Origin of the sequence: Pseudarthrobacter chlorophenolicus (assembly GCF_000962805.1) — a bacterium.
Classification (GTDB): Bacteria; Actinomycetota; Actinomycetes; order Actinomycetales; family Micrococcaceae; genus Arthrobacter; species Arthrobacter chlorophenolicus_A.
Map to the genome: position 1 here is coordinate 1 of NZ_JZTW01000005.1, position 56,775 is coordinate 56,775.

General features: G+C 63.3%; 52 protein-coding genes, 1 other RNA gene, 1 pseudogene and 1 riboswitch (1 of these 55 only partly in view). Of the genes and pseudogenes, 27 read left to right on the forward strand and 27 right to left on the reverse strand.

What is annotated here, in order from left to right:
- Positions 1-23 precede the first annotated feature (23 nt).
- On the forward strand, positions 24-497 hold the full coding sequence (locus UC32_RS21160; protein WP_082071978.1) for an HNH endonuclease: 474 nt from the start codon (positions 24-26) through the stop codon (positions 495-497).
- Positions 498-720: 223 nt separating this feature from the next.
- On the opposite strand, the gene UC32_RS20280 is transcribed toward UC32_RS21160, so the two are convergent.
- Together UC32_RS20280 and UC32_RS06800 are read right to left on the reverse strand one after the other, a co-directional pair.
- Complete coding sequence (locus tag UC32_RS20280; RefSeq protein ID WP_082071980.1) at positions 721-1,977, reverse strand: competence protein CoiA family protein; 1,257 nt, start codon at positions 1,975-1,977, stop codon at positions 721-723.
- 71 nt (positions 1,978-2,048) lie between these two features.
- Complete coding sequence (locus tag UC32_RS06800; protein WP_152642579.1) at positions 2,049-3,767, reverse strand: hypothetical protein; 1,719 nt, start codon at positions 3,765-3,767, stop codon at positions 2,049-2,051.
- A 518-nt stretch (positions 3,768-4,285) separates the two neighbouring features.
- On the opposite strand from UC32_RS06800, the gene UC32_RS06805 reads away from it, so the two are divergent.
- Positions 4,286-4,741: a hypothetical protein gene (locus UC32_RS06805; protein ID WP_045730505.1), complete on the forward strand. Its 456-nt coding sequence runs from the start codon at positions 4,286-4,288 to the stop codon at positions 4,739-4,741.
- 329 nt (positions 4,742-5,070) lie between these two features.
- Here UC32_RS06805 and UC32_RS20700 read toward each other — a convergent pair whose 3' ends face one another.
- From UC32_RS20700 to UC32_RS20040, 5 genes are all read right to left on the reverse strand, one after another.
- Positions 5,071-5,226 (reverse strand): hypothetical protein, encoded by a 156-nt coding sequence (locus UC32_RS20700; RefSeq protein WP_161797260.1) that lies wholly within the window; start codon positions 5,224-5,226, stop codon positions 5,071-5,073.
- A 1,566-nt stretch (positions 5,227-6,792) separates the two neighbouring features.
- Positions 6,793-7,080 carry a hypothetical protein gene (locus UC32_RS06820; RefSeq protein WP_045730508.1) on the reverse strand — a complete coding sequence of 96 codons (288 nt, stop codon included), beginning with the start codon at positions 7,078-7,080 and terminating at the stop codon, positions 6,793-6,795.
- A 629-nt stretch (positions 7,081-7,709) separates the two neighbouring features.
- Complete coding sequence (locus tag UC32_RS06825; RefSeq protein ID WP_152642580.1) at positions 7,710-7,898, reverse strand: hypothetical protein; 189 nt, start codon at positions 7,896-7,898, stop codon at positions 7,710-7,712.
- Positions 7,899-8,572: 674 nt separating this feature from the next.
- Positions 8,573-9,496: a hypothetical protein gene (locus tag UC32_RS06835; RefSeq protein ID WP_152642581.1), complete on the reverse strand. Its 924-nt coding sequence runs from the start codon at positions 9,494-9,496 to the stop codon at positions 8,573-8,575.
- 96 nt (positions 9,497-9,592) lie between these two features.
- Positions 9,593-10,375, reverse strand: coding sequence for an HNH endonuclease (locus UC32_RS20040; RefSeq protein WP_052690540.1), 783 nt, complete (start codon positions 10,373-10,375; stop codon positions 9,593-9,595).
- 685 nt (positions 10,376-11,060) lie between these two features.
- Here UC32_RS20040 and UC32_RS06845 point away from each other — a divergent pair.
- The 13 genes and pseudogenes from UC32_RS06845 to ssrA form a co-directional block, all read left to right on the forward strand.
- Positions 11,061-11,891, forward strand: a pseudogene (locus UC32_RS06845) (CpaF family protein); the annotation flags it as partial.
- Positions 11,888-12,745 (forward strand): type II secretion system F family protein, encoded by an 858-nt coding sequence (locus UC32_RS06850; protein WP_412178016.1) that lies wholly within the window; start codon positions 11,888-11,890, stop codon positions 12,743-12,745. The pseudogene UC32_RS06845 and the gene UC32_RS06850, both read left to right, overlap by 4 nt.
- Positions 12,742-13,680, forward strand: a complete 939-nt coding sequence (locus tag UC32_RS06855) for a type II secretion system F family protein (RefSeq protein ID WP_200896338.1) — start codon at positions 12,742-12,744, stop codon at positions 13,678-13,680. The genes UC32_RS06850 and UC32_RS06855 overlap by 4 nt, the downstream gene beginning before the upstream one ends.
- 87 nt (positions 13,681-13,767) lie before the next feature.
- Positions 13,768-14,061 carry a hypothetical protein gene (locus tag UC32_RS06860; protein WP_152642582.1) on the forward strand — a complete coding sequence of 98 codons (294 nt, stop codon included), beginning with the start codon at positions 13,768-13,770 and terminating at the stop codon, positions 14,059-14,061.
- Positions 14,062-14,065: 4 nt separating this feature from the next.
- Positions 14,066-14,482 carry a TadE family protein gene (locus UC32_RS06865; protein ID WP_045730513.1) on the forward strand — a complete coding sequence of 139 codons (417 nt, stop codon included), beginning with the start codon at positions 14,066-14,068 and terminating at the stop codon, positions 14,480-14,482.
- Between the two features lie 112 nt (positions 14,483-14,594).
- Complete coding sequence (locus UC32_RS06870; RefSeq protein WP_327077616.1) at positions 14,595-14,984, forward strand: hypothetical protein; 390 nt, start codon at positions 14,595-14,597, stop codon at positions 14,982-14,984.
- Positions 14,981-15,424, forward strand: coding sequence for a pilus assembly protein TadG-related protein (locus UC32_RS06875; RefSeq protein ID WP_235423615.1), 444 nt, complete (start codon positions 14,981-14,983; stop codon positions 15,422-15,424). The genes UC32_RS06870 and UC32_RS06875 overlap by 4 nt, the downstream gene beginning before the upstream one ends.
- Positions 15,425-15,489: 65 nt before the next feature.
- Positions 15,490-16,605, forward strand: a complete 1,116-nt coding sequence (gene prfB / locus UC32_RS06880; protein ID WP_015937578.1) for a peptide chain release factor 2 — start codon at positions 15,490-15,492, stop codon at positions 16,603-16,605.
- A gap of 183 nt (positions 16,606-16,788) precedes the next feature.
- On the forward strand, positions 16,789-17,577 hold the full coding sequence (gene ftsE, locus UC32_RS06885; protein ID WP_015937577.1) for a cell division ATP-binding protein FtsE: 789 nt from the start codon (positions 16,789-16,791) through the stop codon (positions 17,575-17,577).
- Complete coding sequence (gene ftsX / locus UC32_RS06890) at positions 17,574-18,488, forward strand: permease-like cell division protein FtsX (protein WP_015937576.1); 915 nt, start codon at positions 17,574-17,576, stop codon at positions 18,486-18,488. The genes ftsE and ftsX overlap by 4 nt, the downstream gene beginning before the upstream one ends.
- A 27-nt stretch (positions 18,489-18,515) precedes the next feature.
- Entirely contained in the window at positions 18,516-19,940 is a 1,425-nt protein-coding gene (locus UC32_RS06895) for a M23 family metallopeptidase (RefSeq protein WP_045730515.1), read from the forward strand.
- Positions 19,941-20,023: 83 nt separating this feature from the next.
- Positions 20,024-20,500 carry an SsrA-binding protein SmpB gene (gene smpB, locus UC32_RS06900; RefSeq protein ID WP_015937574.1) on the forward strand — a complete coding sequence of 159 codons (477 nt, stop codon included), beginning with the start codon at positions 20,024-20,026 and terminating at the stop codon, positions 20,498-20,500.
- A gap of 100 nt (positions 20,501-20,600) precedes the next feature.
- Positions 20,601-20,969: a transfer-messenger RNA gene (ssrA, locus tag UC32_RS20285) on the forward strand.
- A 184-nt stretch (positions 20,970-21,153) separates the two neighbouring features.
- On the opposite strand, the gene UC32_RS06905 is transcribed toward ssrA, so the two are convergent.
- Complete coding sequence (locus tag UC32_RS06905; protein ID WP_045730516.1) at positions 21,154-23,304, reverse strand: acyltransferase family protein; 2,151 nt, start codon at positions 23,302-23,304, stop codon at positions 21,154-21,156.
- A 397-nt stretch (positions 23,305-23,701) separates the two neighbouring features.
- Between UC32_RS06905 and UC32_RS06910 the strand changes: the two genes are divergently transcribed.
- The gene (locus tag UC32_RS06910; protein ID WP_045730517.1) at positions 23,702-24,685 is read left to right on the forward strand and encodes a S1C family serine protease; all 984 of its coding nucleotides are present in this window, start codon (positions 23,702-23,704) and stop codon (positions 24,683-24,685) included.
- 14 nt (positions 24,686-24,699) lie between these two features.
- Here UC32_RS06910 and UC32_RS06915 read toward each other — a convergent pair whose 3' ends face one another.
- The 10 genes from UC32_RS06915 to UC32_RS06960 form a co-directional block, all read right to left on the reverse strand.
- Entirely contained in the window at positions 24,700-25,077 is a 378-nt protein-coding gene (locus UC32_RS06915) for a hypothetical protein (protein ID WP_045730518.1), read from the reverse strand.
- A 51-nt stretch (positions 25,078-25,128) separates the two neighbouring features.
- Positions 25,129-25,530, reverse strand: a complete 402-nt coding sequence (locus tag UC32_RS06920) for a fluoride efflux transporter FluC (protein WP_045730519.1) — start codon at positions 25,528-25,530, stop codon at positions 25,129-25,131.
- A complete protein-coding gene (locus UC32_RS06925; protein ID WP_045730520.1) occupies positions 25,527-25,961 on the reverse strand; it encodes a fluoride efflux transporter FluC in 435 nt (144 codons plus the stop codon). The genes UC32_RS06920 and UC32_RS06925 overlap by 4 nt, the downstream gene beginning before the upstream one ends.
- A 15-nt stretch (positions 25,962-25,976) precedes the next feature.
- On the reverse strand, positions 25,977-26,690 hold the full coding sequence (locus UC32_RS06930; protein ID WP_045730521.1) for a metal-dependent transcriptional regulator: 714 nt from the start codon (positions 26,688-26,690) through the stop codon (positions 25,977-25,979).
- 45 nt (positions 26,691-26,735) lie between these two features.
- Entirely contained in the window at positions 26,736-27,494 is a 759-nt protein-coding gene (locus UC32_RS06935) for a class I SAM-dependent methyltransferase (RefSeq protein ID WP_045730522.1), read from the reverse strand.
- 78 nt (positions 27,495-27,572) lie between these two features.
- Positions 27,573-28,991: an aminotransferase class V-fold PLP-dependent enzyme gene (locus UC32_RS06940; RefSeq protein WP_045730523.1), complete on the reverse strand. Its 1,419-nt coding sequence runs from the start codon at positions 28,989-28,991 to the stop codon at positions 27,573-27,575.
- 38 nt (positions 28,992-29,029) lie between these two features.
- Positions 29,030-29,143, reverse strand: a riboswitch (SAM riboswitch).
- 162 nt (positions 29,144-29,305) lie between these two features.
- Complete coding sequence (hisN, locus tag UC32_RS06945; protein ID WP_015937565.1) at positions 29,306-30,118, reverse strand: histidinol-phosphatase; 813 nt, start codon at positions 30,116-30,118, stop codon at positions 29,306-29,308.
- A gap of 61 nt (positions 30,119-30,179) precedes the next feature.
- Positions 30,180-31,295: a ribosome small subunit-dependent GTPase A gene (gene rsgA / locus UC32_RS06950; protein WP_045730524.1), complete on the reverse strand. Its 1,116-nt coding sequence runs from the start codon at positions 31,293-31,295 to the stop codon at positions 30,180-30,182.
- Positions 31,279-32,706 carry a 3-phosphoshikimate 1-carboxyvinyltransferase gene (gene aroA / locus UC32_RS06955; RefSeq protein WP_045730525.1) on the reverse strand — a complete coding sequence of 476 codons (1,428 nt, stop codon included), beginning with the start codon at positions 32,704-32,706 and terminating at the stop codon, positions 31,279-31,281. The genes rsgA and aroA overlap by 17 nt, the downstream gene beginning before the upstream one ends.
- A gap of 5 nt (positions 32,707-32,711) precedes the next feature.
- Complete coding sequence (locus tag UC32_RS06960) at positions 32,712-33,260, reverse strand: DoxX family protein (RefSeq protein WP_015937562.1); 549 nt, start codon at positions 33,258-33,260, stop codon at positions 32,712-32,714.
- A 305-nt stretch (positions 33,261-33,565) separates the two neighbouring features.
- On the opposite strand from UC32_RS06960, the gene UC32_RS06965 reads away from it, so the two are divergent.
- Entirely contained in the window at positions 33,566-34,330 is a 765-nt protein-coding gene (locus UC32_RS06965) for a sigma-70 family RNA polymerase sigma factor (protein ID WP_235423616.1), read from the forward strand.
- A complete protein-coding gene (rsrA, locus tag UC32_RS06970) occupies positions 34,327-34,587 on the forward strand; it encodes a mycothiol system anti-sigma-R factor (RefSeq protein WP_045730526.1) in 261 nt (86 codons plus the stop codon). The genes UC32_RS06965 and rsrA overlap by 4 nt, the downstream gene beginning before the upstream one ends.
- A 159-nt stretch (positions 34,588-34,746) precedes the next feature.
- Here rsrA and UC32_RS21165 read toward each other — a convergent pair whose 3' ends face one another.
- The 5 genes from UC32_RS21165 to UC32_RS06990 form a co-directional block, all read right to left on the reverse strand.
- Positions 34,747-34,821: a 50S ribosomal protein bL37 gene (locus UC32_RS21165; RefSeq protein WP_369299106.1), complete on the reverse strand. Its 75-nt coding sequence runs from the start codon at positions 34,819-34,821 to the stop codon at positions 34,747-34,749.
- Between the two features lie 121 nt (positions 34,822-34,942).
- Positions 34,943-35,557: a PadR family transcriptional regulator gene (locus UC32_RS06975; protein WP_045730527.1), complete on the reverse strand. Its 615-nt coding sequence runs from the start codon at positions 35,555-35,557 to the stop codon at positions 34,943-34,945.
- Entirely contained in the window at positions 35,557-36,384 is an 828-nt protein-coding gene (locus UC32_RS06980; protein ID WP_045730528.1) for a DUF4097 family beta strand repeat-containing protein, read from the reverse strand. Before UC32_RS06980 ends, UC32_RS06975 begins: the two co-directional genes overlap by 1 nt.
- 82 nt (positions 36,385-36,466) lie before the next feature.
- A complete protein-coding gene (locus tag UC32_RS06985) occupies positions 36,467-37,066 on the reverse strand; it encodes a GDSL-type esterase/lipase family protein (RefSeq protein WP_152642583.1) in 600 nt (199 codons plus the stop codon).
- A gap of 149 nt (positions 37,067-37,215) precedes the next feature.
- The gene (locus UC32_RS06990) at positions 37,216-41,016 is read right to left on the reverse strand and encodes a multifunctional oxoglutarate decarboxylase/oxoglutarate dehydrogenase thiamine pyrophosphate-binding subunit/dihydrolipoyllysine-residue succinyltransferase subunit (RefSeq protein ID WP_045730529.1); all 3,801 of its coding nucleotides are present in this window, start codon (positions 41,014-41,016) and stop codon (positions 37,216-37,218) included.
- 518 nt (positions 41,017-41,534) lie between these two features.
- Here UC32_RS06990 and UC32_RS06995 point away from each other — a divergent pair.
- The 5 genes from UC32_RS06995 to UC32_RS07015 all read left to right on the forward strand — a co-directional run bounded on the left by UC32_RS06995 (position 41,535) and on the right by UC32_RS07015 (position 46,746).
- The gene (locus UC32_RS06995; protein ID WP_045730530.1) at positions 41,535-42,866 is read left to right on the forward strand and encodes a hemolysin family protein; all 1,332 of its coding nucleotides are present in this window, start codon (positions 41,535-41,537) and stop codon (positions 42,864-42,866) included.
- Entirely contained in the window at positions 42,863-43,933 is a 1,071-nt protein-coding gene (locus tag UC32_RS07000; protein WP_045730531.1) for a hemolysin family protein, read from the forward strand. The genes UC32_RS06995 and UC32_RS07000 overlap by 4 nt, the downstream gene beginning before the upstream one ends.
- Before the next feature lie 135 nt (positions 43,934-44,068).
- Positions 44,069-45,055 carry a metal ABC transporter solute-binding protein, Zn/Mn family gene (locus UC32_RS07005; RefSeq protein WP_045730532.1) on the forward strand — a complete coding sequence of 329 codons (987 nt, stop codon included), beginning with the start codon at positions 44,069-44,071 and terminating at the stop codon, positions 45,053-45,055.
- The gene (locus UC32_RS07010) at positions 45,056-45,871 is read left to right on the forward strand and encodes a metal ABC transporter ATP-binding protein (protein ID WP_045730533.1); all 816 of its coding nucleotides are present in this window, start codon (positions 45,056-45,058) and stop codon (positions 45,869-45,871) included. It abuts the gene before it with no gap.
- Positions 45,871-46,746, forward strand: a complete 876-nt coding sequence (locus tag UC32_RS07015) for a metal ABC transporter permease (protein ID WP_045730534.1) — start codon at positions 45,871-45,873, stop codon at positions 46,744-46,746. Before UC32_RS07010 ends, UC32_RS07015 begins: the two co-directional genes overlap by 1 nt.
- 40 nt (positions 46,747-46,786) lie before the next feature.
- Here UC32_RS07015 and UC32_RS07020 read toward each other — a convergent pair whose 3' ends face one another.
- On the reverse strand, positions 46,787-47,251 hold the full coding sequence (locus UC32_RS07020; RefSeq protein ID WP_045730660.1) for a Fur family transcriptional regulator: 465 nt from the start codon (positions 47,249-47,251) through the stop codon (positions 46,787-46,789).
- A gap of 95 nt (positions 47,252-47,346) precedes the next feature.
- Here UC32_RS07020 and UC32_RS07025 point away from each other — a divergent pair, with 95 nt between their 5' ends.
- Complete coding sequence (locus UC32_RS07025) at positions 47,347-48,003, forward strand: MBL fold metallo-hydrolase (protein ID WP_045730535.1); 657 nt, start codon at positions 47,347-47,349, stop codon at positions 48,001-48,003.
- Here UC32_RS07025 and UC32_RS07030 read toward each other — a convergent pair.
- The gene (locus UC32_RS07030) at positions 48,000-49,046 is read right to left on the reverse strand and encodes a PLP-dependent cysteine synthase family protein (protein WP_045730661.1); all 1,047 of its coding nucleotides are present in this window, start codon (positions 49,044-49,046) and stop codon (positions 48,000-48,002) included. The genes UC32_RS07025 and UC32_RS07030 overlap by 4 nt on opposite strands.
- Positions 49,047-49,234: 188 nt before the next feature.
- Between UC32_RS07030 and UC32_RS07035 the strand changes: the two genes are divergently transcribed.
- Genes UC32_RS07035 through UC32_RS07045 form a run of 3 tightly spaced genes read left to right on the forward strand, consistent with a single transcriptional unit; the run spans position 49,235 to position 51,725 of the window.
- Positions 49,235-50,131 carry a sulfurtransferase gene (locus tag UC32_RS07035; protein WP_045730536.1) on the forward strand — a complete coding sequence of 299 codons (897 nt, stop codon included), beginning with the start codon at positions 49,235-49,237 and terminating at the stop codon, positions 50,129-50,131.
- Positions 50,128-51,300, forward strand: coding sequence for an NAD(P)-dependent alcohol dehydrogenase (locus UC32_RS07040; protein ID WP_045730537.1), 1,173 nt, complete (start codon positions 50,128-50,130; stop codon positions 51,298-51,300). The genes UC32_RS07035 and UC32_RS07040 overlap by 4 nt, the downstream gene beginning before the upstream one ends.
- The gene (locus tag UC32_RS07045; protein WP_045730538.1) at positions 51,297-51,725 is read left to right on the forward strand and encodes an HIT family protein; all 429 of its coding nucleotides are present in this window, start codon (positions 51,297-51,299) and stop codon (positions 51,723-51,725) included. Before UC32_RS07040 ends, UC32_RS07045 begins: the two co-directional genes overlap by 4 nt.
- Before the next feature lie 54 nt (positions 51,726-51,779).
- Here the strand turns inward: UC32_RS07045 and UC32_RS07050 are convergent, their stop codons facing one another.
- Complete coding sequence (locus UC32_RS07050) at positions 51,780-52,763, reverse strand: beta-ketoacyl-ACP synthase III (protein WP_045730539.1); 984 nt, start codon at positions 52,761-52,763, stop codon at positions 51,780-51,782.
- A gap of 31 nt (positions 52,764-52,794) precedes the next feature.
- A protein-coding gene (hrpA, locus tag UC32_RS07055) for an ATP-dependent RNA helicase HrpA (RefSeq protein ID WP_045730540.1) crosses the window boundary here: on the reverse strand, positions 52,795-56,775 show its 3' portion. Its footprint extends 21 nt past the window's final position; only the last 3,981 of its 4,002 coding nucleotides appear in the window; its start codon lies beyond the right edge, outside the window; its stop codon occupies positions 52,795-52,797.

Genomic DNA, 56,775 nt, shown 5'->3' on the forward strand with positions numbered 1-56,775 from the left:
ATCCAATGTGATCACCTTCCATAATGGTCAGTGGCCTCATTTTCAGTTGGCGTATTTGGCCCTATTTTCGGCTGGCGTCAACACTTGTAGCCTCTCTTGGGGAGCTATCCGGAGGGTCTGAGAATCCTTCACGGCTCGTTCGCACCACTAGCAGGATTGTTCGAGACCATAGAGTCGCTGAAGAGGTCAAGCGGCTCTACGCCGATACCTGTCAAGTGTGCGCCACTCAAATTCGTACGTCAGCCGGAACCTACTCTGAAGCGGCGCACATCAGGCCTCTCGGCGCACCACACTACGGCCCGGACATACCGAGCAACGTCCTATGCCTTTGTCCCAACTGTCATAAACAGTTTGATGGTCACGCGCTGACAATTGCAGCCGACGGCACGGTTTACGTCTTCCACCGTTGTATCGGCGCTCTTAACGTCCATCGGCGGCACAGGATCGATAAAGAGCACCTCGCCTACCATCGTGCTAGTTCTGAACCCCAGAGCTAGCACGACGGAGGGCGGCCTTTTCAGGGCTGCTGGAGTGGCTGCACCTCGGTGACCGACTTATAACAGCGTTGCCTGCGACGGACGTTCGGCCCTGACCGAAGACCGTCTGAACCTAGAGGGTCGCTTTCTTGAACCTGAAACTAAAGCTGAGCACTTCTCCCGTTTGCGAAGTTGTTCCCTAAAGCTTTGGGCAATGGAAGTTGAAGATGGGTTAGGAACTCGATCACGTCGGAGGTCGGCGCCGCCCATCGAAAGAGTGTTCCGGCTGCACTAGCCTCGCACCGCGTCGGTTTGTCGTGCTGAGAATAAGGTCGTACATCTTGACCACAGCGCTATAGGCTTCGTGCTCCCCAAGCTGGGCGCCAATCCACCAGTCGGCATCCAGTTTTGTGGCAAGCCAGTAGGTCAAGCCAGCACCATACTCGGCGCTTACAAAGCCAGCATCGTAGTTTCGCTCAATGATCGAACGGACTTTGGCCCTTATGTTTCGCGCCCACGCTACGTCCTCTTCCGAACCCTTCAGAGAAGGAGACCAGACATCTCGCCCATAGCCCTGACCAGAGTTTGCATGTCTAGTTTTAGCGTCGAGGGTCCTAATTTCTTGAGTGGCCCACTCCATCAAGGATTGACCTCTGGCTCGTTGTCCGTTTTCCCATTGACGATGCGTCCGACGATACTCAGCTACGAGTTTCTTTTGATCTAGGGTCCTCTTCAGGGTCTCGGCAGCAGCGCGTCGTCTTGCCTCGGCTGCCGCTGCCCTGTCTTGACGCCAGTCAAGAACCGCCTTCTGGGCGAGAGCGAGATGTTGCGAGCCTAGACCTCCGGCATTGATCCACCATTCGCTAAGTGGACTCCAGACAGTGATTTCATTTCCACTTTCACTCGCTGAGTACGTAACGCCCAAGTTGCACGAGGTAAGTTCCGCGTCGATGCTGACTCTCAGGTACAGACCCTGCTCTATCAATTCCTCATGGCACGCTTGAATGCTGTCAGACTCATAGAGCCAATTTACTGCGGTTGCCTGCCGCCTGTAGATCGCAGTCCTCCTGCGCACCTCGGTGTGGCTGATATTTGATCGCTGGACCTCGAGGCTTACGCGCGTGCCGGGCCCAGCGACATAAAGGTCGGTCCTCCCACCTTCGACGCGCTGCTCCATTCTGCAATTGAAATCGGGGACTGAGTTGATCCACTTCATTAGTGCGCGTTGGATTGCCAGATGCGTGTAACTGTCCCTTGCTAAGTCACCATAGCGCAGGACGCACGACGATTTGGGCCGATGGCGGAAATGCGGGATACGGACACGACCCGCTGCCAGTGTGAGCATGTCACCACAACCACCAGCAAGCAGCGAGCAATAGAAGGAGAGACGTTTGAGTGGTAAGGCATCGGCTTGAGTCCGAGGCGCGACGATGATTTCCATACCATCGGGGTTATACGCGACTGCATGGAGAATGTGCGCTGCACCTTGGGGCTTGTCCATAGACGAACCATAGGCCAGACCCGCGACAATCTCTCAGTCTCGGAATAGACCCTTGGCCGGGTAGCACCTTGCTAAGGGAGGTTGAAATCGCCCTTTTGTCCCCAGTTTTCCAGCTTCCGTATTAGACGATGCCGGTAGTTTTGGAGGCCTCCCTCAGGTTGTACCCCTCTGAGCCACCTGATGGCGTCGTTGATCGCTCCATCCACTTCCGGGTCATACCACTGATGGGCGGCGTTGCGGAGGTCGCGAAATTGAGCAACCTTCGTAAGATCTCCGTCCTGTAGACCCTTCATAAGGTGATGCGATATAAACCGTCGTCTTGCATTCACGTCAAATATGGCAGTTCCGTCAACCGTCACAGATCTAGCAGCCTGAACGAACTTGACCGGGTCTGTAAGTTGCGCCGCTGAGACACCTGCAAGAGCCGGGACTTCCACGCGCAAGAGGTGAGCTTGACTCTGCTGATCGTATTCGAGGACTAAAGTCTGAACGTTCGACGGCAGCACGTTGCTGATCACTTTCGCTAGCGTCAGCTTGCTTCGGTTTGTTGGGCCTATCGTAACTGTCCACATCGAGCCAGCATCGACAGTGGAATGCACTATTACGTCAAGAGCAGTTAGGAGGAGCCGGACAATTTCGGAAACGGAAAAACCAAAAAGTTCAAGGTCTCGGACCTGATGACCGTTCTCACCACGGAGAGACAACTCATCATCAAGAACAAGTTGAATGGCAGTGAAGCTTTCCATCAACGCCAACGTCTTGTCCGTCAGCACATCGAAGGCCAGAGTTCCCTGATAACTTTTTAGTCGAATGTGAAGAGAGTCCTCGGCGATGTGGTAACTATGGCCATGTGAGGCGGCATTACGGAGATTGTTGTCTAGCCCTTCCACCAGACCATTGAGAACTGAGTCTCTTGACACGCTGTCCGCAATTGACGTTGCGCTTTGCATTCGCAGCTTGCTGTACGGCATTGTCTTTTTCCCCGAAATTAACAGCAGCGAGCCCATGACTGGAATCCCCACCTGTTCAAACAGCTCGCTATAAAGCGATAGGACTTCTTTGACGAGAGCTGGTGTTGTGATTCGTCCTGCGACAGTTCTTTGAAACCGAACCCATGCTTGTACGGCTCTGAGTCTCGCTTCGTGAAGGTCTTCCAAAAGGGAAGCCTGCCCGGATAACGCATCGAATGCCTCCGCGTTGTTTGCGACCAAGAGTGCCGTTTTCTGAACTACACTCCGGAATCGATCCCTATCAAGGTGCGCCTCAGAAAAAACGTCCGCTATCAGGTACGAAAGTCCGGTTCCGACTTCGGGTTTCCGGCCACACAGTTGCGCGAAGGCTGAACGGCCTCGATCCTCGAGTTCAGCTACAGACAGCCCATCATGTCGAGCACTCAGGGCTCGAAACAGATCAATTCCGCCGCCATCCAGAAAGTCAGTAGAGCTAATTTCTCGGAGGGCGGACTGGATTTTGCTTTGAACTTCGCGCCGCGAGTCCATAGCGTCGATGAGGTTCTGAGCCTCACGAGCGTGACTCTGTGCTTCATGCATGTTCGGGGCAGCTAGCGCCTCAAGGTAGCAGTCCACGACCGTTGATAGGTCCGCTACCTGCTCTTGGAGATACTGCAACTGCCCCACATATGGTCGCCGGAGGTGGATATTCTGGGCGGCGGCAACCATGCGCAGATGATGCCGCACGAGTTGCTGGAGACCAGCAACTTGCTCACCGGTTCGAGACTGTCGGGCTACATTGGCGAAGGACTTGATAAAGCGATTTAGCGCGTTCTCCACGTAGTCGTCGAGTTGTTGTGCCGTGACGGTTTGTGGTTCTGACGAGGATTGGCCCCGGCTAACACCACTAGCGGACAGTATGGGCCTAATCCCGTCCACAATCCTGCGTCGTTCATCTACGGCCTCGTTGACTTCTTCCTTCCGAGGACGTCGCCCGCACTCCATGCAAGGCTGAGCGATTATGCGGGTAGGGGCACCACATCGGTCGCAGGAGGATTTGTCGTAAGACAGAAGCAATGTGTTGTCACGTTTTCCCACGTTCCCCCTTTACGATCGAGACCAACTCTTGAGAGTGTCGGCGACATCAGCATCAAGCCTGCTACCCGAGGTTACACAACATCTGCGCTGTTCTGTGTCGTGCATTTTATGCGCCTTACACCTACTCACCCTGTAAGCAATGCACGGACGTTGGGCTAGGGCGCTGTGCCATGTCTTCGGGGGCGAGGGGTGGAGATGGCCGATTCCGATACTGCTTGGCCTCGCACGCGACTCGTCATGATTCCCGTATCTTGAGGTCCATGGATATCGCGCTTTGGACGGCACTTATCTCTGGCCTCGTGGCGATCGGAGCTGGCTACCTCGGTGCGCTCTGGGGTAGTAGAAACGAGCACCGGCAATGGCTGCGGAATGAGCGGCTCAAGGCTTACGCGAGCTTTCCGGAAGAAACGGGCATCGCGAATTACGGTTCGATCTTGGATGCCTCGATGGTTACCCCTGAGGCGATCGCGCGGCAGCGGGCTGCTATGCATCGTCTACAGCTTTTTGCGCCGGATCACATCTGCGAGCGGGCCGTCGAAGCGCTTGCAACTGCCAAGACCTTTTCCCGCGCAATCCGCGACGGTGCTTTTAAGGACGGGATGGAGATGGATTACGCGAAGCAACTTGCCGAGCTGTCCTATGTGATGCGAGTTGATCTTCATCGTCCAGAAAAGAAGATCGTCAAAGCTTCGCAGGTGCCTAAGAAGCGGGACTAGGAGAGGAGCGTGTTCCCTACGCTTCATCAGGAGCCGACTACGACGATGCTGTCGTCTGGATGCTCCACAAAGCGGTCACGATGATCATCTGGTTATGTGAATTTTCTTTGGCTTATGGTCTGATCCCAAGCATGGCTATTGCTCCTCGCACCAACAGGGGACAATGAAATTGCACTTGGGACAAACGGAGGATGGTGTCTCCGGCTCATTTGTTCATCAGGGCATTCATCGTGGACGGGCTGCTCGTACCTGTAGATGATCAGCTGGCCGGGGAGTGATAGCGGCTTGGCAATCACCGCAAGTGCCCTTGCACTTGGCTTCGAACGGTTTCACGCGAGTCCTAGAGCCTTCTTGACCCGCTCTGCTTCGGCTTCTGTAAGGACAGGATTGGTGACCTCAACCTGCGGAGTCTTCTGCTTCTCCTGAGCCTTTACATGGGCAGGGAGGGGCTTCAGCGGGGAGGGCTTAGGGGATGCTTCAGTCATGGCGATGACTCCTATTGGGCAGCGTTGTCGGTTACTGACCCGGTGAATGCAAGGCGGTGAACGATCAAGGTGAGTGCGTCCTAAAGTGAGGCGTCCTCCGCGAGCATCAGACGTTCCAGTTCACTGATCACTGAGGAAGCGTCGGACTGGCTTCTTGCTTGCTGCATCATTGCGGCAGCCCATGAGCCCTAGCAGTGCGGTATCGAATGAGTCTTTCCATGCCTCGTACTCTTCGAAAGCCACTGGTAACCCTACTAATTGACAACAGGGTTCAATAAGATGCTCCTGACTAATCAGTGTGATTAATTCTGGGGAGTAGATCGTGCGAAACATCGCCAAGGCAGCACTTGTGTTGATCATTGTGCTCAGTGGAAGGATATTGTCTGTCGTGCCTACGCATGCCGCTACTGTTTGTTCGACAGCACCCAACGGTGGCCAGTACTGCTACGACAACGGGGTCGGGGGAGTAGCTCCGGGCAGCGGCTCCGTGGACGGTGATGGCATCGTTGGCTTTGTGCCGCCACCCGCTCCGGATGCTCCTACGCCGCCTCCGGTTCCAACGTGCACCAATCCACATCTTGTGCAGGGCTGCGCGGTTTACTACGCTCCGCCAGCCCCAGCCCCAGCCCCAGCCCCAGCCCCAGCGACTTATGTGCCGCCAGCAGCTCCTATTCAGCCTTATGACTCTCCAGCGCCTTCCAATGCACACCAGCAGGGCCACGTGGCTTCGGCTTCTCCAAGTGCCATTGCCGTGGAGGTGCTATCCGCTTCGGGAGAAGTGACAACCACGTTGCCGGCGATTGAGCAGACTCAAGCGGAAGTAGCTAATGCGGCTGCGGATGCACCTGCTATTTCTCAGTACGCTAAAAAGCTCAAAAATGGGCTTACTTACCGACTTCGCTACGAGGCGATTTGAGGGCTAGAAATCAGCGCGAGGGTGAATGGCCGCTTAGGGGCCGTTATAGAGGCTGCTAGGTGGCATTCCTTCATGCTGATTGGCATTGTTACTCGGAAGGGGCGAGCTAGGAACCGCGTTAGAGGAGCAGCTTCAGGGTGAGGCTCAACAATCGCAGGTCCTGACCTCCCCCGGCATAAGGGAGAATTGCCAACGGAAAGCAAAGGCCGCCAGCTCGTGACTTCTCGGGGCCTTTATCCACTCTGCTTTGGAAGGCGCGCAAGAAGCGTATCCTCGACACTTCTTCCATTTAAGAGAATCTTGGTCGGTAATGCCGAACAGCGCAACTTCTAGACGCGTTTATGCCCCGCTGGCTAGCTACGCCCGGTAGGTAAGGTGCGAGTTCTCTTAGTTCCTCCCAAGTGAACCGCAGGCCTGAGTGGCGCTTCCGCGCATAAAGCCAAGCCAGTCGGTGCAGAATGCATCCACTAATGCTCATAGGATACCCTCAACTAGCTGGCGCGGAATGCCATGCAGCAGGGCGGCATGAATGAGCATGTATCGCTGCGCAATAAATGACTCAGGGTCGCGGCTTCGCAGTACTTCCTCGCACTCACAGCCAGCCAGACTGTGCTCCCTGTCCGCCATCATCAGGAAGCCACTGAGCGCACTCACAGCACTACCTGAGGATCACGCGGAGTAAAAATGTAATAACCAGTCTCCATGTCCCGATATCTCTTCTCATACGTCACCCACTCGGCAAATGGATCGACTGCCAGCACGCCGTCATCGGACTCGTCGTAGCCGCCAATGTGGTCCGCGTGATCGCACTTGATGTCAGTCGCATTGCGAATCGAGAAATACTTCTGGGGGAATTTGAAGTCGCTCTCGAAAATTTCGCCACAGTTAGGACCGCCGACGATTTCAATACGCGCGGTATCCGTCTTTTTGTCACCCATGTTGAATAGTTAAACAGGAATACGCTGCAAGCACCATAGTGTATCTCGCGCCGCCGCCGTTTTTGCCGCGCGCAGCGCCGCCGCCCCATAAGTCGAATCAGCATTAGCGCTGGACCCCGACCTACTGATGAGGCGTCCGGTGCAAGCAAAAGGTCAGCCGCAAGGTAGATACGTTGCGGACCACCTAAATAACTGGAAACACCTATCGAAAACGATAGATAGTCGGGGGAGTGCCTACGACAGGGTGGGATATGTGGGGGTAGGGGGCGTGCCTCGGCCCTTTATACGCCAGAAGCCGGGACGCCTACCCCGAAAGGTAAACATCCCGGCTTCCCGGCGGTGTGCAGTGCTTCATCAGCGCCCGATACCAGTGGCAAACTCCTTCGCCATTGTCCATGTATATGCATTGAACGAGTCAATGAAATGCCAGCAAGCGGCTTCACCCAAATCCATCCACAGCTCGTACTCGGCAAAATCGTGCGCCGACATGCGGAGTGCATCTCTGCATCCGTGGCACCAGCTTCGCTGGTCTCGAACATAATTTGCAGCAACTCCTCTGACTTCTGTCGTTCTATGCGGCGTGACTGAACTTCGCTGAGAAAGCTGATGTTGCACATGCTTCCTACTCCCTAGAACTCGAACTCGAATGGTTCTTCTGTGACAGGTGTCTGTTGCTCTTGTTCTGAACGAGGTCTCCGGCAGAGGGGACGAAGGCGTTCCAGCTCGGCGTCATAGATCGCTTTCAACTCCGCGTACTCTGCCTCTGTCATCTTGCCCGTATGCCGTGCAACCAACGCTGCTGTGGTGAGCTTGCTCATCTCATCACGATCTCGCCTGAAGGCCCTCCGCAGTTCGTAACCTGTGAGGGCCTCGGTGGCCTCTGTGTCCGTTGTCATCGCTCCTACCGTCTTTCTATTAGCTGTGTCTGCTGGCTGTAGTGATTGAATGTCGGTGTTCATCGTGCTTCGCTCCGAAGGATTGTTTCCGCGTCTCGAAGGAGACGCTCAAGCTCCCATCGGGAGTCTTTGCTGATTGCTCCGTGCTCGAACTGGCTGCGCCCTACTGCCATGGAGAGGGTTGTAATTGATTCGATCAGTCGGCTGATCTCGTGCCGCTTGTTGGCGCGTTCCCGATGCTGCTCAGGAGTGAGCCGTGCTGGTTTGCTGTTCATCACGCGCTCACCTTTGCTGCTTGTCGTGCGGCTTCTTCCTTGGCGAGCTGGTGCTGCAACTGACGGCCACGCCATGAGAGTTCCTCGTGCGCTCGGTGCCGGTCTGCGACGATCTGACGGCGAACGAATTGGTAGTTTGCGCATCCTTCCGCAGTGCCATCGGCTGCTGCTCTCTCTCTGATTTGCTCCGCGATAAGGTCATCGAGCTTGCCGACGCACTTTGCGATCTTGGTCTTGATACCCCGGACCTCGGGACATGCTGTTGCCATTGTTTTGCCTTTCTTACTGTGGATTGCGTTGATGTTGTTCGTCGTAGCGGAGCTAGTTCTCGTCGTCGGTCAGTTCCTCTCCGTAGCGCGAGATGAGGTCATTGTGGATATCCAGCCCGTCACCGCTATTGCGAAATTCCGATGAGCCTTTGGGCGAGTGCTTGTTCCAACCGTTCCTCATGTCCTCACACTCTTCGCCCGTTTTTGGATTGACGAAGGTAACAACAGGTCGCTCACTCACTTCACGCATTCGTTCGTTCACAGCCCGGATGTTTTCCTCACCAACAACTTTTCCGCTCCGGAAAGGGAGCTGTTTCAAGCCGACAGCGCCCCACCAACCCGGTGGGTTGAGGCCTAGCTCCACCCATGGAATTGGAACGAGTTCCTGATGCCCGGCATCTTCGGAGATATAAACAACGGCTGCTTCGGGGGTGCTAGTCTTCGGGTCTTTGCGGGAGAAATGAACTACATCGTCGTCCGCCAAGGAGACCGGGTGACTTACGATCTCCCTCCATTTCGCAACGACCTTCCGTTCCATGGAACGAGGAATTACGATGGCGACGTGTCGGTGGGGAGCCATGCTCCACTTGTATTGCATTACGTGAAAGAAGCAGCTCCCACCGGTAATAGGATTCGGGCAATTGTCATCGATCCATTCCCGCATCTTTTTCCAATGGGCTTTCGGCTCCTCGGGGGTTGGAACATACTTCGTGAAGCACGCCACGTCCGGGTAGTGAAAGGTGACGAAGGCGTAGTCCTCATGACGCAGCGGCGACAGGTCGAGCTTGTTCAATTTCTTGGCTTGATTTCGGCGCGAGTTGGCGGTTTTCCGGACGGTCTGGGACCGAGCTGAACGCTTGGAATAGTCCTGTTTCGGACCGCTGCCGGGCCGAATAAAATCAATGCTGCGGTTGGTTGAGAGTAGGTAGGCAACCGGTTCTTTGACCGGCGCGTCTTCAGGGGTGCTGTTGGACACGTCGGTCCTTTCAAGGATTAGAGCGAGTGCGGGAAGCCGTGAGGCCCGCTATGTCACGATGTGCGGGCCTCACGGAGGGTGGACTAGGGAATGTTGCTATGCGGCTAGATCGCCCATTTCTTGGCGTCCTACGGCTGCCGTATTACAAGGACGGCACCTGCGTGTTCCAGCCGCATCGAACGACGAGTTCTCCGCATTCCATTCATGTCCATTGCGGCAATGAGTGAGCGTTCCGTATGACCGTGGTTCCCGGAGTCCGTCCTCGATTTCCCTAACCCGGTCCTTCCTGCACTGCTTGCACTGCTTCGCACCGTTCGGCCTGATGTACGTGTTCTCCACCGTGTACTCGTGACCAGTTCTGCAATGCGTAGTCAGTACCTTGTTCGCCTTGCTGCGAGCGTTGTTCTCTGTCCGCGTTGCCAGCATCATGTGAGCGGGGTTGATGCACATGCGGTGGGGGCACTTCTTCGCCAGTGAGCATTCGCTTGGGACGTGGCACACATGGTCTAGGTCGTGATCGACGGGCAGGGTCCCGTAGAGGGCCTTGAGGGCAGCTCGTCTGGCTCCCGTTGGGGCGTAGCCGTTCTTCTTCTTGGCCCCTAGCCAGTAGATGCATTGGTCGAAGTCAATAACTCCATCAGCATCCTGAGAGGCTGTAAACGACTGCCATAGGGTCTTGGACCGGCGCTTAATGCCTTGCAGCCAAACCGGGAAGCGTTCCTTTAGTACGTCGGGGGAAACGAAGCGAGATGCTCCGTCTTCGAGGGTGGCCGCGAAGTTGTTGTCCTTCAGCCACATAGCTGCGACATCCTGAACACGGGACAAACCCGAGGATAAAACGGTTAGGTAGATGGCGATGAAGCCGGTAAACTTGGGCATAGCAAAGGCACCTTTCTCGATGCTCTTGACGGAAATTTGGGGAATTCTGCTGATTGCTTGATCCGTATGGCGTTGGTAGCGCCGGATCGTTTTGAAGGCTGGCTTGCAGTTCGTTGGTAGCGACTGCGAGTCAGCCTTTTTCTGTATCTGCGGCTATAAGGGCCGCAACGTAATTTCGTTGCTTCCGCGCCTTAGCGAGGATTGCCTCCTTGTTTCGCTGGTAGTAGTTCCGGTTATTGTCCGAGTGGCATTCTGCGCATCGTCCGTCCTTGAGCTGCCGCTTGTTGACGGCGTGCTCGCAGGTCGATGATCGACCCATATAGAAAACTCCTAACTAGTAGTGTTGTAATTCTGGTACCGCAATTCAGTTGTCAAAAATCAATCTCGTGAACCCTCCGCAGTCCTGCTTGCGAGCCGGTAAGAAAAGAATAGATCATAAATTCAGGCATTTTTCGTGTCAACGCATTGTCCTGTGCTGGATTGTGTAAACCATGTTGTCGTCATTCAATAATGTTGAATCCGCGTAATTACGCGGGTTTTAGGGGCGGAGCGGGGAAGTGGAACGTCGGGAAAAATAATTCCAAAATTTTTCAAATCCCGTGGCCGGTAAGGCATGCAGCGGGTCTGGCGCTTTGTGTTGAGGGCGCTGAGCGCTGAGGGGGCGACAGGACATGTCTAAAAATGACCGTTCGTGGATGCCGCGCTACCTGACGGCTCCAGGCTCCACGTCGTCATTCCGGATGTGACGCGCCGCCACTGGGCCGTGAATATTCGAAAATTTGTCGTCAAAGCCAGCCGGCTCGAACACCTGGTGGAGCTCGGCACCCTGACGCCGCAGTCGGCTCGGTTCCTCGGCGCGGCAGTGTCCAGTGGCCTCAACATCCTTGTTTCAGGGGCAACCCAGGCCGGTAAGACCACAATGTTGAACTGCCTCGCCGCCAGCATCGGAAGCCGTGAGCGGGTCATCACGGTGGAAGAAATCTTTGAGTTGCAGTTTCCCCTGCGGGACGTGGTGGGACTCCAGTGCCGGCAGCCGAACCTGGAAGGAACAGGTGAGATCCCACTCCGGCGCCTCGTCAAGGAAGCGCTGCGCATGCGGCCCGATCGACTTGTGGTTGGCGAAGTACGGGAAGCTGAAAGCCTCGACATGCTCATTGCGCTCAACAGCGGGCTCCCAGGTATGTGTACTGTCCACGCCAACTCCGCCCATGACGCTGTCACCAAGATCTGCACGCTTCCCCTGCTTGCCGGCGAAAACATCTCGTCTGCATTCGTCGTTCCAACCGTCGCATCCTGCATAGACCTGGTGGTTCACTGCAGCCGGCTTGCCAACGGACGCCGCGAGGTCACAGAGATACTTTCCCTGGGACGGCGGGTTGAAAACGGAATCATCGAGTCATCACCGGTGTTCGCCGTGACGGACGGCGTTCTGCAGGCACGCGCCAACGCGATGCCCGCAATAGAGAAGTTCGCCCGGGCAGGCTTTGACGTTGCTGCCCTGCTGGACCCGCGATGATGTCCGCACTGCTGGGAGCCACTGGGGGAGCGGGCCTGTTCCTTGTCTGGTGGTCCTTGTGGGAATCGCCGGAGCACAAGCCCCGCCAACGGAAGCCCAGCCGGATCGCGGACCTGCTGGCCTCCGCAGGAGTCGAAAAAGTGTCGGTGGGCGGACTGCTCGGAACCTGCCTCGGCTTGGGACTGTTCGTCGTCCTGGTCTTTTATGCCGTAAGCAGGTCGTGGCCGATCGCTGTGTGCTTTGGGCTGTTTGCCGGCTGGCTTCCACTCACTATCCTTCGGTGGCGAGCGAAAAAACGGACCGCACTCCTTCGCCAGCTGTGGCCCGACGTTGTTGACCATCTGCGGTCGGCGATCCGGGCAGGGCTCCCATTGCCGGAGGCGCTCATCCAGCTGGGTGATAAGGGGCCCGAAGAGCTCAGGCCGGTCTTTCGAGAATTTGGCGCGGACTACAGGGCTGGAGGGCAGTTTGACGGTTCCCTGAATAAGCTGAAGGACCGGCTCGCCGACCCCGTGGCCGACCGGATCGTCGAAGCTTTGCGGCTCACTCGTGAGGTTGGAGGGTCCGACCTCGGCAAGCTGCTGGGAACCCTGGCCGAGTTCCTCCGGGAAAACGCGCGAACGCGCAGCGAACTCGAAGCCCGGCAGTCCTGGACCGTCAACGCTGCCCGGCTTGCCGTCGCGGCGCCGTGGATCGTCATGCTTCTCCTCGCCACCCGGCCCGAAGCTGTGCAGGCGTACAACACGGCCATGGGGGCAGCGGTCCTCCTCGGCGGGCTCGTGATCTCGTTGGCCTGCTACTCAACGATGCTCCGGATCGGCGCCCTGCCACAGGACGAACGGGTACTCCGATGATGACTGTGTCACCCGCCGCCGCCATTTGCGGCGCGGTCCTGGGAATCGGCTTGTGGCTGGTCATCTTCAGGTCTCCGCTCATGCGGGCGACGACACTGACCCAGCGCATCGAGCCCCAGTTGAAATCGCAGAACCTGGAGTCGCGACTTCTGTCCGGAGAACACGCCCTGACGCCCTTCGGACCGTTGGAGCGGATTCTCCGCCCGTTGATCCGCGACGGCATTTCCGCCGTGGGGAAAATGAGTCCTGCTCCTGGGGCAACAGCCCGCCGGCTCGCGCAGGCCGGGATCAGCAAGTCAGTCATAGATTTTCGTGCCGAGCAGGTCATGTGGGCCGCTGCAGGTTTCGCCCTCACCTCGGCGATTGTCGCCGTGGGGGCTGCAGCCGGAAGGTTCAACGCCCTGCTGGCCGCTGTCGCCATCATCGGCAGCGGCATTACGGGCTTTGTTGTTCGGGACTACTGGCTGGGTGTGCAGGTCCGCAGGCGGGAAGAACGGATGATGGCCGAGTTTCCCAGCCTCGCCGAACTGATGGCACTGGCCGTCGGTGCAGGGGAGAGCGCCACTGGAGCCCTCGACCGGGTATGCCGGAGCGCCAAGGGCGAGCTATCCAAAGAGTTCTCCACGATCCTGGCAGAAACGCGGGCAGGCAAGCCACTGGTCAACGCCCTCCAGGAGTTCTCCGCGCGTACGGATCTGGCACCACTCGTCCGGTTCGTGGACGGAATCGTAGTTGCCGTTGAACGCGGGACACCCCTCGCGGACGTACTGCGGGCGCAAGCCCAGGACGTCCGCGACACAGCCAAGCGGGACCTGCTGGAAGCCGCCGGAAAGAAGGAAATTGCCATGATGGTGCCGCTCGTCTTTGGCGTGCTTCCGCTGACGGTGATATTCGCCGTCTTTCCCGGCATCGCCGCAATCAGCCTGGGTCTCTGATGGCGTCAACTGATCGGAACGAAACAGCACGCCATCTCAGGTAACGCCGTCAAGGACACGGAAAACATCAAGCGATAGGAAGAGCAAATGAAGATCCGAGTACTCCGCTGGGCAGTCCTAATGATCGCGGTCGCGGCTGCACCCGGGGCCTGGGCCGGCACGTGGGCCCGGCGCGCAGCCCCAATCCGTTTCCCTGCCGTCCAGCGCCCCGCCCGACAGCGCGGGCTGACACGCGTTACCGATGATCCCGAGAGGGGCGATGTTCCAGGGTGGGTCATGATTACCCTGATGTCCGCGGTTCTGGTGGCTGCCCTGCTGGCGCTTGCCGGTCCCGCGCTTGAGGCAATGTTCAACCAGGCAATGGACAAGGTGGGCAACTAGCCCCATGGCCGCTTCCGTCAGCGTCTCCGGTCGCGGTCAGCCGAGTGTCCCTGGCCGGGAACGGGGTTCGGCAGTCGTGGATTTTGTGCTGGTGGGTGGTCTGCTCACGATGTTCTTCCTGGCAATTCTTCAACTGACCCTTGTACTGCACGTCCGGAACACGCTGATTGACGCCGCGGCTTCCGGCGCGCGGTATGGAACGCTCGCGGACCGGGGTCCTGGTGATGCGGAAGAACGGACCCGCGACCTCATCATGACTGCCCTGAACCCATCCTTCGCTGAGGAGGTCAGCACGGGCGAAGTGACAGTCCAGGGGCTTCGGACGCTGGAAGTAACGGTCCGGGCTCCCATGCCTGTAGTGGGGTTGATTGGACCCCGGGGAATGTTGGAGGTGACGGGACATGCCGCGGTACAGCCCTGACTCAGGGCGAGTGCTCCGAAATGCCCGTTGCCGGTTGCTGAGGGCACTGTGCCGAGGACCGGAATCATCCGGCGGGCAAGCGGCCGGGCGCAGTGAGCAGGGAAGTGCGGTTGTGGAGTTCACGTTTCTTGCGCTGCTCCTGATGGTCCCGCTCGTTTACTTCATCACCACCGTCGCGCAGATGCAGGGTGGCTCGTTCGCTGTGGTGGGGGCGGCCGACCAGGCCGCGAAGGTCTACGTCGCCCAACCCGACACCGCGTCCGCCCAAGTGGCCGCGGAGCAGGCCGTGGCGCTGGCACTGGCCGATTTTGGACACAGCCCGGACCAGGCCTCAATGGCAACCACCTGCGACCCCGCTGACTGTCATGCGCCGGGCACTGCCGTGACCGTCACCGTCAGGTTGTCCATCCCGTTGCCGTTCGTTCCGTTCCAGGATGGCTTCAGGCTCTCTGCCACTGAGGTGGAGGCGGCCGCTACCCAGATTGTGGGGAGGTTCCGGTGAAGGCGACGACAGCCGAGGACGGCCAGATAACAGTGATGATTATCGGGTATGTGGCCTTGGCCCTGCTGGTGGCCACTGTCGTGATGGGAATTTCCGCCGTCTACCTGGAGCATAAGCGCCTGCTGTCACTGGCAGACGGCGCTTCCCTTGCAGCAGCAGACAGCTACACGCTGGGCGAGGTGGCGTCCGAGGGCGGCAGCCCATCTGCCGTCCTCAATCCCGCTCGGGTTCGGAGTGTCGCGGCTGACTTCGTTGCCAGGAGCCCCGCTTCGGAACGGTTTGACGCCTTGGCAGTTGCCGGGGCAACCGGTACCCCGGACGGCTCTACCGCTGTTGTGGTGCTCACCGCCGCGGTCCATCCGCCGGTGGTGAACTTCCTCGTTCCAGACGGAATCCTGATTGAAGCGACGTCGACAGCGCGCTCGCGGCTAACACGGTAGGCAGGCAGACCCGGCCGGGTTCGGAGAACAGTGCCTTTCGCCGGATAGCGTAGGCTTAAACGACCATGGCCAATATTGATTTTTCCGCTGAAATCCGCGCCCTCCGCGCCACCTACGAGTCCATTGAACGGGTTACCGATATGGAGGCGCTGAGGGAAGACATCGCCGAACTCAGTGAGCGCGCGGGGGAGCCGGACCTGTGGGACGACCCCGCCGCGGCCCAGAAAATCACGTCCCGGCTCTCGCACCGGCAGTCAGAGCTTGAGCGGCTGACCACCCTGGCATCGCGCATTGATGATCTTGAAGTCCTGGTGGAGCTCGGCCAGGACGAAGGTGACGCCGACTCCATGGGGGAGGCCGCCGCGGAGCTGGAGTCGATCCAAAAGGCGCTGAAGAACCTGGAGGTGGTCACCCTCCTGTCCGGCGAGTACGACGAGCGTGAGGCTGTTGTATCGATCCGTGCCGGCGCCGGCGGCGTGGACGCCGCCGACTTCGCGGAAATGCTGATGCGCATGTATCTGCGCTGGGCAGAGCGCCATGGGTATCCCACCACAGTGATGGACACGTCATACGCCGAGGAGGCTGGACTCAAATCGGCCACGTTCGAGGTCAAGGCCCCGTACGCCTTCGGCACCCTCAGCGTTGAGGCCGGCACCCACCGGCTGGTGCGGATCAGCCCCTTCGATAACCAGGGGCGGCGCCAAACGTCCTTCGCCGCGGTGGAGGTCATTCCGCTGATCGAGCAGACAGACTCGATCGACATCCCGGATAACGAGATCCGCGTGGACGTTTTCCGGTCGTCCGGTCCGGGCGGCCAGTCCGTCAACACCACGGACTCCGCTGTCCGGCTCACGCATATTCCCACCGGCGTAGTGGTGTCGATGCAGAACGAAAAGTCGCAGCTGCAAAACCGGGCCGCTGCCATGCGCGTCCTGCAGTCCCGCCTTCTGCTGCTGAAGAAGGAACAGGAAGACGCTGAGAAGAAGGCCCTGGCCGGGGACGTCAAGGCATCCTGGGGAGACCAGATGCGCTCATACGTCCTGAATCCGTACCAGATGGTCAAGGATCTGCGCACCGAACACGAGGTGGGCAACACGTCGGCAGTTTTCGACGGCGAGATCGACGACTTCATCGACGCCGGGATCCGCTGGCGCACGGACAACCGCAACGCTGAGAAGTAGGACCGGAACACCGCCGCCGCAGACCGGCATACCGCGACACGCCCCCAAAGCCGCGTATTAGCCGGCCATTCCTGCGTATAGTCGAGGGGCCGGGGCCCTACTTCCCCCAACGAAAACCCGTGCACCGGCTGCAGAACTGGGCTGCATTCCGAATCAGCCATGCCCTGCAGGGTACTTAGGGCCATGATCCGATTCGAAAATGTCACCAAGGTCTACGACCAGAAAGCCCGGCCGGCGCTGGACTCCATCAACCTTGAGATAGACCGCGGCGAATTCGCCTTCCTCGTCGGAGCATCAGGCTCCGGAAAATCAACGTTCCTCCGGCTTGTGCTTAAAGAGGACCGCGCCACCTCGGGAGCCGTCTACGTTGCCGGCCAGAACGTCGCGAAGATCTCAAGCTGGCGGGTACCCCGCCTCCGCCGCGGCATCGGCGTCGTGTTCCAGGACTTCCGTCTCCTGCCCCAAAAGAACGTCTTCGCCAACGTGGCTTTCGCCATGCAGGTCATCGGCAAGAGCCGCAGCGTCATCCGCGATACCGTCCCCGAGGTCCTTAAGACCGTGGGGCTCGAAGGCAAGGAGCACCGGATGCCCCACGAGCTCTCCGGCGGCGAGCAGCAGCGCGTCGCCATTGCCCGGGCAGTCGTGAACCGCCCCGGCATTCTCCTCGCTGACGAACCGACCGGAAACCTGGACCCCACCACCTCCATGGGCATCATGGGAGTGCTGGACAAGATCAACCAGAATGGCACCACGGTGGTCATGGCCACCCACGACGACGACATCGTCAACGAAATGCGCAAACGGGTGGTGGAGCTCAAGAACGGCGTGGTGATCCGCGACGAAGCCAAGGCACTCTACACCTCGATGATTCCGGTCATCGGGCAATCCCGCCGGCTCAAGGACGCCAGCGGCAGGGACGAACCCGATGCCCGCCCCGCGGACGACGGCAGCGAAGGTGAGGCACAGCGATGAGGCTGGCGTTCATCCTTTCCGAAATCGGCAGCGGGCTGCGCCGCAACCTTTCGATGGTGGTCTCGGTCATCCTGGTCACGTTCGTCTCGCTGACGTTCGTGGGTGCAGCCGGCATGCTGCAGATGCAGATCAACCAGATGAAGGGCTACTGGTACGACAAAGTCCAGGTAGCAGTCTTCCTCTGCAGCGACGGCTCGACAGCCACCGGCTGCGCAGGCGGTTCGGTCACTCCGGAACAGCAGGACAGCCTCAACACCCTGCTCGAGTCACCGGCTGTGGCCCAATACATCAACGACTTCCAGTTCGAGTCCAAGGAAGACGCCTACAAACACTTCAAGGACCAGTTCTCGAACTCACCGATCGTCGATTCCGTCACCCCGGACCAGTTGCCAGCTTCCTTCCGGATCAACATGAAAGACCCGGAAAAGTACGAAATCATCAGTGAAACCTTCAGCTCGCAGCCCGGAGTGGAAACGGTCATCGACCAGCGGCAGCTGCTTGAGCGGCTTTTCTCGGTGATGAACGGGGCATCCCTTGTTGCGGTGGGCATTGCGGGCGTCATGATCGTATGTGCCATCCTGCTGATCGCCACCACCATCCGGCTTTCGGCCTTCAGCCGCCGGCGGGAAACCGGGATCATGCGCCTCGTAGGCGCATCGAAAACAGTCATCCAGCTGCCCTTCATCCTTGAAGGCGTCATAGCAGCGGTGATCGGGGCAGCCCTTGCCTCGGCAACGCTGTGGGCCGTGGCCCACTTCTTCCTGGGGGAGTACATGTCCAAGCAGTATCCGGACACCGCGTTCATTTCCTCGGGCCAGACGCTGATACTGGTACCTGCCCTGTTAATCCTTGGCGGATCCTTGGCTGGAATTTCGTCCCTCTTGACCCTCCGCAGATATTTGCGCGTTTAGGCTATGCAAACCGACCAAGGAATGCCGATGAACGTAACGTCAGAAAATCCCGCACGCCTGCGACCGAGGCGTCCTGCAGCACGCCGCTCGGCGCTCCTGAGCGGGGTACTCGCCGTCGTCCTCGCTTCCGGGCTTGCCGCGTCCGCACCGCCGGCATTTGCCGATGAGCTGGAGGACAAGCAGGCCGCGCTCCAGGCTGAAGCCCACCGCGTCCAGCAGTCATTGGAGTTCGTTGACTCGCGGATCGCCAAGGCCGCCGGTGACCTGGTCCTGTACCAGGGCCAGCTGCCCGGCGCCCAGCAGGCGCTGCTCGAAGCGCAGGGGCGTGTGGCCAGCGCAGTCAAGGAAGTCGAGGCGCTGTCCGCCCGCGTTGACATGGCCCAGCAGAACAAGGCGAAAATCACCCAGCAGCTGGAAACGGACAAGCAGAAGATTGCCGACACCAAGAAACTGATCGGCCAGATCGCCACACAGGCCTACAAGTCCGGCGGTGTCCCGTCCAACCTGTCGTTGTTTTTCGGTTCCAACAATGGCGGAAGCCTCACCGACACCATGGACCTCGCGGACCAGGCCATGCGCAGCCAGAACGCTGCCATGGACAAGCTGAGCCAGCAAAACGCCACCAACGTCAACTCCGAGGCACGCCTGCAGGCCGTGGAAGCGGAGATCAAGGATTTGAAGGCAAAGGCCGACGCCGCCCTTGAGCGTGAGAAGGCGGCCCGCGACGAAGCCGCTGCCAAGAAGGCCCAGGTTGACCAGCTGATCGCTGATACGACGCGCCTCGACGCGGAGCTTCAGGCCGCCAAGCCGGGAATCCAGGCGCAGCTCGCCGGAGTCCAGGCAAGCCAGAACCAAGTGGCCAACGAGATCGCAGAACGCGATCGCAGGGCGCGGGAGGCATGGGAAGCCGAGCAGCGACGGCTGGCCGAGGCAGCTGCTGCCGCGGCCGCCGCGGCTGCCGCGGCAGCGAACCGCCCGGCACCGCCGGTCCAGCCGTATGTCCCGCCTGCTGCCGGATCGCCGTCGGCCTTCGGCCTCCGCCATCCGTTCGACGGCAGCATTCCCATCACGTCCGGGTTTGGTTGGCGCACAACCCCGCCGGGGACCATCGATTTCTACGGCCAAGGCGGCTATGTCCACACGGGCATCGATTTCGGTGCCGCCTGCGGTACTCCGGTGTACGCCGCAGCGGCCGGTGAGGTCTTCAGCTCCGGCTGGAACTCAGCTGACGGCGGCGGCTGGCGGGTGAAGCTGGACCATGGGGTGGTGCAGGGCAACTCCCTGACCACGATCTACTACCACAACTCCAGCATCGTGGTGTCGAATGGACAGCGGGTTTCACAGGGCCAGCTCATCGCGTACTCCGGCAGTACGGGCAACTCCACAGGCTGCCACGCCCACTTCGAAACCTGGCTGAACGGCGCCGCCGTGGACCCGATGGGCCTGCTCTAGGGCTGCGCGGCCCTGCCGTACACTGGTATGACTCCGCTGCGACCCGGCCGGAGGACATGACGATTTGATTGAGGAGCTGTTCCGTGCCCAAAGAAAGTGGCCGTAAGGTGGTGGCCACCAACCGCAAGGCCCGGCATGATTACCACGTGCTGGATACCTATGAGGCCGGCATTGCGCTGATGGGCACCGAAGTGAAATCCCTCCGCGAGGGGCACGCGTCCATGGTGGACGGGTTCTGCACCTTCTACAACGACGAACTGTGGATGGAAGCAATCCACATTCCGGAGTACAACCAGGGCAGCTGGACCAACCACGCTGCCCGACGCCGCCGCAAGCTGCTCCTGCACCGCGAAGAGCTCATCAAGATCTCCCGCAAGGTCCAGGAAGCCGGCTACACCATCGTGCCGCTTCAGCTCTACTTTGTGGACGGCCGCGCGAAAGTTGAAATCGGCGTGGCCCGCGGTAAGCGCGAGTACGACAAACGCCAAACACTCCGCGAACAGCAGGACAACCGCGAGGCCCAGCGCGAGATGCGGGAACGCAATAGGCGGCGGGGCTGAGCGGTGGTGCCCGGAATGAATCCGGCGCAACATGCGTTACTATAAATAGTCCGGCGGGTACGCCCCGCGGGATTGGGTAAATATGTTGGTAACAAAATACGGGGATGATCGGTTTCGACGATGTTAGTCGCGACAGGTGAAGCGGGCCGAGGATGCAGAATTATCTCGTAAACGCTGTCTGCAAACCAATAAGTGCCGAATCTAAGCGCACTGACTTCGCTCTTGCTGCCTAAGCAGTAAGACAGTCCGTCAGCCCGAGGTTGCTATTGCCCCGGATCCTGGCGTCATTTAGATAGCCACTGCTGTTTGCCCCCGTCATCGGGGTAAACGGGACTCATAGATGACTGGGCCCGGATCAGCCAGCTGTTTGCAGCATGGCTGGGGCCGAGAAAGTCCGACGCAAACTGCGCCCGGAGAAGCCCTGACAACACGACATCGGACGGGGGTTCAATTCCCCCCATCTCCACACCCATGCGGTGGCTCGGTACGTCCTTCCGGATGAGTCGAGTTGCTGAAAGAACACCCCGGTCTTCGGACCGGGGTGTTTTTCTTTGCCCGGATTGCCGGTATCGACCGGGCTGGTGTCCCACGAAGGGGCCGGACCCTGGATCAGTGCACCCAGGGCCCGGCTACCCAGGTCCCTGCAGGCAGGACTATTGCCGGGCCTCGTTGAACCTTTGCGCCACCACGGGCATCAGTGAGTGGATGTAGCTCCGTGAGGCGTGGTCGAAATCGGCGTAGACCTGCAGCCCGCCGATGACCGCGTAGCAGGTCTGGTCGTCGCAGAACTGGTCCGACATGTCGAGTACCTTTACCGACGGTTTGGCCACGCCGATGGCGGCACTCGCAATCGGGTCCGGAACCAAGGCCTCGGCGCGGGTGTTCGCGCAGTTGATGGGCTGTTGCTGGTTGAGCGCCACGCAGTCCGGGCTGCTGTGCCGCAGGGTCAACGGGGGATCCCGGAAGACGAAGACCCTGGCGCCTGCACCCGTCCAGGCGAGGAACCGCTTGGCCACGGCATCGCCGTACTGTTCCAACTGGGGGCGTCCACTGCCGTCGTCGATCGTCTCGCCGGCTCCGAAAGACGAAGCGAAAACCATGCCGGGTTTCTCCTGGACGATCCTGTCAGTCACCTTCTGGCTCCACTCCAGGCACCGCTTCTGGGAGCGTGCGTCATCTGCGGGTTCGCCCATGAATGCCACCCGCTTCACATCGACGAAGGGGCAACCACCCACCATGGACTCTTTCAGCTTCCATTTGTGCAGCCGGGCAAGCTCATACAGCGCGCTCTTCCACTGCTCTGCATGCGAGTCGCCGATCAGCCAAACTGTTGCGGCGGCCTGCGCGCCGCCGGTGAAATCGCACTCCGTCAAAAGTTTCTGGTCCTCGAACATGATCGGGTCCGCCGCAGGGTGGCACTCGGGGGCGTCAAAGCGCGGAGCCTCGTTCGGCCCCACATTGGCAACCCGGGCAGCGCCAAAGGGATCACCGCAATTGTTTTTCGGGTCCAGGCTGCGCGCACCGTAGCAGGGATCCCCGGAGAGACTCTGCAGCTTGGCCGTCTCTGCCTCCTGCGCCTTCCCAAAGCTCAGCAAAAGGCCCCCGCACAAGGCACAGACGGTAGCCATGGCGGCCGCCATGACCAGGACGACCCGGAGCGGTTTGGCCCCCTTCAGGAGTTTGGTGCGGCCCGGGTCTTCAACGAACTTCTTCGAGGCGTAGGAAAGCCCGATGGCCAGTGCCAGAATGGCGATTTTGTCCAAGGTTCCCAACGGGCGGCTCAGGACGGCCGGCGCCAGGACGATGAGTGGCCAGTGCCAGAGATAGAGCGAGTAGGACACATCGCCCAGGAACTGGATGGGCCTGGCGGCAAACAGCTGGTTGGGGGACCAGAAGGGGCTGTTCGGACCTGAGGCAACCACCAGCACAGTGCCAAGGACGGGAACCACGGCAGCGAAGCCGGGGAAGAACGTCTGCTCATTGAAGGTGAGGGCGGAACAGGCTATCAGCCCGTATCCCAGCCACTGCGCTGCTCCGGAGAGGGCAAGGTGGTAGGAGGGCAACCGCAGGCGCAGGGCTCCCACAGCGTGGGCGCCTCCGATGGCTACCAGCGCCCCGGCGCCGAACTCCCAGACGCGGGCCGGCGTGACAAAGTAGGCCGGGCTCTTGTTGGTGTACGTAAACCAGATGCAGAAGACCAGTGCGATGGCACTGGCAAGCGCGACCCCCAGGGTAAGTAACGCCCGCCTGCGGAGCCGGAACCTCACCGCGGCCGTAAACAGTCCGAGCATAAGGAGGGGCCAGACCAGGTAAAACTGCTCTTCGACGGAAAGCGACCAATAGTGCTGCACAGTGGACGCGGCTTCGTTGTGCGCTGAATAGTCCACGGACTTGGCGGCCAGCAGCCAGTTTTCGACATACAGCACCGAGGCCATGGTTTCCTGGGCAATGGCCACCCAGCGTGAGAACGGAAGCAGCACCCACGCGGCCAGGAGTGAAGCGACGCCCACCAAGGTTGCCGCCGGGAGGAGCCGCCTGATCCGCCGCGCATAGAACTGGCCAAGGTTGATGCGGTCTGACCGTTCCAGTTCACCGAGCAGGTGCTTGGAAATCAGGTAACCCGAGATCACGAAGAACACATCGACGCCGACGTACCCGCCCGGAAGCCGGACGGGCCATAAATGGTTGAGGACCACGAGCATGACTGCCAGGGCCCGAAGGGCCTGGATGTCCTTGCGCGTTGCGTTGACCGATTCTTTCCGTCGCAGTTCCGACCGCGTTCGGAACAAGACCTGTCCGGTCACACGTACTCCTTGTTATTCGACCTGTGGGTTCACCGTGGAGCGGGAGGTCCTGTACCGGCACAGCTTTGGCGGCCAGGCGTGCTGTCCACCGGGAACAACGCCCGGTTGGTGTGAAAGCCGCATCGTCGGTGAAGCCGATACAACCCACATGGTGTGAGGTTGTGGAGAAAATCCCCTCGGGTACTTTAGCACCGCACATACCTTGGTGATGGTGTGGGCCGGCCAAGGTGAAGGGTGGCCAGTGGTGCGGCGGAGAAGCGGTTGGAACAGGGATCCGCACGGAGAGCAGGCGTTCACCGAAGGCGTAGCAGCCCCGGGACTAGCGTTGACCGGCCGCCCGTTGTATCCGGTAAGCCCCGCCACGACGGGCGCGGGTGCCAGGACAGGGAGGTGCGTTATGGAACGCGCACGGGAAGAGGCTTCGGACAGGCACGACGACGATGCCTTGGATTCGTATTCACGCACAGTCATGCGCGTGGCAGCGGAGGTCACGCCGCATGTTGCCGCCATCGAGATGTCAGCCACCCGCCGCAACGGCCGGATGCGCGTTGGAGCGGGCTCAGCGGTGCTTTTCACAGAGGACGGCTACCTCGTCACCAATTCCCATGTCGTGGCGGGAACAAAGAACGGGCACGCTGTCTTTGCCGATGGGAGCAGGATGGAGTTGGAGCTGGTGGGCGCGGACCCGCTGTCTGATCTCGCAGTGGTCCACGGCCGGCGCCCCAAGGTCCGGCCAGCCGAGCTGGGTGATGCGGAGTCCCTGCGTGTCGGGCAACTCGTCGTCGCCGTCGGAAATCCGTTGGGCCTTGCGGGCTCGGTAACGGCCGGAGTAGTCAGTGGCCTGGGCCGCGCCATACCGGTCTGGGCGGATGGCAACCGTCGGGTGATCGAGGATGTCATCCAGACGGACGCTGCGTTGAACCCGGGAAACTCAGGCGGCGCCCTGGCGGATACGCACAGCAGGATCGTGGGCATCAACACCGCCGTGGCCGGGGCAGGGCTGGGCCTGGCAATCCCCATCAACTCCACCACCCGGCGGATCATTTCGGCGCTGCTCGCGGACGGCCGGGTGCGGCGGGCCTACCTGGGACTCGTCAGTACCCCGGTCCGGCTCAATCCCAGCGCAGTCATCCGGAGCGGCCAGCGGGACGGGCTCCGCATAGTTGAGGTGCTGCCCGGTTCTCCGGCAGACCGGGCCGGCCTGGCTGCCGGGGACATCGTGCTGACAGCCGGTGGGAAGGCGGTCAGCAACGCCGAAAGCCTGCAGCGGCTGTTGTTCTCCGATGCCATCGGCCAGCCACTGGACCTGGCGGTACTTCGTGACGGTGCGGACCTCCACCTCGTGGCGGTCCCTGACGAAATGACCAGCAACCCCAGGTGAGCCCTGCTGACGTGTCAGCGTCCGCCGTCGGGCGCTTCGACGTCCGCGATGCCGACAAAGCGCGTGCCCACGCCGTCGAACTCGCTGCGGACAAATCCCGGCCGGGCCGTCGGCACTTCGTCCGGGCGGTGATGGTCGCACACAACATAGGTGAAGTCCGGCCACCATTTTTTGGGCCGTGCCGCTTCCTCGTAGCCGCACACTGCGCAGACGAGGTGGACCCAGACCGGCCGTTTGCCTGTCCGGTTGGCGCGGGATTGCTCCAGCCAGGCCGGCGGGCTGTCCAGCAGGGCGCCGAGTTCCTCCTCGGACATGAACTTGGGGAGGCCGTGGCGCTGGGCCATTTCCATGGGGATATCGAGGGCTATTGCCACGTCGCGTCTGCTGATCATCACCTCCACAATACGTGAACGGGAAGGGCCGCCACGGATGGAACGGGCTCCTCAGGACACCAAGGCGATTCCGGCGGCAGCGGCGCCGAGGCCCAGAACCAGGTTCACTGCGATGTTCATGGCTGCGGCCCCGAACCGTGCCTCGCCGAGCAGGCGCACCGTGGCAGTGGTCCAGGAACTGAAGGTCGTCAGGCCGCCTGCAAAGCCTGTCGCCAGGCCGGTGCTCCATTCGTGCCCCAGCCCAAGCTGCGCCGTGAGGCCGTACGAGATCCCGATGATAAAGGAGCCTGCCACGTTGACCACCAGCGTTGCCCAGGGCCAGTGCAGCCGGTCCTTCGACAGGCCCAGCCGTACAGTGCGCCGGGAGCTGTGGTGGGCGAACCAGCTGTCCGTAGCGAACCGCAGGAGCGCGCCCGCAACCCCAAAGATTCCCACCAGTACGGCGCTGATCAAGGCGGGCTCCCGGAGCCGTCACGCGCGGACAACCGCCCGGTGAGCTTTCCGAGGCGCCAGCCGAGGGCCGCCGAGAGCAGGCCCAGCAGCAGGGAGAGCCCCAGGTAGGCGATCCACACCACGTGCTGCCCGTCGCGCGCCAGCTGGTCCACGGCAAACACCACCGCCGAGAACGTGGTGAACGAGCCAAGCAGGCCCGGTCCCAGCCCGGCACGGAGCCAGAACGCGGTCTGCGGCCGCGCCATCCAGGTGGTGGTCAGGGCCGCCAGGACGAAACTCCCGACGACGTTGATCCAGAGTGTTGTCCAGGGCACCGACCCGGCGGGTTCCGGGAAGGCCAGGCCCATCCCGTACCGGAGTTCAGAACCAATGAGGCCGCCGGCGGCAACCGCCAGCCAGGCACGGCCCGACGGAATCCACGACTCCCTCATAAGGCCCTGCACATGTCAGGACTCCGCCAGGATGCAACCCTCATGGGGGCGGCCGGTGTGCACCCACAGCGCGGAGGTGACCTCGTCCGCGAGATCGAATTCCCTGGTCCGGCCGGCATTGCTGATCCGCACAATCAAGGCACCGCCGAAGGGGCGACGGCCCAGGATTTCTACTTCGGAATCAAGGTCGATTTCTTCGGCCGCAAGGTAGCGCAGCAGCTCGGGGTTGTCGTCGCTGATGCGGGTGATCCGGCCGGTGTGGCCCTCGTCGAGTTCGCCCAGGAGCCGGGCAACGGGCATGTGGACCTTGCCGTCTGCTGTGGGAATGGGATCACCATGCGGGTCCCGTTCCGGGTGGCCCAGTTGGGCAGACACCCGCTCGATAAAGGTGTCCGAGACAGCATGCTCCAGCAGTTCGGCTTCGTCGTGTACCTCATCCCAGCTGTAGCCGAGCTGCTGGACAAGGTACGTTTCAATGAGCCGGTGGCGGCGCACCATGGACAGTGCAAGCCGGAGCCCTGCCTCGGTGAGGGTAATGGCGCTGTAGGGTTTGTGGTCCACCAGCCCCTGGTCCTTCAGCTTGCGGACCATCTCCGAAACTGACGAGTTTGCCACTCCCAGGCGCTGCGCCAGCTGCGAGGACGTGATGGGCTTGTCCTGCCATTCCGTAAACGAATAGACCACCTTGACGTAGTCCTCAATGGAGGAGGAGGGCGCGCTGGTCTTCACACGTTCAAGCCTACCCGGTGGCGGCACGCGGCCGGGATGCGCGCGTCACGCCCGGACAGCGCGCCAGGACAGTGTCAGGTACGGCAGGCTGAGTTCTTCACCCTCAGCGTGCCCCAGATGCTCATGGAGGTACCACGCGAGGTTTGCCAGGACTTTGGCCCTGGTCTGTTCGTTGGCCCGCAGGTAGTAGCTTCTGGATTTGGCCAGTTCCATCAGGTCGGCCGGGGTGACATGATCCTGCCAGCGGGTCACGTGCTCTTCGATGCCCTCGAACTCGGGGCCCACCAGCGGCCGTTGGCCGGGCTTGTAGACGTCCCCGGCATGCATGATGCGGGAAAGCCGGTGCACCCACGGCACCGAGGTGTCCAGCTGGTTCCACACCAGTCCCAGCGTTCCCTGCGGGCGCAGGACCCTGGCAAGTTCAGTACTGGCTACGAGGGCGTCACACCAGTGCCAGGCCTGGGCAACGCTGACGACGTCGAAACTTGCGTCACCGAGGCCGGTGGCTTCGGCAGTGCCGCGCAGGGCGGCCGCGGCCGGGTACTGGGCGGACAGTTGCGCGAGCATGTCCGCGGACGGATCGACGGCGGTTACGGACAATCCCAGTGCCAGCAGCAGGTCAGTGAATTTGCCCGTCCCGGCCCCGACGTCGAGCGCATCCTGGGCGCCTTCCGGCACGAGCCACTGGGCAGATTCCGCCGGATACCCCGGACGGACCCTGTCATAGTGCTTGCCGCCGTCCTGGAAGCTCTGGCCGAGCTCACGGCGACGCCCGTGATCGAGCTTGGGCCCACCCCGAACCACGTACGGCCTCCTTCAAACTGATTCCCTGCGGGTACCGTCCGAATTTACCGCATGCGCCGGGGTGCGGACGCCCGGCCGTCAGTCGTCGATGCAGGGAGCTGCGCCGGCAGTTCCCGGAGTGTTCGGTGCCCAGTGGGGATAGGTCCTGGTGTCGTTGGCGGGCACCCAGCGGCCGGCATCCACCACATAGTCCCAGCCGAGCCCGTCCCGGCGGAGCTTCTCAATGCCCGCGAGGAGCCGCTGGGCATCTTCCAGCCGGGAGCCGACGCCAAAGCTCGCCCGGAGTGAACCGGAAGGAAGCCCAAGGCGCTTCAGCAGCGGGTGGGCGCAGAAGCGGCCATCCCGGAGTCCCACACCGTGTTCGGCGGACAGGTACGCGGCCACCAGGCCGGCGTCGTATCCTGCCACCGAGAAGTTCACCACCCCGATGGTGTCCTTGTCCGGATCAGTGTCCTTGAAGATCTGGTGCACCGTGACGCCGTCGATCGCCTGCAGGCCCTCCACCAGGTAGGAACGGATGGCCGACTCGTGGGCGTGCCAGCGGTCCTGGTCCAGGCTCGCGATAACCTGGGTTGCCCGCGCCAAGGTAGCAGCACCCAGCACGTTGGGGGAGCCGCCCTCATGGCGGGCCGGGCCGGTGGCCCAGCTGACGCCGTCGAGCTTTGCTTCCTTGACAGCGCCACCGCCGGCGAGGTGGGGAGTCCCTGCGTCAAGCCAGTCCGGACGGCCCACCAGCACGCCGGCGCCGAATGGTGCGTAAAGCTTATGCCCGGAGAAGGCAAGGTAATCGACATCGTCGGCGCTGATGTCGACGCGGCGGTGCGGCGCCAGCTGGGCCGCGTCTACTACGATGCGCGCACCGTGCCGGTGGGCGAGGGCGGCAAGCTCCCGGATGGGCAGGATTTCGCCGGTGACGTTGGAGGCTCCGGTCACGGCCAGCAGGCTGACGCCGCCCTGCTCCAGTTCGGCGCGCACCGAATCGATGGTCCCGGCGATCGTGTCGGCAGCAACGATGCTCCGGTGGGGGACACCCTGCCACGGGAGCAGGTTGGCGTGGTGTTCGATGTCCAGGTAGAGGACGTCACCAGCGGATTTGCCGTCCGCTCCGGGGAGGCAACCAGCCAGCAGATTGAGGGAATCGGTGGTGTTCCTGGTGAAGATGACGGAATCGTCGGGGCGGCCGCCAACAAATTCGCGGACGATGTTGCGCGCATTCTCGTAAACGGAAGTGCTGATTTGCGACGCGTAGCCAGCACCACGGTGGACGCTGGCGTAGAACGGCAGGATCTCGTTGAGGTAGGCCGACACCACGGTCAGCGCCGGGGCGGAGGCCCCGTAGTCAAGGTTGGCGTAGCGGACGTGTCCGCCGGAAATCAGCGGGGCCAGGATCTCAGCTCCGGTAACCGCTGCAAGCGGATGCCCGGCGGCGGCCAGGTACTTGTCCGGAACGCGGTCGGCAGCGATTGCGGTAATGGGGGAGTCGACGGCAGTGGTCATGGAGGCCTCACTTCAGGACAGGACTCCGGCAGTGCTGGAATCCGCGCTTGCCGCATCCGCTCCGGACCGGCCTGGTCGTCACCCGGGGCACCCCACCGCGAATGGAGGGTTGCCGGCCAGCAAACCGGGGTTTAGCGCTGGCACTCGTGACCTGGATAAAACCATAGAACATCCGGCGGCCCGGTCTGAAGCCGGGAGGATTGTTAAGGGTTTTGTTACGCGTGGCCCGGGAATCGGGACTTTCTTCGAAGATTACGACGGCGGGCGCCCCCTTTCGGAGGCGCCCGCGGTCGATTGTTCGGTAGGAGGCCTGCCTACAGGAGGTCGTCCAGGCCGGGGTTCAGGCGGTGCAGCACTTCGGTGTGCAGGATGGAATTGGTGGCCAGGGCGTTCCCGCCGAACGGCCCGTCCTCGCCTTCGAGGGAAGTGAAGCGGCCGCCGGCCTCCACCACGATGGGAACGAGGGCGGCCATGTCGTAAAGGTTCAGTTCGGGCTCGCAGGCGATGTCCACCGACCCTTCGGCCACCATGCAGTAGGACCAGAAATCGCCGTAGGCGCGCGTCCGCCAAACGTCCTCAGTCAGGCCCAGGAAGTCGTCCAGGTTGCCGCGTTCCTTCCAGCCGCCCAGGCTGGAATAGGACAGCGAAGCGTCGGACAGGGTGGAAACGTCCGAGACCCGGAGCCGGGTGGCCGATGCAAGGGAACGGCCCATGTAGGCCCCCATGCCTTTGGCAGCCCACCACCGCTTACCAAGGGCGGGTGCGCTGACCACGCCAACCACCGGCTCGCCCTCGTCAACCAGGGCGATGAGCGTAGCCCAGACTGGAACTCCGCGGACGAAGTTCTTGGTGCCGTCGATGGGATCGATGATCCACCGCCGGGAGCCGTGGCCGGTGCTGCCGAACTCTTCACCCAGCACAGCGTCGCGCGGCCGGGAGCGTGAGAGCTGGCCGCGGATGGCTTCCTCGGCGGCTTTGTCCGCATCGGTGACCGGCGTCAGGTCGGGCTTGGTCTCCACGTGGAGGTCCTGCGCCTTGAAGCGGCTCATGGTCTGGTCATCCACGGAATCGGCCAGGACATGGGCCAGTCGCAGGTCGTCGTTATAGGTCGAAGCGGGTTGGATCATGGTTCCAAACTACCGTCTGGCGCCGGTTCTGCCGGGAGGTGGGCCGTGCCGGTTGGCGCTGTCAGCTGATGCTGCCGAGCTCCTTGGCCTCCTGGGCTTCCATCCTGGGATCGGCGCCCAGGAGCCGGCGGAGCGAAGCCAGGCGTGCTTCACCGGTGGGTCCTGCATGTCCGCCTTCCACCCAGGCGTCCAGCCCGCAGTTGACGGCGGTGGCCGTGTGCTTGCAGCCGCGTTCGCAATCATCAGTGCCCGGCGAAAGATCCGGGAACGACCTCAGGATCCGGTCCGGATCCACGTGGGCAAGGCCAAATGACCGGATGCCGGGGGTGTCGATGATCCAGCTTCCGGGAGGTGCGTCAGCCAGGCGCAGGGCAAGGGCCGATGACGACGTGTGCCGTCCCCGGCCGGTCACCGCATTCACGCCGCCGGTGGCCCGCTCCGCGCCGGTCAGGGCGTTCACCATAGTGGATTTGCCGACGCCGGAGTGCCCCAGCATCACGGTGACCTTGCCGCCCAGGTGTGCCCTGAGCCCGGCAACAGCGTCACTGTCCAACCGGGCCGACAACCCGTCATCGGACCGGGCGTCGATGCCTGATGCCTTCAGGTCGGCCGTCCGGCTGATGATGACCGGGAAATCAAGGTGCGTGTAGTTGGCCAGGAACTCGCCGGGATCCTTCACGTCCGCCTTGGTGACCAGGAGGATCGGCTCGATGCCGGCGTCGTACGCTGCCACCAGGGCGCGGTCGATGAAGCCTGTGCGGGGCTCAGGGTTGGCTGCCGCCACTACTACCACCAGCTGGTCGGCGTTGGCCACGACGGCACGTTCCACGGGGTCAGTGTCGTCTGCACTGCGGCGCAGGAGGGTGCTGCGGTCCTGGATTTTGACCAGCCTCGCCAGGGTGTTGGGGTCCCCGGAGACGTCGCCGACGAGGGAGACGAAATCGCCGGCAACCACGGGGTTGCGGCGCAGCTCCCGCGCCCGCGCGGCAATGACGGTCCGTTCGTTCCCGGAGTCTTCGTCAACGACGGCGGTGTAGCGGCCGCGGTCGACGGTGATGATGCGGCCCGTTACGGCGTCGTCGTGACTGGGTCGGTCCTTCGTGCGCGGCCGGGTGCCCTTTTTGTTGGGCCGGATCCGGACGTCGGATTCGTCCCAGGAGTCAGTCCTTCGCGGCACCGGCGGAACCTCCCGCTCCGTTTTCGGAGCCGTGCGTGGCCGGGGTCGTACAATGCTGCGCAAGCATTCCCGCCCACAACCGCGGGAAGTCCGGCATGGTTTTGGCCGTCGTTGCGATGTCCTCCACCTGGACCCCCTCAACGGCGAGGCCGAGGATCGCCCCGGCGGTGGCCATGCGGTGGTCGGCATAGCTGTGCACGACGCCGGCATGCAGCTTTGCCGGGCGGATGACCAGGCCGTCGCTGGTTTCCTCCGCATCGCCGCCCAGGCGGTTGATCTCGGCGACCAGTGCGGCGAGCCTGTCCGTTTCATGTCCCCGAAGGTGGGCGATGCCGCTGAGGCGGGACGGGCCGGTGGCCAGGGCACAGAGCGCGGCCACCGTGGGTGCCAGTTCGCTGGTGTCGGCGAAATCCGCTCCCTTGATTTCGGGACCGCCCCGGACCGTCAACACCCCGTCCAGCAGCGATACTTCTGCGCCCATCCGGGCCAGGATGCTGCGCCACAGGTCGCCTACCTGCTGCGTCTGCTCTGGCCAGCCCGGGATCCTGACGGTTCCACCGGTTGCGAGGGCGGCGGCAAGGAACGGACCTGCATTGGAGAGGTCCTGTTCGATCTGCTGGTCAAAGGCGCGGATGGGTCCCGGCGAAACAACCCAGTGGTTGGGAACGGAATCGTCAACCTGCACACCCGCGCCGCGGAGCACGGCCACCGTCATATTGATGTGGTCCAGGCTGGGCACAGGCTTGCCGACGTGCTCGAGGTGCAGGCCTTCGGTGAATCGAGCACCTACCAGCAGGAGTGCGGAGACGAACTGCGAGGACGCGCTGGCGTCGATGACCAGATGCCCGCCACGGACCTCTCCGGTTCCTTCGACGACAAAGGGCAACGACGCGGGCGTGCCGCCATCTTCCGCCGAGACCTTGACGCCGAGTGCTTTCAGCGCCTCGATGATCGTCCCCATGGGGCGCTTCCGCGCGTGCGGGTCGCCGTCGAACGTGCTGGGACCGCTGCGCAGGGCAGCGAGAGGTGGAACGAAGCGCATGACGGTGCCGGCAAGGCCGCAGTCGATCTGCACAGGGGTGCCCGCCGCGTCCTCCTGCCCTGCAGCGGCCCGGTGCTGCAGCGGAACCACCTCAAGGTCGGGGCCGAAGGCGCCGTCCCCCGGTACCTCGGTAATCGTGGCGCCCAGCTGGCGCAGCGCCTCGATCATCAGGACTGAATCGCGGGAATGCAGTGGTGCCCGCAACCGCGATGGCCCGTCCGCCAGGGCCGCCAGGACAAGATACCTGTTGGTCAGGGACTTGGAGCCGGGAACCGTGACTGTTGCGTCGACGGGACGGTCTGCGTAAGGTGCCGGCCAGTTGGGGACAGTCGTTCCGGAATCGTTCCGGGCAGCGGCTGCAGCGATCATGTCCTTTAGGCCCCCGTAGCCTGCTCCACGGCGCGGCGCACGGCCTTGTCGGCCTTGGTCAGCTTTTTGTTCGTGGTCTTGCGCGCATCCGCGGCGAGGTGGGCGGCGCCCTTGCGGGCGTCGGCGGCCAAGTGTTCCGCGCGCCACGCCAGTCCCGGCCTGCCAGCAGTGTCAACGGAAGCCAGAAGGGCGCCGCCGCTGAGCGACAGGTTCTTGAGCAGCTGGCCCCGGCGGGCTTCGCGGCCTTCCTTGCTGCTGATGTCCGCACTGCGCCATTCAACGAACGTGTTGAGCAGCGAGACAACCGTCAGGACGGTTGCCGAAAGCCGTGAGAACTTGCCCAGACCAAAGAGGACTCCGGCGCCGACCTGGGTTCCTCCGATCACGCGGGCAAGCGTCTTCTCGTCCGTTTGGAAAGGCAGGGACGCCGCCGCCTTGCGGAGCAGGGGAGACAACTGCTGGGCAGTGTCGTCGGCGTTCTTGAGCTTGTCCAATCCTGCAATGACGAAGCTGGAAGCCAGCATGGGGCGGGCGAGCGTACGGACAAAGGACATCGATTTCCTCCTGGCTGGACGAACCGCATCGGCAGCGGCATAAGTCCGTTCTAGTCTTGCACTTTTAGGGAATATTTGCCCAAGGCCGGCGGTTATGGCTCTTGGGTCCGCACACGGGGCTGGGCCCGTAAGCAAGCAGCAACAAGCAGCAAAATGGGACACCGGACAGAGAGCGGAGTTGGGCCTTGGCGAGGGTGTTGGACGGAGTTGGCGTTCCAGGGCCGGTGGCACTGGACCTGGTATCGGACGCGTTGCCGGAGTACGGCAGCGCCGGGCCGAGGAGCCTGACAGTAGACTTGAAGGCAATGAGTACCTTGGATCCGGCCGTTTCGGCCATGTATGACGCGTCCAGCGCTGAAGCTAAGGGCGGAAACGCTCCGGCGCCGGCCGGCAACGGAGAGACCCGGGAAGTAACCGACGGCGATTCCAGCGGTAACGGTCTGGACGTTTCCACCGAATCGGTGGAGGAACGCAGGCTCCGGTTTGAGCGCGATGCCATGCAGTACGTCGACCAGCTCTATTCTGCCGCCATGCGGATGGCCCGGAACCCGTCTGACGCCGAGGACCTGGTGCAGGAGGCCTACACCAAGGCGTTTTCGGCTTTCCATCAGTACAAGCCGGGAACAAACCTGAAAGCCTGGCTGTACCGGATCCTGACGAATACCTACATCAATCTGTACCGCAAGCGGCAGCGCGAGCCCCTTCAGTCCAACTCGGACACCATCGAGGACTGGCAGTTGGCACGGGCCGAGTCGCACACTTCAAGCGGACTCCGTTCCGCCGAGGCGGAGGCCTTGGACCACCTTCCGGACTCCGACGTCAAACGCGCACTTCAGGCCATTCCCGAGGAATTCCGGCTTGCCGTGTACTTCGCGGATGTCGAGGGGTTCGCGTACAAGGAAATTTCCGACATCATGAACACCCCCATCGGAACGGTGATGTCCCGGCTGCACCGCGGCCGGAAGATGTTGCGGGACATGCTCGCGGAGTACGCCGCAGAGCGCGGATTCAAGACGGGCGTGGAATCGCAGGCCGCGGCCGACACCAAACAACAGGAGAGCAGGAAATGAGCGACTGCCAGGGATTGGGCGATTGCGACGACACCCGGATGCAACGTATCTATGAGTACCTCGATGGTGCACTGACCCGTGAGGACCTTACGGAGATTAAGACCCACCTCGATGAGTGCCCGGAATGCACGGAGCAGTATGACCTTGAGTGCGTCATCCGGAACATGGTGAAGCGCTCCTGCACCGAAGCGGCCCCGGACAACCTCAAGAACGCCATCCTGGACCGCATCCACGCCATCAAGCCCGTGGACGCCTAGCCGGAGACGAATCGGTGCGCCAACCGTACGCCGCGTTGGCCGCCCGCCCTCAGCGGGACACGCCGGGTACGGGAGCAGCAACAAGTTAAACAGTGAAAGACCCCGGAAGCCGATTGGCGTCCGGGGTCTTTCACTTGAACCGTGGTACCTGGCTTTTGCCTAGGTGTTGGGGCGCTTCCCGTGGTTCGCGCCGCCACGCTTACGGTCACGACGCTTGCGTGCACGCTTGCTCATAGCTGGCCTCCTTACTTTCGGTACTCAAAAGAGCTGCCCTCCAGTCTCCCACATGATTAGACCCGCCGCGAACCGGCGCAAGCGCATGACCTGCAGCTGAACCAGGCGGCTGTGGCCGCTGCTAGCGGGCCAGGGAGTTCAGGACGGCGATCCTGGCCTGCTCCAGGACAGTACGGACCGTCTCCAATGCCACGGGGCTTAAGGGCTCTTTCCCCGCCTTCAGCCGCAACTCCCGCCGGAGGTCGTCGCGGAATGCCTGCAGCATCATTTCCGCTTCCTTCAGGGCCCGGGTTCCCTCGGCCGGCGTCCGTACGCTCCTGCCCCGGAACTCACCAGCCGTGGCGGTGGCGCGGGCAGCCTCTGCCGTGGCTGCGAGGTCTGCGCGGAGGCCCCGCATGTTGCTTCGGATGTCTTCCCGCAGACTGTCCGCCAGCCGGCGCACGGAGGCCGAGATCTCGCTTTCCACCCCGGCCAGTTCGTCGCGGCGGCTGTTCAGCTCGGCAAGGCCGGACTCGGTGATCCGGTAATTGGTCCTTCGGCCGGCGGTTTCAGTGGATACCAGCCCTTCCTCCTCAAGCTTGCCAAGGCGGGGGTAGATGGTGCCCGCACTGGGGGAGTAGGTACCACCAAACCTGTCCTTCAGGGCCTTGATGAGCTCATAGCCGTGTTTCGGCCCTGTCTCAAGAAGCGCGAGGAGGTACAGGCGGAGCGCGCCGTGTGCGAATACCGGCGGCATCACAGCCCTGCTTCCGCGTTACCGCGCTCCGCCCCGTGGAAGATCGACGTGGTGCCGGAGATCGAGTTTGTCCGGACCAGCATCAGTTGGCGGTCCGGCCCGGCTATCGTTTCCACCTTCCCACCCACCTGGGCATAGCGCTGGTCGTTGATGACTACCGCGCCACTTGCCGATTTGGCCACGATATCTACCCCGACGTCGTGCGGCAGCCGGATGGTCAGGTCCCCGGATACCGAGTTGGAGCCGAAATCCTCCGTAAAGCCATGCAGGTCGAAGCTGAGGTCCCCACTGACTGTGTTGGCCCGGACATGGCTAAGGGTGCCGGAGACGGTCACCTCGCCGGAAACGCTCTTGGCGGTCAACACGCCGGAGTGGCTCCGGGCGGTCACGTCTCCGCTGACGGTATTGACATGCAGCTCTCCGGCTGTGCCGTCCGCCATGACCGATCCCGAGACGGTATTCAGCCTGGTGTGTCCGGAGATGCCGGACACCAGCCCGTCGCCGCTGACGGTGCCCGCCTCAACTTCGACATTCTCCCGGACTGCGATGCTGATGATCGCGGAATTGTCGCTGTGATGGCTGACAGTGCCCATCAGGTTCTTGAGCCAGCCTTGGGGGCCGTGCAGCTGGTGGCGGATCTCCAGCCGGCCGTCCACTACCGAGACGGCGACGGGATCCCCTTCGATGTGGGAGATCTCGATGCGGGTCACTGGCTCCTGGTGGGTCACAACATCGAACCTGCCGCTGACCATCCCGAGCTTCAGCGACGTCACGGCGTCGACATCGATGGTTTGCGGACTGGTGACCGTCCAGCTCTGCTCAGGCATTGCCCCTCCAAAGACGATATATCGCGGTGTCTCCACCGTACGCCGGAGGCGCAGGGCAGTCAAGATATATCGCGAAAGCGCTCTACTCCGGAGCGTTTATGCCCAGCCACTGGAACCAGCCGCGGTGCAGGACCAGCCATGCCATGAGTCCATAGCCGGCCTGCCCGGGAGTTCCGCCATTTGCGGCGAGGTCCTGTCGCCACTGTTCATGGTTGAGCAAGGGCGAAAAGGTGTCCACGTACAGGTGCTTCCGGCGGGTGGTGACATCGGCGAAGGCGGTGTTCAGCTCGTCCAGGCGGCGGTTCTGGGCCGGGTCCAGGGTGGGCGGCGGGCCCACGACGAAGACCTCGATCCGGTTCTGGGAGGCGGAGTCGAGGATGTTCGCGAGGTTCAGCCGGCTTCGTGCCGTGGACAGGCCGAACTCAATGTCGCGGCCGGACAGGCCGATGACCAGCCGGTTCTCCGCCTGGTCGCTGAAACGCCGCCCGGCCTCGTCCAGCCACCGGGCGGCGAGCCCTTCGGTGCCTTCCTGCGGGCAGGGCAGGGCATAGCTTTCCAGCAGCATGCCGTCCTGTGGCGTCCGGGCAAGGACACGCCCCAGCCAACCCAGCGCGCGGGGGTCTCCCAGTCCGGCCAGCAGTTCGTCTCCTACAGCTGCTATGCGCAGCTTCCTGTCTTCCACACGATCCTCTTTACGTTCGTACTGACCGGCCGATATGTGCCGGTTGCCGCCTGGAGCTTCAACCGGTGCACAAAGGGCGCTGTCCATCCATTAAACAGAACTGCCCGGCCGGAGTCTGGTATTTCGACTCCGGCCGGGCAGTCCGCTGCCTACTTCCGTGCAAATGCCTGCTTCAGGAGCACGTCCTGCTCAGCAGCGTGCCGCTTCATGGAACCGGCCGCCGTCGAGGCCGACGCGGGCCGGGACACCAGGCGGACCCTGCGGTCAAGTGCGTCCGGCAGGTTCAGGCCGATGAACGGCCACGGGCCCTGGTTGGCGGGCTCGTCCTGGGCCCAGACAACCTCGGCGTTCGGGTACTTGGCAAGCTCGGCCGCAATCTCATCGCTCGGCAGCGGGTACAGCTGCTCCACGCGGACAATGGCGGTGGTCTTGTCACCGGTCTTCTGCCGGGTGGACAGGAGATCGTAGTACAGGCGGCCGGACACCAGGAGGACGCGTTCGACGGCGTTGGCATCCAGGTGCTCGTGCTCGGCGATCACGGGGCGGAAGGTGCCGGTGGTGAAGTCCTCAACGGAGGACGCAGCAGCCTTCAGGCGCAGGAGCTGCTTGGGGGTGAAGATGATCAGCGGCTTCCGCGGCCGGCTGTACGCCTGCCGGCGCAGCAGGTGGAAGTGCGATGCGGCGGTGGTGGGGTTGGCCACGATCATGTTCTGCTCGGCGCACATCTGGAGGAAACGCTCAATGCGGGCGGACGAGTGGTCCGGCCCCTGGCCCTCGTAGCCGTGCGGCAGCATCAGCACCAGCGAAGAGCGCTGGCCCCACTTCTGCTCCGCGGACGAGATGAACTCGTCAATGATGGTCTGCGCTCCGTTGACGAAGTCGCCGAACTGGGCTTCCCAGAGCACCAGCGCATCCGGACGCTCCACTGAGTAGCCGTATTCGAAGCCCATGGCCGCGTATTCGGACAGCAGCGAATCATAGATCCAGAGCTTGGCCTGGTCATCGGACAGGTTGCCCAGGGGCAGCCATTCGTTGCCGTTGGCACGGTCGTGGAACACGGCGTGGCGCTGCACGAAGGTTCCGCGGCGCGAGTCCTGGCCGGCGAGCCGGACGGGAACGCCTTCCATGATCAGGGAGCCGAACGCGGCGATCTCGCCAAAGCCCCAGTCGATGCCGCCTTCGCGGGACATCTGCTCGCGCTTCTCCAGCAGCTGCTTCAGCTTGGCGTGCACCGTGAAGCCGTCAGGGATCTCGACGTGCGCCTTGCCGATGCGGGCCAGGGTGTCGGCAGAGATCGCGGTGTTGGCCGGGGCGTTCGTGCCGAAATCGGACTGCTGGGCGATGGGCCGCTCGATATCCGATACGGCCGCGGAGTCAGCGGTGACGATCGGAATCGGGGACGTCTGTGCTGCGTGCGTCTCGGCAAAGACACGTTCCAGCCGTTCCTGGTAGTCGCGGAGCAGCTGCTCTGCTTCTTCCTCGGTGATGTCGCCGCGGCCGATGAGGGCCTCGGTGTACAGCTTGCGGACCGAACGCTTGGCTTCGATCAGGTTGTACATCATCGGCTGGGTCATCGAAGGGTCGTCACCCTCGTTGTGCCCGCGGCGGCGGTAGCACACCATGTCGATGACAACGTCCTTGTGGAAGCGCTGGCGGAACTCGTAGGCAAGCTGGCCGATGCGTACCACTGCCTCGGGATCGTCGCCGTTGACGTGGAACACCGGCGCCTGGATCATCTTGGCGACGTCCGTGGAATAGGTGGACGAACGCGATGACGACGGCGCGGTGGTGAACCCGACCTGGTTGTTGACCACCACGTGAATGGTGCCGCCGGTGCGGTAGCCGCGGAGCTGGGACAGGTTAAGCGTCTCGGCAACAACGCCCTGGCCGGCGAACGCGGCGTCACCGTGGACCATGATGGGCAGGACGGGGAAGGCTTCGCCCTGGTCCAGGCGGTCCTGCTTGGCGCGCACGATGCCTTCGAGGACGGAGTCCACGGCTTCAAGGTGGGACGGGTTTGCGGCCAGGTAGACCTTGGTCTCGTTGCCGTTCTCCGAGGTGAACGTACCCTCGGTGCCGAGGTGGTACTTGACGTCGCCCGAGCCCTGCACGGAGCGGGGGTCCTGCGTACCTTCAAATTCGCGGAACACCTGGGCGTAGGTCTTGCCTGCAATGTTGGTCAGGACGTTGAGGCGGCCGCGGTGGGCCATGCCGATGGCAACCTCGTCGAGGCCGTCGTCGGCCGCTTCCGAGATGACGGCGTCGAGCAGCGGAATCAGCGATTCGCCGCCTTCGAGGGAGAAGCGCTTCTGCCCGACGAACTTGGTCTGCAGGAAGGTTTCGAAGGCCTCTGCGGCGTTAAGCCGGGAAACGATCCGGAGCTGTTCTTCACGGCTGGGCTTCGAGTAGGGGTGCTCGAGCTGGTCCTGGAACCACTTGCGTTCTTCCGGCTCCTGGATGTGCATGTACTCGATACCGGTGGTGCGGCAGTAGGCGTCGCGGAGGACACCCAGGATGTCGCGGAACTTCAGCATCGGCTTGCCGCCGAAACCGCCCGTGGGCCATTCGCGGTCCAGGTCCCACAAGGTCAGGCCGTAGGTCAGGACGTCAAGGTCGGGGTGCTTGCGTTGTACGTACTCCAGCGGATCGGTGTCCGCCATCAGGTGGCCGCGCACGCGGAACGAGTGGATCAGCTGCTGGATCCGGGCAACCTTGTTGATCTCGTCGGCCGGGTCGACCTGGAGGTCGGGGCTCCACCGCACGGGCTCGTAGGGGATGCGCAGTGCTTCGAAGATCTCATCGTAGAAGTTCTGCGCACCCAGCAGCAGCTGGTGGACCAGCTTGAGGAACTCGCCGCTGCCGGCGCCCTGGATGACGCGGTGGTCGTACGTCGAGGTCAGGGTGAGGACCTTGCTGATGGCGTTCTGGGCAATGATCTTTTCGCTGGCACCCTGGAACTCGGCGGGGTAATCGAGGGCACCGACGCCGATGATGGCTGCCTGGCCCTTGGATAGGCGCGGAACCGAGTGAACGGTGCCGATGCCGCCGGGATTCGTCAGGGACACGGTGGTGCCCTGGTGGTCATCGGCCGTGAGCTTGCCGTTGCGGGCACGCTTGATCAGGTCCTCGTACGTGTGCCAGAACTCTGCGAAGTTGAGGGTTTCGGCCTTCTTGATGTTCGGGACCATCAGCAGCCGGGTGCCGTCAGGCTTGGGCATGTCGATGGCAATGCCGAAGTTGACGTGCGCCGGCTGGACTGCGACGGGCTTGCCGTCCACCTCGTCGTAGTACACGTTCATGGACGGGAACTGGGACAGGGCGCGGATCACGGCATAGCCGATGAGGTGCGTGAAGGAGACCTTGCCGCCGCGGGCGCGGGCGAGGTTCGAGTTGATAACCACGCGGTTGTCGATGAGCAGCTTCGCCGGGATGGCGCGCACGCTGGTAGCGGTGGGAACTTCAAGGCTGGTGACCATGTTGGTGGCGATGGCCTTGGCCGGGCCGCGGAGGACGGAGACGACGTCCTCTTCCGGAGCGGTGGGTGCCTTAACGTTCTTGGGCAGCTGGGCCGGGATGGGCTGGGTTCCGGCGGCGGGCTTCCTGCCGCCGTCGCGCGCTTCCGTGGCAGGCGCCTTCTTCGCGGGTGCCGGTGCCGCGGGTGCTGCCGCCGGTGCTGCTGCGGGCGCTGGCGGTGCGGCGGCCGGCGACGGTGCCGGTGCTGCAGGTGCCGCGTTCACAATGGGCATCTTGGTTGTGGGAGGGTTCGCTGCGGCATTCGCCGAGTGTCCGTTGGAAGAAGAACTGCTGCCTGAGTCGAACGATTCAAACAGCGGCCACCACTTGGCATCCACAGCGTTCTTGTCCTGCTGATACTGCTCGTACAGTTCATCAACGAGCCACTCGTTCCCGCCAAATTCCTCTGGTAGACGGTGGCTTGGCTGCTCTGGCACTTGAAATACGCCTCTTCCATGAGTTTGATTTCTCTGCCGGCCATACGGTGCTACAGCACTCTGACGGACCGGTTTCCCTGAGTCCTCTGAACCCAGACCTCTGCAAGTCTAGTAACCCCAATGTGGTATCTGCCAATAAGGGTGACCCAAATCATGAAGTGACGTTCGGGCCGTTGATTATGGCGGCCGGAAGAGACCCTGGACGGCGTCCCCGGGTATGGGGATCCGGAGTCCGCTGCCGGCGCCCGACAGCGGGCCGGGGACAGGCGCTCCTGTAGACTGAAATCCTTATGGACAGTAAATCTAGGTGCCGGCCTGGGGGCTGTCAGCGGAGCATGAACCACAGCACCGCACAGCCCACCCGCAGAGCCGGCAAACCCCGAACACGCGCCCATCATCTGCCGTCGGCATCCCCGGTCGAAATCCCCGGGGACAGGGCATCTGCCGACCATCCTCCGCCGGACCGATATTCCAGCACCGTGATTCCCGGACCCCTGTCCGGGCGGACGGGGTGCTGAATGGAGTGGCTACTCCTGGCGGCAGGACTGCTGCTGATTGCCGGCACGGGCTTTTTCGTCGCCGTCGAATTCTCCCTGATCGCCCTTGACCAGCCGACGGTCCAGCGTGCTGTCGATTCAGGTGACGCCGGCGCCGTGCCCCTCCTTGCCTGCCTCAAATCGTTGTCCACCCAGCTCTCCAGCTGCCAGCTGGGCATCACGCTCACCACTCTGCTCACCGGCTACGTCATGGAACCATCGGTGGGCCGCCTCCTGGAGGGGCCGCTTACTGCCCTTGGCCTGCCGGAGGTTGCTGCAGCGTCAATCTCGCTGATCCTTGCGATGGTGCTGGCAACCCTGTTGTCGATGCTCCTTGGCGAACTCGTTCCCAAGAACATGGCGATCGCGTTGTCCTTTCCCGTGGGAAAGGCCCTGGCCAGGCCGCAACTGATTTTCACCGCCGTGTTCAGGCCGGCCATCGTGGTCCTCAACGGTTTCTCCAACCGGGTGCTGCACATCTTTGGGCTCGAAGCCAAGGAAGAGATTTCCGGCGCCCGGACCCCGTCCGAGTTGGCGTCACTGGTACGCCGCTCGGCGGCGATGGGAACGCTCGACGCCGGTACGGCCAACTTTGTGGCCCGCACCTTGGATTTTTCCACCAGGACGGCAGCCGACGTCATGACGCCGCGCATCCGGGTGGAGATGGTCGAGGCAGACCAGCCCGTCTCCGACATTGTTGACGCAGCGCGCCGCACTGGATATTCGCGGTTCCCCGTGATCGGGGATTCCGCGGACGATATCAAGGGCCTGGTCCACGTCAAGAAGGCGGTGGCAGTGCCCTCGGACAGGCGCCACAAGCTTGAAGCCGGAGCCATCATGACCGAGGTCCTCAGGGTTCCCGAGACCATCCACCTTGACGCCCTTCTGGCAGAACTCCGCGAAGGAAACCTCCAACTGGCGGTGGTCCTCGACGAATATGGCGGGACGGCCGGCATTGCCACGCTCGAGGACCTGGTGGAGGAAATTGTGGGCGAGGTAGCCGACGAGCACGACAAGGTGCGCCCGGGGTTGCTGCAGAGCGCCTCAGGAGACTGGTATTTCCCGGGGCTCCTGCGCCCGGACGAATTGTCCGAGCAGATCCCCGGCCTGACGGTCCCGGACGAATCAGCCTACGAGACGGTGGGTGGCTACGTAATGAGCAAACTTGGCCGGATCGCAGCGGTGGGGGACACGGTGGCCGTCGACGGCGGATCCCTGAGTGTTACCCGGATGGACGGGCGCCGCATCGACCGCATTTGCTTCCAGCCGGCTGCCCCTGAACCGGACGGCGCCAACAACGGGAGCGCATCATGAGCGACTGGGCCGGCATCGTCTGGCTGGCCTTCCTGCTGCTCGGGAACGCGTTCTTCGTAGCGGCCGAGTTTGCCATCATGTCCGCCAGGCGCAGCCAGATCGAACCTTTGGCGGAGGCCGGGTCAAAGCGGGCCCAAACCACCCTTAAGGCGATGGAGAACGTCTCGCTGATGCTGGCATGCGCCCAGCTTGGCATCACAGTGTGCTCGCTGCTGATCCTGCTGGTGGCCGAACCCGCGATCCACCACCTCCTCGCCGCGCCGATGGAGTTGATGGGCCTGCCCGTGGAGGTGGCCGATGTTGCCGCGTTCGCCGTTGCCCTGATGTTCGTAACCTTCCTGCACGTCACCTTTGGCGAGATGGTGCCGAAGAATATCTCGGTATCGGTGGCTGATAAGGCGGCGATGTTCCTTGCCCCGCCGCTGGTCTTCGTGGCACGGCTGGTCCACCCCGTCATCTCGGTGCTGAACTGGTCAGCGAACCACATCCTCAAGCTGTTGCGGATCGAGCCCAAGGACGAGGTCAACTCGTCCTTCACGCTCGAGGAAGTCCAGTCCATCGTGCAGGAATCCACCCGGCACGGACTGGTGGACGACGATGCCGGGCTGATCGCCGGTGCCCTGGAGTTCTCCGAATACACGGCCGGCGACATCATGGTGCCGTTGGACAGCCTGGTCATGCTCAAGGCTGCCACCACCCCGGTGGAGTTCGAGAAGGCCGTCAGCCGGACCGGCTTCTCACGGTTCCCCATGCTGGATGAGGACGATCTCTTGTACGGCTACCTGCATGTCAAGGATGTGCTGTCCATTCCTGCGACGGCCTACGAGCTTCCGATTGCGGAAAGCCGGGTCCGTTCCCTGGCCAACCTGGCCCTCGGCGACGAAATCGAAAAGGCCATGTCCGTCATGCAGCGCACCGGCTCGCACCTTGCCCGCGTCATCGGCAAGGACGGCAATACCCAGGGCATCCTGTTCCTCGAGGACGTGATTGAGCAGCTGGTCGGTGAGATCCGGGACGCTACCCAGGCCACCGGCATCCGCCGGCTGGGGCAACCCAATGGGGGATAGGCGGCGCAGTGCCGGCGAGTCCGGCCGCTGAAGGGTGCAGGGGGCCGGGCTTACCCTCGCCTAAATAGGAATGATTCCCATTTAGGTATAAGCTGGGCACCTGATGTTCCCCTCCCCAGTGAACCGAGGTTTTCCGTGCGCCGCTTCGCCGTCCGTCCGTCCCTGGCCGCCCTTGCCGGCCTGGGCCTGCTGCTCTCCGGATGCAGCGCCCAGCCGGATAACGCTTCGCCGGGGGCGCAGTCCGGTGACACTGGAATCAATGTAGTTGCCTCCACGAACGTCTACGGCGACATCGCGTCCTCGGTGGGTGGCGATAAGGTCAACGTGACCTCGATCATCACCAAGACCAGCCAGGACCCGCACTCCTACGAGGCAACCGCCCAGGACCGGCTGGCAGTATCCAAGGCCGACCTGGTGATCACGAACGGCGGCGGGTACGACGACTTCATGAAGACCCTGGTGGACGGCAGCAAGCTTGACGCCGCAAACGTGCTTGACGCCGTCGAACTTTCCGGGCTGGAACACTCCGCCGAGGAGGCGGCGCCCTCCGCCGGAGCCGACGCCCCGGCAGGAGACCACGGGCACGACCATGGTGATTTCAACGAACACGTCTGGTACAGCCTGCATGCCATGGAGCATCTCGCCGATGAGCTGGAAGCCAAACTGTCGGCACGTGAACCGGAATCCGCGCAGGCGTTCAAGGCCAACGCTGCCTCGTTCAAGTCGTCACTGGAGGAACTGCACGGAAAGCTGGACAGCCTGAAGGCGTCCGCCGGCGGAGCCCAGGTGGCTGTCACGGAACCCGTGCCGCTCTACCTCCTGGAAGACGCCGGCCTGGTCAACGCAACCCCTGCGGACTACACCGCTGCGATCGAAGAAGGCACGGACGTGCCGCCCGCCGTCCTTCGGGCGGCCACGGACCTGGTGTCCGGCAAGTCCGTGCGGATGCTCGCCTACAACGAACAGACCGAAGGTCCACAGACCGAGGCGCTGAAGAAGGCGGCGGAGGCCGCGGCCGTCCCGGTGGTGGACTTCAACGAAACCCTCCCCGAAGGCAAGACGTACCTGCAGTGGATGACGGACAATGTGGACAGCATCAGCACAATCCTGGAGAGCAAATAGGTGGAACCAGTCGTCAGCCTTACCGGAGCGTCCCTGAAGTTCGGCGAGCGGACGCTTTGGGAGGACCTCGACCTGGCTATCAACCCCGGCGAGTTCTTTGCCGTCCTCGGACCCAACGGAAGCGGTAAGACGAGTTTCCTGAAGGTCCTGCTCGGCCTCCAGAACCTTCACCGCGGCAACGTCGATATCGGCGGCAAGCCGGTGGAGCGTGGCAGCAGGCTGATTGGATACGTCCCGCAACAAAAATCCTTTGCCCCGGATACCCCCATGCGCGCCCGCGACTTGGTGGGACTGGGCGTGGACGGCCACCGCTGGGGGCTGCGGCTCCCTTCGGCAAAGACCAGCCGCCGGATCGACGGGCTCCTGGACCTGGTGGGCGCGGCCGACTACGCGAAGGTGCCCGTGGGCCAGCTGTCGGGCGGCGAGCAGCAACGGCTGCGGGTGGCCCAGGCCCTTGCCTCGGATCCCCGGGTACTCCTGTGCGACGAGCCGCTCCTCTCACTCGACCTGCACCACCAGCAGGCAGTCAGCGCCCTGATCAACAACCAGTGCCGCGAACGCAACAGCGCCGTGGTGTTCGTAACCCACGAAATCAACCCGATCATCGACTATGTGGACAGGGTTCTTTACCTTGCCGGCGGCCGGTTCAGGGTGGGGACACCGGAAGAGGTCATGACCACCGAGGTGCTGTCCGACCTCTACGGAAGCCATGTTGAGGTTATCCGCGCCAATGGCCGGCTGGTGGTGGTTGGACTCCCTGACGCCACCACCCACCACCATGCCGAACCGCATGCGCTCGCCGGCGAGGTTGCGTAATGGACATGGACAGCATCCTCGGAGCCATCTTCAATTTCGACAATTACGGTGAGCTGCTGGTCCTGGTGCAGAACTCCATCTGGGCCGGGGCCATCCTGGGGCTCCTGGGCGGCCTGGTGGGAACCTTCGTCATGAAGCGGGACCTTGCCTTTGCGGTGCACGGCATCTCCGAGCTGTCCTTCGCCGGTGCGGCCTTCGCCCTGCTCATCGGCGCCGATATCGTCTTCGGCTCCCTCGTCGGCTCCGTAGCCGCGGCACTGCTGCTGGGGCTGATGGGGGTCAGGGCGCGGGACAAGAACTCGATTATCGGCGTCATCATGCCTTTCGGGCTCGGCCTGGGAATCCTCTTCCTGTCCCTTTATGAGGGCCGTGCCGCCAACAAGTTTGGCCTGCTGACCGGCCAGATCGTGTCCGTCGACACGGTCCAGCTCCAGGCGCTGGCAGGGACTGCCGTGGTGGTCATGATTGCGCTGGTTGCCATGTGGCGGCCGCTGAATTTCGCGAGCGTGGATCCCGAGCTTGCCGAGGCGCGGGGTGTTCCGGTGCGGACCCTGGCCATTGTCTTCATGGTCCTGCTGGGCGTCAGCGTGGCGCTGTCCATCCAGGTGGTGGGTGCCCTGCTGGTGCTGGCCCTGCTGATTACGCCTGCGGCGGCGGCGCTTCGGGTGACATCGTCCCCGGTGGCCGTGGTGGTCCTGAGCGTGGCTTTCGCTGTGACGGCGACGGTGGGCGGAATCCTGCTGGCCCTCGGCGGACGGATCCCCATCAGCCCGTACGTGACCACGTTGTCGTTCCTGATCTATGTGGTGTGCCGCGTCATCGGATCCGTCCGGCAGCGCAGGGGCATCAACGGGCGGGTCCTGCAGCCGCGGTGACGGGATCCGGTGACCGGCTTCGGGCGGAAAACCTCCGGGCTTAGGCCCGGCCGGCGGCCTTGAGAGCGGTGCAGTCCGGGCAGAGGCCAAAGATTTCCACGGTGTGGGCCACCTCGGTGAAGCCGTGTTCGGCAGCGGTGCGGGCAGCCCACGTTTCGACTGCGGGCGCCTCCACCTCCACGGCCTTGCCGCAGTTGCGGCACAACAGGTGGTGGTGGTGCCCCGTGACGGCGCAGCGCCGGTAGACGGCCTCACCCTCGCCGTTGCGCAGCACGTCCACCAGTCCCTCGTCCGCGAGCGACTGGAGGATGCGGTAGGCGGTTGCCAGGGATACCGAGACGCCCTGGTTCTGCAGGATCCGGTACAGCTCCTGGGTGCTGACGAAGTCGTCCAGTTCGTCCAGTGCCGCGCTGACGGCACGGCGCTGCTTGGTGACGCGCTGTTCCTTGCCGCCGCCCGCAGCCGGGGCGGGAGGGGTGGAATCAGCCTTGGCGCCGAGCGGCATGGATGAACTCGCTTCCGTGGTGTTGGTGGCAACGATCAAGATTACCAGCCGGAGCTCCGTGGACACCTTTCCGGGGCCCGTCCTAGGCTGGCGCTATGAAGCTGACGAAATACACCCATGCCTGTGTCCGCCTCGAGAAGGACAGCCGGGTCCTGGTGATCGACCCCGGCAACTTTTCCGAGACCGGGGAGGCGCTGGCCGGTGCGGAATCGGTGCTGGTGACCCACGAACACGCTGACCATATCGACGTCGACGCCGTGGCAGGTGCCCTGCGCAACAACACGGGCCTATCGCTGTATGCCCCGGCAGGCGTCGCCGCACAGATGCGCTCCGAAGCCGGGGGCGCGGAGGACCGCATCCACGCGGTGGAAGCAGGGTCTTCCTTCCAGGCAGCCGGCTTCGATATCCGAAGCTTTGGCGGCCAGCATGCGCTGATCCATCCACAGATTCCGGTGGTGGCAAACATCGGCTACCTGCTGGACGAAAACCTGTACCACCCGGGAGACTCCTTCATCATCCCTGACGGAATCAGTGTGAAGACCCTGCTGGTCCCGCTCCATGCGCCGTGGAGCAAGGCCGGGGAAGTGGTGGACTTTGTGGTGGGCGTCCGCGCGCCGAAAGCCTTCCAGATCCATGACGGACTGCTCAACGACAACGGCCTGAAGATTGTAGAAGCCCACGTCCAGCGGATCGGTGCGAAGTACGGCACCGACTACGCCCACCTGAATGCAGGGGAGTCCGTGGACATCTAGGCTCCCGTCCACCGGCCCGTCTCGAAGAACTCCGCGATGACCGCTTCCCACGGCGCGGGGTCCAGGCCCCGGGAGGCCAGCCACGTGGCGTTGTGGTAACTGCCCGCGTAGCGTTCGCCGCCGTCGCACATCAGGGAGACCACGCTGCCGCGGCGCCCTTCCGCCACCATCTCTGCGATGAGTTGCCAGACGCCCCAGAGATTGGTGCCCGTCGATGGGCCGGCGTGGAGCCCGGCGAGCGAACGCAGGTGCCGCATGGCTGCCACCGACGCCGCGTCCGGGACCTGGACCATCCGGTCGATCACGGACGGCACGAAGCTCGGTTCCATGCGCGGCCGCCCGATCCCTTCGATGCGGGACGGCAATCCCGTGGCAGGGCTTGCGCCAGTACTGTGGCCAAGCCACCCGGGGTAGAAAGCCGAATTCTCTGGATCCACCACCAGCAGTTGCGTGGGGTGGCTGTGGTACCGCAGGTAGCGGCCGATGGTGGCGCTGGTGCCACCGGTTCCGGCTCCCACCACGATCCAGTCCGGCACCGGGTGCTCCTCCTGGCTGAGCTGGCCGAAGATGGACTCGGCGATGTTGTTGTTCCCGCGCCAATCAGTGGCCCGCTCGGCGTACGTGAACTGGTCCATGTAATGCCCGTTGGAAGTGGCAGCCACCTCTTCCGCCGCGGCATACACATCGGAAGCATGGTCCACCAGCAGGCAGGAACCGCCGAACTGTTCGATCAGGGCGATCTTTTCCGGACTGGTGCTCCGGGCCATGACCGCGACGAACGGCAGCCCCAGGAGCTGGGCAAAGTAGGCCTCGGAGACGGCTGTGCTGCCGCTGGAAGCCTCAACGATGGTGGTACCGGAACGGATCCAGCCGTTGACCAGGCCGAAGAGGAAGAGGGACCGTGCCAGCCGGTGTTTCAGGCTGCCCGACCGGTGCGTGGACTCGTCCTTCAGGTAGAGCTGGACGCCCCAGTGCTCCGGCAGCGGGATCGAATAGAGATGGGTGTCGGCGGAGCGGTTGTTCTCCGCCGTAATCCTGCGGATGGCCTGGTCGGCCCATTCCCGGTCCTGCCGCGCGCGGCCGCTCCCGTCCGCACCTGCCCTGCCGCCGTCGCCTGCGTTGCCCCCGCCTGCATAACCGTTGTATCCGTTTGCCACCGCACCAGCCTACCCGCGGACGGAAGCGCACCCGCCTAGAGTGGAAGGACAATGGCAACCACCCAAGGAGAACGATGAATCCCCTGATGGACGTGGCCCGGCTTACGGCGCTCCTCGCGGAAGGCCGGCGCACCGTGCTGCTGGATGTCCGCTGGGCGCTGGGCGATCCGCATGGCAGGGACCATTACCTCGCCGGCCATGTGCCCGGCGCCGTGTTCGTGGACCTGGCCACGGAACTCGCTGCCCACGCAGAGCCCAGGCGGGGGAGGCATCCCTTGCCCCTTCCGGCAGACTTCCAGGCGTCAGCCCGCCGCTGGGGGATCAACGACGGAGACGTGGTGGTGGCGTACGACGACACCGGAAACATGGCCGCCGCCAGGGTGTGGTGGATGCTGCGGAACGCCGGGTTCCCCGAGGCATACCTGCTCGACGGCGGCCTGGCGGCCTGGCGTGCCGCCGGCCTGGCCATCGAAACCGGCCCTGTGCGGCCGGTCGCGGGGAACGTGGCCCTGGGCGACGGTGCCATGCCCGTGGCCGACGCCGCTGCTGCCGCCACCTGGGCGGAGAGCGGGCTCCTGCTCGATGCGCGGGCGGGGGAGCGGTACCGCGGCGAAGTTGAGCCGGTGGACCCCCGGGCCGGGCACATTCCCGGGGCCGTCAGTGCGCCGACGACGGAGAATATCGATGGATCGGGCACGTTCCTGCCGGCGGAGGTATTGCGGAGCAGGTTCGAGGCGCTTGGCGTCCGGGAAGAGGTACCCGTGGCCGTGTACTGCGGTTCCGGGGTGACTGCCGCGCACCAGGTCGCCGCGCTGGCCGCTGCAGGATTTGCGGCGGCGCTGTACCCGGGCTCTTTCTCCGAGTGGTCGAACCACCCGGAGCTGCCCGTGGCCACCGGCCAGGAACCTGGAAGCACCGCCCGGGAGCCGGCTGGAAACGGCGCCGCAGGCAAGGGTAGCGTCGCACTATGACCCCAGGACGCCCCGTTCCCCCGCCCCTTGCCCAGCCCATCGAACCCGTTGCCGACCTTCCCGCCGGCGGCCTTCCCGCCAGCGCGGCAGCCGGCCTGCTGGCTGCAGCCCGCGGAGCCGTCTCCCCGGACAGCGGCTTGGTCCCGCTGACGGTTGCCCGCCGTGCCCCTAAGACCGACGACGTCGAGATCGCCATTGAATTCTGCGGGCTTTGCCATTCCGACGTCCACGCCGCCCGGGGCGAGTGGGGCGGCCAAACCTACCCGCTGATTCCCGGCCACGAGATTGTGGGACGGGTCAGCCGCGTCGGTGCCGGCGTCACGGACTTCGCCGTGGGGGACCGTGTGGGCGTCGGCTGCATTGTGGATTCCTGCCGGGAATGCGAAAGCTGCCTCGACGGCTTGGAACAGTACTGCGAAAACGGCATGACCGGAACGTACGGTGCCACGGACCGGAGGAATGGTGACACCGTGACCCAGGGCGGCTACTCTTCCTCGATCGTGGTGGACCGCCGGTATGTCCTCCGCGTCCCGGATGCACTGGACCCGGCTGCCGCCGCGCCGCTGCTCTGCGCCGGTGTGACCACTTACTCGCCGTTGCGGCACTTCGATGTTGAAGAAGGCGACGTGGTGGGCGTGGTGGGCCTGGGCGGACTCGGTCACATGGCGGTCAAGCTGGCCAAGGCCATGGGTGCGCGGGTGGTTGTGTTTACCACCTCGGAATCCAAGGTGGCCGCCGCACTGGAACTTGGGGCGGATGAGGTGGTCCTGTCCCGGGACGCAGATGCCATGGCGCGCGCCAACCGGACCATCGACGTCATCATCGACACCGTCGCGGCGCCGCACGATCTGAATGCGCTCTTCCGCACCCTCCGCGTGGACGGTGCGCTGTTCCAGCTCGGTCTGCCGTCCGGGGAGATGCCTCCAGTAAATCCGCGGACCCTCATCCGACGCCGCGTTGCTTATGCCGGCTCCCTGATCGGCGGTATCGCAGAAACGCAGGAGATGCTGGACTTCTGCGCCGAACACGGCGTGCTGGCCGATATTGAAGTGGTCGGTGCGCACCAGCTTGATGAAGCGTACGACCGGATGGTTGCCGGCGACGTCAAATACCGTTTCGTGCTGGACGCCGGAACCCTTCACCCACCCGCCAAGGAGGCAGACGCATGAGCACGCTTTTCACCAAGATCCTGAACGGCGAGATTCCCGGCCGGTTTGTGTGGCGCGAAGAGGGCGTCGGCGCCTTTCTCACCACCGGGCCCCTGGCCGACGGCCACACCCTGGTGGTTCCCACCGAGGAAGTGGACCGCTGGACCGACGCATCGCCCGAGACGCTGGCAAAAGTCATGGAGGTGGCACGGCGGATCGGCGCAGTCCAGGTGGATATCTTCGGCGCGAGCCGCGCCGGGCTGATCGTGGCCGGGTACGAGATCAACCACCTGCACGTCCACGTGTGGCCGTCCCGGACCATGGCAGACTTCGACTTCGGATCCGCGGACCAGAACCCGGACCCCGCCGTTCTCGATGCCAATGCTGCCAAACTCCGTGAGGGTCTCCGGGCTGCCGGGTACGGGGAGTTTGTCCCGGCCGATTAGGCCTTGCTGATTGCCGGCGCCCTGTGCCGGCAATCAGCAGCCCGGCGGGATCCGCTAGGCGCGGCGGGGCGTCATGGCCACCATGCCGGCGTAGGTGAAGCCTCCGCCGAACCCGAAGAGCAGTGCCGGGACATCCGCCGGGATTTTGCCGGAGTGCCACCACTTGCTCAAGCCGAGCGGCACGCTGGCAGCAGACGTGTTGCCCGACTCGGTGACATCGGTGATGACAACGCGGTCCGTCATGCCCAGGGCCTCGGCGAGCGGTTCGATGATGCGCAGGTTGGCCTGGTGCGCGGCCAGTACCTGGATGTCGTCCAGCGTCAGGCCCGCGCGGGCAACGGTCTCGCGGGCGCGCTCCGGAGCCTTGGTGAGGGCCCAGCGGAGCACCTCGCGGCCGTTCTGGGCGAAGCGTCCCGAGGGCGGGGAAATCTTGACGGCGTCGGCCATGCCGATCTCGGAACCCCACACCACCGGGCCGATTCGCGGGGTGTCGGAAGGACGCACGACGGCGGCGCCCGCACCGTCGGCGGTGAGCACCGCCGTCGCGCGGTCCGTCCAGTCAGTCACCGCTGAGAGGGTTTCGGCCCCCACCACGATTGCGTGCGAGGCGCTTCCGGTGCGGATGGCCTGGTCGGCGATGCCCAGGGCGTATTCGAATCCCGAACAGGCCGTGTTCACGTCCATGATGGCCGGTCCCCGGCCGTCCCGTCCCAGCCCGAGGGCTGCCGACACACGTCCGGCAGTGTTGGGTGAGCGCTCGGCGGCCGTGGTGGTGGCCACGACGACGAGGTCGATGTCCGCGGCCGGAACGCCTGAGTCTTCCAGCGCCATCCGTGCGGCGGGAATGGCGAGGTCCACCACGGTTTCGCCCTCCGCGGCGATACGCCTGGTGATGATGCCGGTCCGCTGGCGGATCCATTCGTCGTTGGTGTCCATCATGCCTTCGAGTTCATGGTTGTCCATGACGCGCAGCGGCTGTGCGTGGCCAAGGCCGGCTATCTCGGTGCCGGCAGGCCCGTGGGCAAGCGAAATCTCCATGGGGTTTCCTCTCGTGGGGTAAGTTTGCCCGCTAGGCGGGGGCCAGGGCCTTGTTGAGTACGGCACGGATACGCTTCTCCGAGACGGAGTAGGCAGTTCTGAGTTCGACGGCGAAGAGGCTCACCCGGAGCTCCTCGAGCATCCAGCGCACCTGGGTTAACTCGCGCCCGGCTCGCCGCCCGGGGAGCAGCGCCGAGACGGCATCGTCATAGTCGTCTTCGAGGCGTTGGACCATTGCCATGTTGAGGGAATCGCGCTGGACGTTGCCCGGAAGGCGTTCCAGCCGCTTTTCGATGGCCGTGAGGTACCGAGGCAGCTGGCTGAGCTGCGCGTAGCCCGTGCGTGCCACAAAACCGGGGTAGACCAGCTGCTCCAACTGGCTTTTGATGTCGTTCAGGGCGCTGATCAGGGCCAGGCTGGTGGTGCCCTTGAGCTGCTTTTCGATCCGCCGGGTGCTGGCGAGGATGCGCTCCACGACGGCAGTCACGCTGAACACTGTATCGATCAGTTCCGCACGGACCACCTCATAGAGCCGGTCGAAGGCGTTCCTGTCCCACGGCAGCTCTGCCGGTGTGAGCTTATCGATCGCCGCCAGTGCACAGTCGTCAATCAGGGCTGACACCGAGCCGTGCGGATTTTGGCTGAAGGTGAGCTTTTCGGTGTTGCTCAGGTGTTCGAGGACGTAGCGGTCCGGCGCCGGGACGCGCAGCGCCAGCAGGCGGATCACGCCGCCCCGCATGGCCTCCAGCTGCTCGTCCGGGGTCTGGAAGACCTGCAGCGATACGGACGTGCCCTGGTCCACCAGTGCCGGGTGCCCGGTCACCGTATGGCCCTTCACCATGTTGCTGACCTTGCGTTCGACGGTGCCGAAGCTCCACTCTGTCAGGCCGTCGCGTTCCACAAATCCTGCAGCTGCCGTGCTGTCGCCGGCGGTGGCGGACTGCCCGGACTGTCCCGCTCCACCGCCGCGCGGTGCTCCCGCAGTAGCGCCCCCGCGGCCCCCGCCTTGAGCCGGCTTGCCGCGGGCCGTTGTATTGGGAGTGGCTCCGAGGGACTCCGCAATGGCCCGGCGGGTAGCCGGAGCGAGGCTCTCCTGGAGGGCTGCAAGGTCCTTTCCTTCGCCCAGGACCTTGCCCTTGCCGTCCACCACCGTGAAGCTCACGCGCAGGTGCGGCGGCACGGCATCCCAGTTCCAGGAGCCGGGCGGGATGATGGCGCCGCGCAGGCGGCGGAGGGTAAGTTCCAGCGATGGCTCAAGCGCATCCGCGGCCGGGTCGAAGTCGGCTTCCAGCAGGGCCACGGCCTGGCGGGCCACGTCAGGGGCCGGGACAAAGTTCTTCCGCACCTGCTTGGGCAGCGATTTGATCAGGGCCGTCACCAGCTCCACGCGCTGACCGGGGATCAGCCACCGGAACGGGGCGTCATCGAGCTGGTTGAGGAACAGCACGGGAACTTCCGCCGTCACGCCGTCCGAGGGGTTAGGGGGAGACCCGGGGGCCACCGGGTGGAACTCGTAGGTCAGTGGCAGTTCGAAGCCCTTGTGCAGCCAGGTTTTCGGGTACGCGGCCTCGTCAAGGTCCTCGGCATCGTCGCTAAGCACCAGTGACTTATCGAAATCCAAAAGGTCCGGGTTTTCCCGCCGGGCGTCTTTCCACCACTTGTCGAAGTGGCGTTCCGAGACAACATCGGCGCCAATCCTGGCGTCGTAGAAGTCGAAGAGTGCCTCATCATCGACCATCAGGTCGCGGCGGCGCATGCGGGCTTCGAGTTCTTCGACCTCGTGCAGCAGGGCACGGTTGCGGTGGAAGAACTTATGGTGGGTGCGCCAGTCGCCCTCCACCAGGGCGTGCCGGATGAACAGCTCCCTCGCCACCACCGGGTCTACCCGGCCATAGTTGATCCGGCGCTGGGCGATGATGGGGACACCGTAGAGGGTCACCTTCTCGTAGGCCATCACGGCGCCTTGGCGCGTTGACCAGTGCGGCTCGCTGTAGCTGCGCTTCACGAGGTCCGGTGCCACCTGCTCAGCCCAGACGGGATCGAACTTCGCGGCCACCCTGGCCCAAAGCCGGCTGGTTTCCACCAACTCGGCAGCCATGACGAACGTAGGCGACTTCTTGAACAGCGCGGAGCCCGGGAAGATGGCGAACCTGCTGCCCCGGGCACCGGCATATTCGCGCTTGCGCTCGTCCAGGATGCCGATGTGGCTCAGCAGTCCGGACAGGAGGCTGATGTGGACGCCGTCGTGGTTTCCCACCGGATCCGTGAGGCGCTTGTTATCCAGGGTGATGCCCAGGGGCTTGGCAAGCTGGCGCAGCTGGGTGAACAGGTCCTGCCACTCCCGGACCCGCAGGTAGTTGATGAACTCCGCCCGGCACAGGCGCCGGAACGCCGACGACGAGAGTTCCTGCTGCTTTTCCTGGAGGTAGTTCCACAGATTCAGGTAACCGGTGAAATCGGAGTTTTCGTCCCGGAACCGGTTGTGCTTCTCAGCCGCCAGCTGCTGCTTGTCCGTAGGGCGCTCGCGCGGATCCTGGATAGTGAGCGCCGCCGCGAGGATCATGACTTCCCGCACGCAGTTGCGCTTACCGGCTTCAACGATCATGCGGCCCAGTCGGGGATCCACGGGCAGCTGGGCAAGTTTTTGCCCGACGGCGGTGAGGCCGCCGCCCTTTTGCCCGCCCCGGCCAGCGGCTGCTTCCGTCTGGCCGCCTTTGCCTTGCGGGCGCGGAGGCACCAGGGCGCCCAGCTCGCGCAGGAGAGTGACGCCGTCGTTGATGGCCCGGGTTTCCGGCGGTTCGACGAAGGGGAACTCCTCCACGTCCTTGGGGCCGCGTGCCACGCCCATGGCGGTCATCTGCAGGATGACGGCTGCGAGGTTGGTCCGCAGGATCTCAGGATCGGTGAACTGGGGGCGGGACTCGAAGTCCTCCTCCGAGTACAGCCGGATGGCAATGCCGTCGGAGACACGGCCGCAGCGGCCGGACCGCTGGTTGGCTGAGGCCTGGGAAACCCGTTCGATGGGCAGCCGCTGGACCTTGGTACGGTGCGAGTAACGCGAGATGCGGGCCGTGCCGGTATCGATGACGTACTTGATGCCGGGGACTGTCAGCGAGGTTTCGGCCACGTTGGTGGCCAGCACGATCCGGCGTTTGCTGCCCGGGTGGAACACCTTGTGCTGTTCCTGCAGGCTTAGGCGGGCGAAGAGCGGAAGGACTTCGGTGCCCGCGAGTCGGCGGTTCCCCTGGATACGCGCCTGGAGTGCTTCTGCGGCGTCTCGGATCTCGCGCTCGCCGGAGAAGAATACGAGAATGTCGCCCGGGGCTTCTGCCGCGAGTTCGTCCACGGCGTCGCAGACCGCGTCCAGGGGGTCGCGGTCCTCTTCAAGCTCGTCGTCCGAAGCGTCGTCGTCTTCCTCCCTGGCCTGGGAGAGGGGGCGGTAACGGATTTCCACCGGGAAGGTACGGCCTGAGACCTCGATAATGGGGGCCGGCGTTTCCGGCGTGCCGAAGTGGTTGGCGAAGCGCTCGGGATCGATGGTGGCCGAGGTGATGATGAGTTTCAGGTCCGGCCGCTGCGGGAGGATCCGTTTCAGGTAGCCGAGGATGAAGTCGATGTTGAGGCTGCGTTCATGGGCCTCGTCAATGATGATGGCGTTGTATTTGCGGAGCAGCTTGTCGCGCTGGATCTCAGCCAGCAGGATGCCGTCGGTCATCAGCTTGACCTTGGTGGCCTTGCTGACTTCGCCGGTGAAGCGGACCTGGAACCCCACCTCCTGGCCTATTTCCACGCCCAGTTCCTCGGCGATGCGTTCGGCGACAGTGCGGGCGGCGAGCCGGCGCGGCTGGGTGTGGCCGATCAGCCCGTTCTCGCCCAGGCCCAGTTCCAGGCACATCTTGGGAATCTGGGTGGTCTTTCCGGAGCCGGTCTCGCCGGCAATGATGGTCACCTGATTGGCCGCAATGGCTGCCATCAGGTCCTCGCGGCGCTCGGAGACCGGCAGCTCGGCGGG

Bases quoted from the DNA above. Each gene is read 5' to 3' on its own strand.
- UC32_RS06850 (WP_412178016.1), top strand. From the start codon at position 11,888: ATGATGTCCGCACTGCTGGGAGCCACTGGGGGAGCGGGCCTGTTCCTT.
- rsrA (WP_045730526.1), top strand. From the start codon at position 34,327: ATGAGCGACTGCCAGGGATTGGGCGATTGCGACGACACCCGGATGCAA.
- UC32_RS06865 (WP_045730513.1), top strand. From the start codon at position 14,066: ATGGCCGCTTCCGTCAGCGTCTCCGGTCGCGGTCAGCCGAGTGTCCCT.
- UC32_RS07020 (WP_045730660.1), bottom strand. From the start codon at position 47,251: ATGCCGCTCGGCGCCAAGGCTGATTCCACCCCTCCCGCCCCGGCTGCG.
- UC32_RS20280 (WP_082071980.1), bottom strand. From the start codon at position 1,977: ATGGACAAGCCCCAAGGTGCAGCGCACATTCTCCATGCAGTCGCGTAT.
- UC32_RS06975 (WP_045730527.1), bottom strand. From the start codon at position 35,557: ATGCCGCCGGTATTCGCACACGGCGCGCTCCGCCTGTACCTCCTCGCG.
- UC32_RS07000 (WP_045730531.1), top strand. From the start codon at position 42,863: ATGAGCGACTGGGCCGGCATCGTCTGGCTGGCCTTCCTGCTGCTCGGG.
- UC32_RS07040 (WP_045730537.1), top strand. From the start codon at position 50,128: ATGACCCCAGGACGCCCCGTTCCCCCGCCCCTTGCCCAGCCCATCGAA.
- UC32_RS06805 (WP_045730505.1), top strand. From the start codon at position 4,286: ATGGATATCGCGCTTTGGACGGCACTTATCTCTGGCCTCGTGGCGATC.
- aroA (WP_045730525.1), bottom strand. From the start codon at position 32,706: ATGATCGCTGCAGCCGCTGCCCGGAACGATTCCGGAACGACTGTCCCC.
- UC32_RS06940 (WP_045730523.1), bottom strand. From the start codon at position 28,991: ATGACCACTGCCGTCGACTCCCCCATTACCGCAATCGCTGCCGACCGC.
- UC32_RS06925 (WP_045730520.1), bottom strand. From the start codon at position 25,961: ATGAGGGAGTCGTGGATTCCGTCGGGCCGTGCCTGGCTGGCGGTTGCC.
- UC32_RS06910 (WP_045730517.1), top strand. From the start codon at position 23,702: ATGGAACGCGCACGGGAAGAGGCTTCGGACAGGCACGACGACGATGCC.
- UC32_RS07045 (WP_045730538.1), top strand. From the start codon at position 51,297: ATGAGCACGCTTTTCACCAAGATCCTGAACGGCGAGATTCCCGGCCGG.
- UC32_RS06915 (WP_045730518.1), bottom strand. From the start codon at position 25,077: ATGATCAGCAGACGCGACGTGGCAATAGCCCTCGATATCCCCATGGAA.
- UC32_RS20700 (WP_161797260.1), bottom strand. From the start codon at position 5,226: ATGACTGAAGCATCCCCTAAGCCCTCCCCGCTGAAGCCCCTCCCTGCC.
- UC32_RS06965 (WP_235423616.1), top strand. From the start codon at position 33,566: ATGAGTACCTTGGATCCGGCCGTTTCGGCCATGTATGACGCGTCCAGC.
- UC32_RS06960 (WP_015937562.1), bottom strand. From the start codon at position 33,260: ATGTCCTTTGTCCGTACGCTCGCCCGCCCCATGCTGGCTTCCAGCTTC.
- UC32_RS06855 (WP_200896338.1), top strand. From the start codon at position 12,742: ATGATGACTGTGTCACCCGCCGCCGCCATTTGCGGCGCGGTCCTGGGA.
- ftsE (WP_015937577.1), top strand. From the start codon at position 16,789: ATGATCCGATTCGAAAATGTCACCAAGGTCTACGACCAGAAAGCCCGG.
- UC32_RS21160 (WP_082071978.1), top strand. From the start codon at position 24: ATGGTCAGTGGCCTCATTTTCAGTTGGCGTATTTGGCCCTATTTTCGG.
- UC32_RS07050 (WP_045730539.1), bottom strand. From the start codon at position 52,763: ATGGAGATTTCGCTTGCCCACGGGCCTGCCGGCACCGAGATAGCCGGC.
- ftsX (WP_015937576.1), top strand. From the start codon at position 17,574: ATGAGGCTGGCGTTCATCCTTTCCGAAATCGGCAGCGGGCTGCGCCGC.
- UC32_RS06820 (WP_045730508.1), bottom strand. From the start codon at position 7,080: ATGGGTGACAAAAAGACGGATACCGCGCGTATTGAAATCGTCGGCGGT.
- UC32_RS06895 (WP_045730515.1), top strand. From the start codon at position 18,516: ATGAACGTAACGTCAGAAAATCCCGCACGCCTGCGACCGAGGCGTCCT.
- UC32_RS06825 (WP_152642580.1), bottom strand. From the start codon at position 7,898: ATGAGCAAGCTCACCACAGCAGCGTTGGTTGCACGGCATACGGGCAAG.
- hisN (WP_015937565.1), bottom strand. From the start codon at position 30,118: ATGATCCAACCCGCTTCGACCTATAACGACGACCTGCGACTGGCCCAT.
- prfB (WP_015937578.1), top strand. From the start codon at position 15,490: ATGGCCAATATTGATTTTTCCGCTGAAATCCGCGCCCTCCGCGCCACC.
- UC32_RS07015 (WP_045730534.1), top strand. From the start codon at position 45,871: ATGGACATGGACAGCATCCTCGGAGCCATCTTCAATTTCGACAATTAC.
- UC32_RS06860 (WP_152642582.1), top strand. From the start codon at position 13,768: ATGAAGATCCGAGTACTCCGCTGGGCAGTCCTAATGATCGCGGTCGCG.
- UC32_RS06995 (WP_045730530.1), top strand. From the start codon at position 41,535: ATGGAGTGGCTACTCCTGGCGGCAGGACTGCTGCTGATTGCCGGCACG.
- UC32_RS07025 (WP_045730535.1), top strand. From the start codon at position 47,347: ATGAAGCTGACGAAATACACCCATGCCTGTGTCCGCCTCGAGAAGGAC.
- UC32_RS20040 (WP_052690540.1), bottom strand. From the start codon at position 10,375: ATGCCCAAGTTTACCGGCTTCATCGCCATCTACCTAACCGTTTTATCC.
- UC32_RS06980 (WP_045730528.1), bottom strand. From the start codon at position 36,384: ATGCCTGAGCAGAGCTGGACGGTCACCAGTCCGCAAACCATCGATGTC.
- UC32_RS07035 (WP_045730536.1), top strand. From the start codon at position 49,235: ATGAATCCCCTGATGGACGTGGCCCGGCTTACGGCGCTCCTCGCGGAA.